This is a genomic window from Rhodococcoides fascians NBRC 12155 = LMG 3623 (assembly GCF_001894785.1).
Taxonomy (GTDB): Bacteria; Actinomycetota; Actinomycetes; order Mycobacteriales; family Mycobacteriaceae; genus Rhodococcoides; species Rhodococcoides fascians.
Window position 1 is genome coordinate 225,264 of the sequence record NZ_BCWW01000001.1, and the last position, 57,671, is coordinate 282,934.

The 57,671-nt window shown below is 64.3% G+C and carries 47 protein-coding genes and 3 tRNA genes (2 of these 50 cut by a window edge); 25 read left to right on the forward strand and 25 right to left on the reverse strand.

All coding sequences use genetic code 11. The features are described from left to right. From RFA01S_RS01160 to rpmH, 8 genes are all read right to left on the reverse strand, one after another. Positions 1-528: the 5' portion of a ParB/RepB/Spo0J family partition protein gene (locus tag RFA01S_RS01160; protein ID WP_032392632.1), read on the reverse strand. It extends 549 nt beyond the left edge of the window; the window shows 528 of its 1,077 coding nt (coding positions 1-528); its start codon is at positions 526-528; its stop codon lies beyond the left edge, outside the window. Positions 529-531: 3 nt separating this feature from the next. After that, positions 532-1,533, reverse strand: a complete 1,002-nt coding sequence (locus RFA01S_RS01165) for a ParA family protein (RefSeq protein WP_027495008.1) — start codon at positions 1,531-1,533, stop codon at positions 532-534. 76 nt (positions 1,534-1,609) lie between these two features. After that, complete coding sequence (rsmG, locus tag RFA01S_RS01170) at positions 1,610-2,287, reverse strand: 16S rRNA (guanine(527)-N(7))-methyltransferase RsmG (protein ID WP_032407800.1); 678 nt, start codon at positions 2,285-2,287, stop codon at positions 1,610-1,612. Between the two features lie 2,654 nt (positions 2,288-4,941). After that, positions 4,942-5,625, reverse strand: a complete 684-nt coding sequence (locus tag RFA01S_RS01180; RefSeq protein WP_032385249.1) for a Jag family protein — start codon at positions 5,623-5,625, stop codon at positions 4,942-4,944. A gap of 25 nt (positions 5,626-5,650) precedes the next feature. Further along, the gene (gene yidC / locus RFA01S_RS01185) at positions 5,651-6,742 is read right to left on the reverse strand and encodes a membrane protein insertase YidC (RefSeq protein ID WP_032407749.1); all 1,092 of its coding nucleotides are present in this window, start codon (positions 6,740-6,742) and stop codon (positions 5,651-5,653) included. Between the two features lie 4 nt (positions 6,743-6,746). Next, complete coding sequence (gene yidD, locus RFA01S_RS01190; RefSeq protein WP_027495003.1) at positions 6,747-7,076, reverse strand: membrane protein insertion efficiency factor YidD; 330 nt, start codon at positions 7,074-7,076, stop codon at positions 6,747-6,749. Beyond that, on the reverse strand, positions 7,073-7,453 hold the full coding sequence (gene rnpA / locus RFA01S_RS01195) for a ribonuclease P protein component (RefSeq protein WP_032367623.1): 381 nt from the start codon (positions 7,451-7,453) through the stop codon (positions 7,073-7,075). The genes yidD and rnpA overlap by 4 nt, the downstream gene beginning before the upstream one ends. Before the next feature lie 30 nt (positions 7,454-7,483). Beyond that, entirely contained in the window at positions 7,484-7,627 is a 144-nt protein-coding gene (gene rpmH, locus RFA01S_RS01200) for a 50S ribosomal protein L34 (protein ID WP_026347786.1), read from the reverse strand. Between the two features lie 622 nt (positions 7,628-8,249). On the opposite strand from rpmH, the gene dnaA reads away from it, so the two are divergent. The 15 genes from dnaA to RFA01S_RS01280 all read left to right on the forward strand — a co-directional run bounded on the left by dnaA (position 8,250) and on the right by RFA01S_RS01280 (position 27,689). Then, positions 8,250-9,782, forward strand: coding sequence for a chromosomal replication initiator protein DnaA (gene dnaA, locus RFA01S_RS01205; protein WP_027495001.1), 1,533 nt, complete (start codon positions 8,250-8,252; stop codon positions 9,780-9,782). Positions 9,783-10,441: 659 nt separating this feature from the next. Continuing rightward, complete coding sequence (gene dnaN, locus RFA01S_RS01215) at positions 10,442-11,626, forward strand: DNA polymerase III subunit beta (protein WP_032407801.1); 1,185 nt, start codon at positions 10,442-10,444, stop codon at positions 11,624-11,626. Between the two features lie 104 nt (positions 11,627-11,730). Then, entirely contained in the window at positions 11,731-12,657 is a 927-nt protein-coding gene (gene gnd, locus RFA01S_RS01220) for a phosphogluconate dehydrogenase (NAD(+)-dependent, decarboxylating) (protein ID WP_032407751.1), read from the forward strand. Then, positions 12,658-13,890 carry a DNA replication/repair protein RecF gene (gene recF / locus RFA01S_RS01225; protein WP_032407752.1) on the forward strand — a complete coding sequence of 411 codons (1,233 nt, stop codon included), beginning with the start codon at positions 12,658-12,660 and terminating at the stop codon, positions 13,888-13,890. Further along, positions 13,887-14,447 (forward strand): DUF721 family protein, encoded by a 561-nt coding sequence (locus tag RFA01S_RS01230; RefSeq protein WP_027494996.1) that lies wholly within the window; start codon positions 13,887-13,889, stop codon positions 14,445-14,447. Before recF ends, RFA01S_RS01230 begins: the two co-directional genes overlap by 4 nt. Positions 14,448-14,614: 167 nt before the next feature. Beyond that, complete coding sequence (locus RFA01S_RS01235; RefSeq protein WP_032371404.1) at positions 14,615-15,532, forward strand: metal-dependent hydrolase; 918 nt, start codon at positions 14,615-14,617, stop codon at positions 15,530-15,532. A 32-nt stretch (positions 15,533-15,564) separates the two neighbouring features. Continuing rightward, on the forward strand, positions 15,565-16,662 hold the full coding sequence (locus tag RFA01S_RS01240) for a PDR/VanB family oxidoreductase (RefSeq protein WP_032407753.1): 1,098 nt from the start codon (positions 15,565-15,567) through the stop codon (positions 16,660-16,662). Between the two features lie 255 nt (positions 16,663-16,917). Continuing rightward, complete coding sequence (gene gyrB / locus RFA01S_RS01245; protein ID WP_027494993.1) at positions 16,918-18,960, forward strand: DNA topoisomerase (ATP-hydrolyzing) subunit B; 2,043 nt, start codon at positions 16,918-16,920, stop codon at positions 18,958-18,960. A gap of 65 nt (positions 18,961-19,025) precedes the next feature. Further along, complete coding sequence (gene gyrA / locus RFA01S_RS01250) at positions 19,026-21,569, forward strand: DNA gyrase subunit A (RefSeq protein ID WP_027494992.1); 2,544 nt, start codon at positions 19,026-19,028, stop codon at positions 21,567-21,569. Beyond that, complete coding sequence (locus RFA01S_RS01255) at positions 21,570-22,928, forward strand: DUF3566 domain-containing protein (RefSeq protein ID WP_072691973.1); 1,359 nt, start codon at positions 21,570-21,572, stop codon at positions 22,926-22,928. Between the two features lie 109 nt (positions 22,929-23,037). Then, positions 23,038-23,111: transfer RNA gene (locus RFA01S_RS01260), tRNA-Ile, on the forward strand. Between the two features lie 190 nt (positions 23,112-23,301). After that, positions 23,302-23,374, forward strand: a tRNA-Ala gene (locus tag RFA01S_RS01265). Positions 23,375-23,792: 418 nt separating this feature from the next. After that, positions 23,793-24,743, forward strand: a complete 951-nt coding sequence (locus RFA01S_RS01270; protein WP_032367964.1) for an acyl-ACP desaturase — start codon at positions 23,793-23,795, stop codon at positions 24,741-24,743. A gap of 196 nt (positions 24,744-24,939) precedes the next feature. Further along, positions 24,940-25,935: a GGDEF domain-containing protein gene (locus RFA01S_RS01275; protein WP_238325140.1), complete on the forward strand. Its 996-nt coding sequence runs from the start codon at positions 24,940-24,942 to the stop codon at positions 25,933-25,935. 122 nt (positions 25,936-26,057) lie between these two features. Further along, positions 26,058-27,689 carry an alpha/beta hydrolase gene (locus tag RFA01S_RS01280; RefSeq protein WP_052060780.1) on the forward strand — a complete coding sequence of 544 codons (1,632 nt, stop codon included), beginning with the start codon at positions 26,058-26,060 and terminating at the stop codon, positions 27,687-27,689. On the opposite strand, the gene RFA01S_RS01285 is transcribed toward RFA01S_RS01280, so the two are convergent. Continuing rightward, positions 27,678-28,067 (reverse strand): hypothetical protein, encoded by a 390-nt coding sequence (locus tag RFA01S_RS01285; RefSeq protein WP_032400889.1) that lies wholly within the window; start codon positions 28,065-28,067, stop codon positions 27,678-27,680. The genes RFA01S_RS01280 and RFA01S_RS01285 overlap by 12 nt on opposite strands. A gap of 82 nt (positions 28,068-28,149) precedes the next feature. Here RFA01S_RS01285 and RFA01S_RS01290 point away from each other — a divergent pair, with 82 nt between their 5' ends. Beyond that, entirely contained in the window at positions 28,150-28,686 is a 537-nt protein-coding gene (locus RFA01S_RS01290; RefSeq protein ID WP_094621787.1) for a peptidylprolyl isomerase, read from the forward strand. 24 nt (positions 28,687-28,710) lie between these two features. After that, a complete protein-coding gene (locus tag RFA01S_RS01295) occupies positions 28,711-29,628 on the forward strand; it encodes a rhomboid family intramembrane serine protease (RefSeq protein WP_032407754.1) in 918 nt (305 codons plus the stop codon). 85 nt (positions 29,629-29,713) lie between these two features. Here RFA01S_RS01295 and RFA01S_RS01300 read toward each other — a convergent pair whose 3' ends face one another. Together RFA01S_RS01300 and crgA are read right to left on the reverse strand one after the other, a co-directional pair. After that, the gene (locus tag RFA01S_RS01300; RefSeq protein WP_052060781.1) at positions 29,714-30,199 is read right to left on the reverse strand and encodes a PH domain-containing protein; all 486 of its coding nucleotides are present in this window, start codon (positions 30,197-30,199) and stop codon (positions 29,714-29,716) included. 36 nt (positions 30,200-30,235) lie between these two features. Beyond that, positions 30,236-30,499 carry a cell division protein CrgA gene (gene crgA, locus RFA01S_RS01305; RefSeq protein WP_027494985.1) on the reverse strand — a complete coding sequence of 88 codons (264 nt, stop codon included), beginning with the start codon at positions 30,497-30,499 and terminating at the stop codon, positions 30,236-30,238. Positions 30,500-30,702: 203 nt separating this feature from the next. On the opposite strand from crgA, the gene RFA01S_RS01310 reads away from it, so the two are divergent. Then, positions 30,703-31,449: a DUF881 domain-containing protein gene (locus tag RFA01S_RS01310; RefSeq protein WP_032367617.1), complete on the forward strand. Its 747-nt coding sequence runs from the start codon at positions 30,703-30,705 to the stop codon at positions 31,447-31,449. A gap of 13 nt (positions 31,450-31,462) precedes the next feature. Further along, on the forward strand, positions 31,463-32,104 hold the full coding sequence (locus RFA01S_RS01315) for an aminodeoxychorismate/anthranilate synthase component II (RefSeq protein ID WP_032407755.1): 642 nt from the start codon (positions 31,463-31,465) through the stop codon (positions 32,102-32,104). Positions 32,105-32,107: 3 nt separating this feature from the next. Here the strand turns inward: RFA01S_RS01315 and pknB are convergent, their stop codons facing one another. From pknB to RFA01S_RS01350, 7 genes are all read right to left on the reverse strand, one after another. Beyond that, on the reverse strand, positions 32,108-34,042 hold the full coding sequence (pknB, locus tag RFA01S_RS01320; protein WP_032371410.1) for a Stk1 family PASTA domain-containing Ser/Thr kinase: 1,935 nt from the start codon (positions 34,040-34,042) through the stop codon (positions 32,108-32,110). Continuing rightward, complete coding sequence (locus tag RFA01S_RS01325; protein WP_032407756.1) at positions 34,039-35,415, reverse strand: serine/threonine-protein kinase; 1,377 nt, start codon at positions 35,413-35,415, stop codon at positions 34,039-34,041. Before RFA01S_RS01325 ends, pknB begins: the two co-directional genes overlap by 4 nt. A gap of 6 nt (positions 35,416-35,421) precedes the next feature. Further along, positions 35,422-36,906, reverse strand: a complete 1,485-nt coding sequence (locus RFA01S_RS01330) for a peptidoglycan D,D-transpeptidase FtsI family protein (protein ID WP_032367613.1) — start codon at positions 36,904-36,906, stop codon at positions 35,422-35,424. Continuing rightward, positions 36,903-38,360, reverse strand: coding sequence for an FtsW/RodA/SpoVE family cell cycle protein (locus RFA01S_RS01335; RefSeq protein WP_027494979.1), 1,458 nt, complete (start codon positions 38,358-38,360; stop codon positions 36,903-36,905). The genes RFA01S_RS01330 and RFA01S_RS01335 overlap by 4 nt, the downstream gene beginning before the upstream one ends. Then, on the reverse strand, positions 38,357-39,802 hold the full coding sequence (locus tag RFA01S_RS01340) for a PP2C family protein-serine/threonine phosphatase (protein WP_032385262.1): 1,446 nt from the start codon (positions 39,800-39,802) through the stop codon (positions 38,357-38,359). The genes RFA01S_RS01335 and RFA01S_RS01340 overlap by 4 nt, the downstream gene beginning before the upstream one ends. Further along, on the reverse strand, positions 39,799-40,263 hold the full coding sequence (locus RFA01S_RS01345) for an FHA domain-containing protein FhaB/FipA (protein ID WP_027494977.1): 465 nt from the start codon (positions 40,261-40,263) through the stop codon (positions 39,799-39,801). The genes RFA01S_RS01340 and RFA01S_RS01345 overlap by 4 nt, the downstream gene beginning before the upstream one ends. 180 nt (positions 40,264-40,443) lie before the next feature. Further along, the gene (locus tag RFA01S_RS01350) at positions 40,444-41,913 is read right to left on the reverse strand and encodes an FHA domain-containing protein (protein ID WP_032407757.1); all 1,470 of its coding nucleotides are present in this window, start codon (positions 41,911-41,913) and stop codon (positions 40,444-40,446) included. A gap of 207 nt (positions 41,914-42,120) precedes the next feature. Between RFA01S_RS01350 and RFA01S_RS01355 the strand changes: the two genes are divergently transcribed. The 4 genes from RFA01S_RS01355 to RFA01S_RS01370 all read left to right on the forward strand — a co-directional run bounded on the left by RFA01S_RS01355 (position 42,121) and on the right by RFA01S_RS01370 (position 49,837). Further along, positions 42,121-42,206 (forward strand) — tRNA-Leu (locus RFA01S_RS01355). A 424-nt stretch (positions 42,207-42,630) separates the two neighbouring features. Continuing rightward, positions 42,631-47,220 carry a glutamate synthase large subunit gene (gene gltB, locus RFA01S_RS01360; RefSeq protein ID WP_032385264.1) on the forward strand — a complete coding sequence of 1,530 codons (4,590 nt, stop codon included), beginning with the start codon at positions 42,631-42,633 and terminating at the stop codon, positions 47,218-47,220. Then, positions 47,213-48,664, forward strand: a complete 1,452-nt coding sequence (locus tag RFA01S_RS01365) for a glutamate synthase subunit beta (protein WP_032367609.1) — start codon at positions 47,213-47,215, stop codon at positions 48,662-48,664. The genes gltB and RFA01S_RS01365 overlap by 8 nt, the downstream gene beginning before the upstream one ends. Before the next feature lie 270 nt (positions 48,665-48,934). Further along, the gene (locus RFA01S_RS01370) at positions 48,935-49,837 is read left to right on the forward strand and encodes a cutinase family protein (protein ID WP_032407758.1); all 903 of its coding nucleotides are present in this window, start codon (positions 48,935-48,937) and stop codon (positions 49,835-49,837) included. Here RFA01S_RS01370 and RFA01S_RS01375 read toward each other — a convergent pair whose 3' ends face one another. Further along, positions 49,838-51,364 carry an MFS transporter gene (locus RFA01S_RS01375; RefSeq protein ID WP_032407759.1) on the reverse strand — a complete coding sequence of 509 codons (1,527 nt, stop codon included), beginning with the start codon at positions 51,362-51,364 and terminating at the stop codon, positions 49,838-49,840. Positions 51,365-51,466: 102 nt separating this feature from the next. On the opposite strand from RFA01S_RS01375, the gene RFA01S_RS01380 reads away from it, so the two are divergent. Continuing rightward, positions 51,467-51,760, forward strand: coding sequence for a putative quinol monooxygenase (locus RFA01S_RS01380; protein ID WP_032381978.1), 294 nt, complete (start codon positions 51,467-51,469; stop codon positions 51,758-51,760). Here RFA01S_RS01380 and RFA01S_RS01385 read toward each other — a convergent pair. The 3 genes from RFA01S_RS01385 to RFA01S_RS01395 form a co-directional block, all read right to left on the reverse strand. Further along, complete coding sequence (locus RFA01S_RS01385; RefSeq protein ID WP_255283963.1) at positions 51,695-53,191, reverse strand: phage infection protein; 1,497 nt, start codon at positions 53,189-53,191, stop codon at positions 51,695-51,697. The two genes, RFA01S_RS01380 and RFA01S_RS01385, sit on opposite strands and share 66 nt — an antisense overlap. Before the next feature lie 96 nt (positions 53,192-53,287). Continuing rightward, the gene (locus tag RFA01S_RS01390; protein ID WP_032407761.1) at positions 53,288-53,902 is read right to left on the reverse strand and encodes a histidine phosphatase family protein; all 615 of its coding nucleotides are present in this window, start codon (positions 53,900-53,902) and stop codon (positions 53,288-53,290) included. 4 nt (positions 53,903-53,906) lie between these two features. After that, positions 53,907-54,818 carry a LysR family transcriptional regulator gene (locus tag RFA01S_RS01395; RefSeq protein ID WP_139278354.1) on the reverse strand — a complete coding sequence of 304 codons (912 nt, stop codon included), beginning with the start codon at positions 54,816-54,818 and terminating at the stop codon, positions 53,907-53,909. 82 nt (positions 54,819-54,900) lie between these two features. On the opposite strand from RFA01S_RS01395, the gene RFA01S_RS01400 reads away from it, so the two are divergent. Continuing rightward, positions 54,901-56,133 (forward strand): MFS transporter, encoded by a 1,233-nt coding sequence (locus tag RFA01S_RS01400; RefSeq protein WP_051365314.1) that lies wholly within the window; start codon positions 54,901-54,903, stop codon positions 56,131-56,133. Here the strand turns inward: RFA01S_RS01400 and RFA01S_RS01405 are convergent. The 3 genes from RFA01S_RS01405 to RFA01S_RS01415 all read right to left on the reverse strand — a co-directional run. Beyond that, positions 56,119-56,619, reverse strand: a complete 501-nt coding sequence (locus RFA01S_RS01405; RefSeq protein ID WP_032407763.1) for a DUF4190 domain-containing protein — start codon at positions 56,617-56,619, stop codon at positions 56,119-56,121. The genes RFA01S_RS01400 and RFA01S_RS01405 overlap by 15 nt on opposite strands. 50 nt (positions 56,620-56,669) lie before the next feature. Beyond that, a complete protein-coding gene (locus tag RFA01S_RS01410) occupies positions 56,670-57,071 on the reverse strand; it encodes a PPOX class F420-dependent oxidoreductase (RefSeq protein WP_032367602.1) in 402 nt (133 codons plus the stop codon). A gap of 240 nt (positions 57,072-57,311) precedes the next feature. Beyond that, positions 57,312-57,671 carry the 3' end of a beta-ketoacyl-ACP synthase III gene (locus RFA01S_RS01415; protein WP_027494965.1) on the reverse strand. It continues 645 nt past the right edge of the window, so the window shows 360 of its 1,005 coding nt (coding positions 646-1,005); its start codon lies beyond the right edge, outside the window; it ends in the stop codon at positions 57,312-57,314.

Here is a 57,671-nt window from a genome sequence, read left to right on the forward strand (position 1 = left end):
CAGCATTGCGTCGTCTGCGGTTTCCCGGACGATCGCGGGGATCTTCTCCAGGCCCGCTTCCTGGCTCGCGCGCCACCGCCGCTCGCCCATGACGAGTTGATACTTGGCATCTCCTGCAGCTGCAGAACCGGATACGAGGCGCACCACGATCGGCTGCATGAGACCGAATTCGCGAATCGAGTGCACCAGTTCGGCAAGGGATTCGTCGTCGAAGACGTGCCTCGGCTGCTTGGGATTCGCCTCGATTCGGTCCGGCGAGATCTCCCGATACACGGCACCGACGGGGGAGAGGTCGTCCCCGTTCAGCACCGGCGGCGTCGGAGTAGGTGCCGTTGCTGTCTCTGTGGTGTCGTCGGACGCCACTGCCCGCTTGGGCTTCGTCGACGTGTCCGGCTTGTCCTTGGCGTTGCGGTCGGCACCGATGATGACGTCGGCTGCTGCATTACCGAGGCGCGGTCCGGCATCGGGGCCCGTGGGGATGAGCGACGCGAGTCCGCGCCCCAGACCGCCCTTACGTGCTTGACTCATGTCCTACTTCTTTCGTGCGTCGATGCCGGCCGAGCGAGCAGCGAGCTCTCGTCCGGCGTCCAGGTAACTCATTGCTCCACGCGAACCGGGGTCGTAATCCAACACCGTCATGCCGTACCCGGGTGCTTCGGAGACCTTCACACTGCGCGGAATCACGGCACGGAGCACGGCATCACCGAAGTGCTTCCGCACTTCCTCGGCGACCTGATCGGCCAGTTTGGTGCGGCCGTCGTACATCGTGAGGATGACGGTCGAGACGTGCAATTCAGGATTGAGATGGGACTGAACCAGCTCGATATTCCGAAGCAGCTGCCCCACACCCTCCAGTGCGTAGTACTCGCATTGAATGGGAATCAGCACCTCGGTGGCCGCCACAAGCGCGTTGACAGTCAGCAGACCGAGTGACGGTGGGCAGTCGATGAGGATGAAATCGGCGTCGAGTCCGGCCAACTCCTCGACCGACAACGCCGTCTTGAGGCGTCCTTCCCGGGCCACCATCGAGACCAATTCGATCTCCGCGCCAGCAAGGTCGATCGTTGCCGGGATGCAGAACAACCGCTCACTGTGCGGACTCTGCTGGATCGCGTCTTTGGCCTTCACTTCGCCGATGAGCACCTCGTAGCTCGACGGCACACCGGAATGATGTTCGACGCCCAGTGCCGTGCTGGCGTTGCCCTGAGGGTCCAGATCCACCACCAAGACCGTCAGGCCCTGGAGCGCGAGTGCGGCTGCGAGGTTGACCGCCGTCGTGGTCTTGCCGACGCCACCCTTCTGATTCGCAATCGTCAGCATGCGGCGCTTCGCCGGCTTGGGCAACGTCACCGATCCCGGGTGAAGGACCTGACTGGCCCGGTGCGCGGCGGCCCCGATCGGGGTGTCGTCGGTCGAAATCGAGTTGGTGTACTCGAAGCCACTCGTCACCCCCGCCTTGTTGGCGGCTGCGTTCGACGACTTCTTCTTGGACTCTGTTTCACGTGAAACAGCGGGATCCGACCCACCCGACATATGTGCTCCTTAGTGCGGAACTGAATGTGTTCTACGTTCGATACAAACGGCGCGGGGCGATTCCCGCAATCGATCATCAGTGGCGACTGAGCCGCCGCGGCTCACGGACTGCCCTGACGACGATGGTGGGTGTCGGGAGAAGACCGACACCGCACTCCACGACCTCCAGCTTGCCAGCACCCATACGGGTGAGGGAAGTCCTGTCGCGTTCGATCTCCTCACTCGCGCTGGAACCCTTCAGCGCGAGCATCCGGCCGCGTTCGTGAACGAGGGGGAGAGACCATTTGGCGAGCTTCTCCAGCGGGGCCACAGCCCTCGACGTGACGACATCCGCGCCGCCGGCTTCCTTCTTCACGCCGGGCTGCTCGGCCCGCCCACGTACAACCAACACGTTCAGATCGTGCTCGTCGATGAACTCGGCCAGATAGACGGTTCTCCGAAGAAGAGGCTCGACGAGCGTCACCCGAAGATCCGGTCGAGCGATGGCAAGAGGGATACCGGGCAGACCGGCACCGCTTCCGATGTCGACCACAGTTTCGCCCTCGTCGATGAGCTCGCCGATCGCAGCGCAATTGAGGATATGCCGCTCCCAGAGTCGCGGAACTTCGCGTGGACCGATCAGCCCCCGTTCGACTCCGGCGGTAGCCAAGAACTCGTGATATCTCCGAGCGAGATCCAGTCGATCTCCGAACATCTGCTCGGCGACGGCCATCAACTCGGTGCTATCCGACGCTTCTTGTTCCACGTGAAACATCATCCCGTGCTCGGGCACGGATCGCCAAACGACACCTCTGTAAGTTGCCGAGATCGCGAGGTTCCGGAAGTTGGAGTCCCGATTCGATGGGTCGAGCACACCCGGACCGCCGTCAGCGCGCCCGCTCCGATTTCAGAGTTCATTCTTCCCGACACTTCGCCGTTGTTGAGTACGTCGGTGTTTCACGTGAAACCGTGCCAGGGTCCGACGGCTGGGGACGCGACAGTTGCGTGTACTTCGAGCGACCGACCCACGGTCCTCAGCGCCCTCCAACGAACTCGCGCACCAAGTGATATCGACTAGGACTTCCCGTCCCGGCGATGGTGGACGAGATGCCCGTACGGCCAGACCCATCCGGTACAGGAGCCGTTCCCGTCGCCCATCCGATACAGACACGTCAGGCTGGGGACTCCAAGTACATCGCCGCCCTACGCCCACTGCCGTCGTGGGTCCTCGGCACGGGCGCGCCTTTGACCCTTGCTCCATAGGCACTCGGCGAGCTCGCCGAGGGAAGCACCCCACCGGCACACTGACCCGACCGCCATCACGGGTCCAACAGAATCCGGCGATCCGATGAGGCCACCCCAAGGACGGCGTTGAGGACTGCGTTCACTGAAGTGCATCCGTCCATCCCACCCAGGGTTTGAGCAACCACTTCGTCGAGACGAGTCGTAACTCTGATAGCCGTGTCCGTGATGTCGGGCGCGCCCCCCCGCCGTTTTACGTGAAACCGGGCAGCTCGCTCTGGTCGGACAGCGTCGGCAGATTCGTCCCCGACTGACACCGCAATCGATGTTGCCTCGACCGAGCCCACTAGGCGTCACGTTCATTCCCGGGCGCCGCCTGGCCCCACAGCACCCAGCTCGAAACCGACCCCACACCCCCTCGTTGGGACCGGATGTTGCGAGCACCCGCCGTGGCGTCGTCGGCGATCGGCGTGCCCACGCTTTCGGATACAACCGGACAGCTTCGGGCATCGTTTGACCTGTCGGAAAATGTCGCGCGGCTCGGACTGCTCCTCGCGCCCGCCTACCGCCGGCTGTCGCGAGCACCAAGCGACCGGGTGCAAGATCGACGCCCGGTTCGGACTGCTCCTCGGGCCGGGTCCGCCGATGTTAAGAGCATCGGCCGGAGCGTATTCAAAACCGTCGCACGCTTCGACGGCAGGATCGTGCCCTAGATCGTGTTTCACGTGAAACACGTTCCGACTCTCTGCGGGTTAGGTTGCCGTCGACGTGGCCGTAGTCTCGATGATCGTCAGTCCGGATCGGCACCAAGTTCCACAACGGGTCTTGCCGACGATCAGTCTGGACGTCACATTCGCAGGCGACCGTCGGGTGCCTCCGATCGGTTGGATGACTTCGCCTGTAGACGCAGTTCGGAGACGACAGCTGCACGGCGATCGAGAGCGGCGACGTCAATCCTTCCTCGAGCAATCGGGGTCGGAGGCATGGAGCGAGCCGACATCAGTCCGAGCCAGCCCAATTTCGAAAGGTGACGGCCGGCCAAGAGACCCGACTGTTTCACGTGAAACACGCACACGCGTCTGCACCCCTCGCGGGCAACCTAGGTAGGTGGTTGTCCTACCCGACCGCCGTGTAGATGACGCGACGCCGGGGCGCACTCACGATCGGTGATCCTGAGGTCGAAGACATTCGAGATCCAATGCTGGGGTAGTGAGCCCAGCTGAGCGTGACGCGACCGACGATGACTACGCACTACCGGCCGCCACACGTCACGCCATGGTGAACCAGTCATGCTCATTTGACCTAACCTGCGACATCACCGCGCCGGACACTCCGCCGTCGCGTTCCAGAACGAGGTCATCACAGAATTCACCCAGACGGATCCTGCTACGCCTCGTGCCTCTGGAAGTTCGCGCGGCAAGCACAGCACAGAGACAACCCATCGTCCGTCGATCGGCTCACGTCTTCATCCGATAGCGTCTCGGCAAGTGAGGAGCACACCTTCTCCCGGCCCGACAGCAGAGTTCGAGGTCATGAACTAGCCCGGTGTGCCCGCCCGCTACACCGAGGCCCGCCTGTCATATCGTCGCGCAAGGGGCCACGGTGACGATGTGCCCGCTGCGGGAGCGCATCGCGGCAAGCGGACCGACGGTCGTGTAGTCCGCTGTCCCACCGTGACTGATCCTTCCTCGGACTTGGACTGACCAACCACGTGCGTTGATGCCGAAAGAACTATGCAGGCGCATCCGAGCGTGTGCACGATGGGTGGTCTCGACTACTCTTAATCGGCTGGGGTCCAAGAGTTGGTTGACACCCTCGACCTCGCCGAGCCGCGAGGCATTCCTCGATCATCGGCTGTCGACCAAACGGGATCCGGTCGCATGATCGGCGTGCGTATGACCGCCACAAGGGCGAGCCACCTCGACCTATCAATCGACATCTGCCTCAGCGTTCGTTTCACGTGAAACATCGTCCGTCACGTGGAATCACGGGCAGAGCCGCCCTGCAACCACCCGTCACAGTGACGAAAGCGTCCGATACCGATGGGCCCATTATTTTTCGCTCTCGGAGCCCATCCGATCGCTAACGCCCAAGGCAAATTACATCCATGCAATTCAAGCCCGAGCTTTCGACACAAACGACGATGGCCCCCACCGAAGTGGGGGCCATCGCTTATCGAAAGTGTCGCTATGCCTTGACGACGACGACCCGTCGAGCGGGTTCGACGCCGGTGCTTTCGCTCGCAACGCCGTCGATCTTGGCAACTGCGTCGTGCACGATCTTGCGCTCGAACGGAGTCATCGGAGTCAGTTCCTCACGCTCTCCGGATTCGAGTACTCGACGTGCTGCTTCGGCACCCAGGTTCCCGAGCTCGGTGCGTCGCTTGGCACGCCACCCGGCGACGTCGAGCATCAGCTTGCTGCGCTCGCCCGTCGACTGCTGCACAGCCAGACGGGTCAGTTCCTGCAGAGCGTCGAGTACCTCGCCCTTGCGACCGACGAGCTTGGCGAGATCGTCTCCGCCGTCGATGCTGACGATCGCGCGATCACCCTCCACGTCGAGGTCGATGTCTCCGTCGAAGTCGAGCACGTCCAGAAGCTGCTCGAGGTAGTCGCCGGCGATTTCGCCTTCCTCGACCAAGTAATCCTCGTCGTCTTCGTCGTCTTCACCATCATCCGAATCCGCAGCGTCATCGACACTCGTGGGGACCGACGGAGTCTTCTGTACGGCGTCGTCGACAGTAGCTTCGTCGTCGGACTCCGTCTCGACGGCACTCACCTGATCGGTCTCGACCATCACGTCACCCACTCCATCCCCAGCTGCTGCGTTCCGTACTTCGTCGTTCTGTGCTTCTTCGGCGTGCGCTGCCATGTTCGTCCTTCTCTCGACGTGTCGGTCAGCGCCGCTTGCGCTTGGTCGACTTGTTCCTGTTCGCCTGCGGTCGCGGTTTGCTCGGGGTGGCAGACCCTGACGAAGAGTCCGTCCCGGTACTTGCAGTATCGGTAGTGGATTCGTCATCCGCCGGTGCCATCTTCGAGAGCTTCGGCCGAGCACCGGGCTTGGGCTTTGTCGTCGAGACCGGCTTCACTCCTGGCTTGGGCGCATTCTCCGAGCGCTTCTCGACGGCGGCCGCTACCTTGGCGGCCTCTTCCTTGTCGATCTTGCCGAACACCAGGTGCTGCTGCGCGTAGGTCCAGGTGTTGTTGCTGACCCAGTAGAGCAGGATGGCGACGGGCAACAGTGCACCGAACACCAGAACACCCAGCGGGAACACGTAGAGGGCGAGCTTGTTCATGATGGCGGACTGCGGGTTTGCGGCCGCGGCGGCGCTCTGCCGGGCCACGGACGCACGCGAGTTCAGGTGCGTCATGACGGCCGCAATGATCATCAGGGGAATGGACACAGCCGCGATGACCCACGTGGACGGAATGGTCGCGTCGGGACCGACGGCGAAGGCGTTGAGCTGATCCTGCGGCATGGTGATCCAGGCCGAGATGGGAGCGCCGAACAGGCGGGCATCCAGGAACGACTGAACATCGGCAACGCTGAACGCATAATTCGAGAGTTCGCGGTTCTCTTCCGGACTCAGGCCGAGCTGCCCGACACCGGTACCGGTGCGGTTGAACGAGCGAAGCACGTGGAACAGGCCGATGAACACCGGTGCCTGTGCCAGCACGGGGAGGCAGCCCATCAACGGGTTGAAGCCGTGTTCTTTTTGCAGCTTCTGCATCTCGACGGCCATTTTTTGCTTGTCTTTGCCGTACTTCTTCTGCAGCGCTTTGATCTGCGGCTGCAGTTCCTGCATCTGCCGCGTCGTGCGGACCTGCTTGACGAAGGGCTTGTACAGGATCAGCCGGAGGGTGAAGACGAGGAAGACGACGGACAATGCCCAGGCGAAGCCATTGCTGGGATCCTGGAACACAAAGCCGAACACCTTGTGCCACACCCAGAGAATCCAGGCAACCGGGTAGTAAATGAAGTCGAGCACGGCTCTATGTACTCCTCTGTTCTTCCACTCGCAGGAGATCGTGGTGTTCTTCGGTTTCGGTCAGCTCGGTGACGGTTGCGCGCCACCTACCGGGTTCGGGCACCGGGTCCCAGCCTCCAGAGTGCCAGGGAGCACATTTGAGGAGGCGGACGACTGCCAGGAGCGAGCCCTTCGGCATCCCGTGCACCTGGAGCGCCTCGATGGCGTATTCACTGCAGGTGGGGGAGAAGCGACAGGTAGGGGGCCGCATCGGGGACACATAGGTCCGGTACAACACGATGCAGTAGACGAGAGTTCGAGCAGGAATGGAACGAAGGTTGCCCATGAATGTCATGACGGCGGACCCTTCGGAGCTTCGAGTAGACCGAGCTTCTTCAAACCTGAACGCAGTTGAACGTGTAGATCTGCCGAGGATGCATGCGCAGCACCCGGAAGTGCTCGAATGACCACGTCGGTGTTCACCGCGAGCCCGTCGATCACCTCAGCACAGATATGCCGAAGCCGGCGCGCAACTCGATGACGAGTTACGGCCGGCCCGACTGCCTTGCTGACGATCAATCCGAAACGTGGACCATGAACGGTGGATGCGATGTCCTGCTCGTGACGCGCAACTGCGTGTACGACCAGGTCCGATCTACCCATTCGGCGTCCTCGACGCATCACCACGGTGAAGTCACGTGCGCGATGCAGCCGATTCGGCTCAGGAAGCATCCCGAGCTCCAAGCTTCGGACGAACGGTTATCAGGCTGTGAGTTCTTTGCGGCCCTTGCCGCGACGTGCGGAAACGATTGCACGACCCGCACGGGTACGCATACGAAGACGGAAGCCATGAACGCGCGCGCGGCGGCGATTGTTCGGCTGGAACGTCCGCTTGCCCTTGGCCACGGTCAACACTCCTCGAGATTCGAAGACGCCGATCTGTCGGCGCCTGCTGTAAAGGTTCTCAGCGAGTTCGGATGAACTCGCTAGCCTCCCGAGCGAGAAATCCGAGTGAAGACAGACTGTGAGCAGCCAGCAAGCATCGGCCACCTCGCTATTGGGTGACTGTTCGAGAGTACTGATCGAGTCACCGGTGGTCAAACTCGCTCGACATCGACCGATCCGTCGATTCATACACAGGCCACGGACGACGAGACCTCGGACGGGCCGAAGAGTCGACAATATCTGTCGTTCCGCGGCGCCGCGCAACTGGTCGTTGCTGCGATCGAACGACTGACAATGGCTATCGCCGCAGGTCAGACTGTCGTATACGTACTACCACGCCACTCGGTGACGGTTGGGCTCACATCGGTGTCGTTTATCCACACCTGTGGATAATTGTGTGGAAACACAGTTCAGGTGGCATATTCGTACCTTGCGGGGTCCACCGAAGGACCCTTGTCTCGGCCGCGGAGGCGCACGATCGACGACGCTATCCGACGACGCGGTTGCGCGGGTTCGAAACGCCGCACCGAATCGGTTGTCGGAGTCCGGCGAGACCTACAAGCTCGACGACGGAGGGATCGACGTGAACGACGATCCGGATGCGCTTGCGCGCATCTGGCCCGAGGTAGTCGCGGAGCTGACGTCCGACCGACACAGTGGGTCGCCGCTGACCAAGGGCCAGAAGGCCTGGCTCGCGCTGGTCAAACCGCTCACGTTGACTCAGGGCTTCGCTCTGCTCGCCGTCCCGTCGACCTTCGCTCAGGAAGCGATCGAACGTGACCTGCGCGAACCCATCCTGGGAGCCCTGGGGCGTCATCTGGGACAGGGTGTCGAAGGTCTCGGCGTTCGGATCTCCGCCCCCGAGGACGAGAAGCTCGAAACCGAGCGCTCGACGTATCCCGATGCCGTCAGTTCCCCGACGTACCGGCGCCGCGTCCTGACCAGCAGAGACGACGAGCCGTCGGACTCCGAGACCGCCGATTACGAGGAAGTGGACGACGAGCGGGAAGCCCTCGCCAGCGTCCAGAACTCGTGGCCGACGTACTTCACCAAACCACCGGAGTCGACGCCACCGTCGTCGGGTGCCAACAGCCTCAACTCGAAGTACACCTTCGACACGTTCGTGATCGGCGCCTCCAACCGGTTCGCGCACGCCGCCGCGGTCGCCATCGCCGAAGCACCCGCCCGGGCGTACAACCCGTTGTTCGTGTGGGGGGCATCGGGCCTGGGCAAGACGCACCTGCTGCACGCGGCCGGTCACTACGCGCAGCGCCTGTTCCCGGGCATGCGCGTGAAGTACGTCTCCACCGAAGAATTCACCAACGACTTCATCAACAGTCTCCGTGACGACCGCAAGGTGGCGTTCAAGCGCCGCTACCGCGAGACCGACGTGCTGCTGGTCGACGACATTCAGTTCATCGAGGGCAAGGAAGGTATCCAGGAAGAGTTCTTCCACACCTTCAACACGCTGCACAACGCCAACAAGCAAATCGTCGTCTCGTCCGACCGACCACCCAAACAGTTGGCGACCCTCGAGGAGCGGCTGCGTACCCGCTTCGAGTGGGGCCTGATCACCGACGTCCAGCCACCGGAGCTCGAGACGCGGATCGCCATTCTGAGCAAGAAGGCTCGGATGGATCGACTCGACGTGCCGCACGACGTCCTGGAGCTGATCGCCAGCCGCATCGAGCGCAACATCCGCGAGCTCGAAGGCGCCCTCATTCGCGTGACGGCATTCGCCTCGTTGAACGGACAGGCCCTCGACCTCACCCTCGCCGAGGTCGTCCTACGTGACCTGATTCCCGATTCGTCCAGCTTGGAAATCAACGCGGCCACGATCATGGCCGTCACCGCGGAGTACTTCGACACCTCCATCGAGGACCTGTGCGGGCCGGGTAAGGCCCGAGCGTTGGCCATGGCCAGGCAGATAGCGATGTATCTCTGCAGAGAGCTCACCGACCTGTCACTACCGAAGATCGGTCAGACGTTCGGCCGAGATCACACGACGGTGATGTACGCGGACAAGAAGATTCGCAAGGAAATGACCGAGCGTCGCAAGGTCTACGACCAGGTCCAGGAGTTGACGGCGCGTATCAAGCAGCGCTCGAAGCGATAGCTCCACAGTCCTTCGGCAACGACGGCGACGGCGCCGATTCCCATCGCGGGGGTCGGTGCCGTCGCCGTTTTCGTCGGTGATCGGTGCCGCCTCGGTTCGACTCGGGCGTCGATCGAACACGATCTCCAGTCGATTCCGGATCGAATCTGGGTCGATTCCGCGCCGATTCTGGGCCGAATCGGATGACATTTCGGAGCCGACGACCATTGATTCACACCTGTGGATAACCATGTGGACAACCGTCGACTTCTGGGGATGGAATGTGGGCGCCTGTGCACCGATGCGATTGGTCCACAGGCAGCCGTCCGTCAACCGCAGATTGGTCCCGAGTTCATCCCCACGACACCACGCCTAGCCACCAGCGTCGCGAGGGCTCCATGCACAGATTGCACAGGACCTATTAATACTTCTGTTTTCTCCTTGAAAGAACTTCTTTGAAAACAGGTGTTGGGGAACGATCCGTTCACAGCCCCCTTCCGACGACCGCATCGGTGCCCTTCGCGGCCTCGCCCGAGCTTTCAACTTCGTCTCGAAGGGCATACGGTGTGCTTGCGCTGGATGTGCCAGACTCGTCGTTGCATCGGTTGGAGCCGCGACGATCGTGGTCGCACCGCTCGACTGTGCACACGAATGCCCCGAACGAGAGGAAATGCCGAGCGATGGAGCTTGGAAGTTTGAAGTTTCGCGTTGCTCGTGAAGATTTTTCCGATTCCGTGGCGTGGGTGGCCCGCAGCCTGCCGTCCCGGCCGCCCGTTCCCGTTCTCGGTGGCGTTCTGCTTGCTGCCGACGAACAGGGTCTGACGGTCTCGGGCTTCGATTACGAGGTCTCCGCCCAGGTGAAGGTTTCGGCCGAAGTGGCCACCGCAGGACGAGTTCTGGTGTCGGGCAAGCTACTTGCCGATATCACCAAGTCGTTGCCGAACAAGCCCGTCGACGTCACCGTCGACGGGACTCGCGTTCTCGTCAACTGCGGAAGCGCAAAATTCTCGCTGCCGACGATGCCGGTCGAGGACTATCCTCAGCTACCCGAGTTGCCCAGCAACACCGGTTCGCTGGCCGGTGATGTCTTCTCCGAGGCAATTGCCCAGGTCGCCATTGCGGCGGGCAAGGACGACACGCTTCCCATGCTGACCGGTATCCGTGTCGAGATCGACGGCACCAACGTCGTGCTGGCTGCGACCGACCGATTCCGGTTGGCGGTTCGTGAGGTCGACTGGACTCCCGCCGGCGCCGACACCACCACTGCAGTGCTGATTCCGGCGAAGACCCTGTCCGAGTCGGCCAAGACTCTCGGCGGCAACGCGGGTTCGCCCGTCGAGCTCGCTCTCGGTTCGGGTTCCTCCATCGGGAGCGACGGTTTGCTCGGAATCGTCAGCGACGGGCGCCGCACGACCACGCGTCTGCTCGATGCGGAATTCCCGAAGTTCCGTCAGTTGCTCCCGGCAGAGCACACCGCCGTCGCAACACTCGAGATCGCGTCGCTGGTCGAGGCCATCAAGCGCGTGGCGTTGGTCGCCGAACGCGGTGCGCAGGTGCGCCTGGAATTCAACGCCGAAGGTGTGCTGCTCTCGGCAGGCGGCGACGATGCCGGCCGGGCCGAGGAAGCTCTGCCGGCCGACTTCCAGGGTGAGGCGCTCACCATTGCGTTCAACCCGGGGTACCTCATCGACGGCCTGTCCTCCTTGCACAGCGAAAAGGTCACGTTCGGTTTCACCACCCCGAGTCGGCCTGCAGTGCTGCGTCCGACGTCGGACGAGGAGCTGGTGCCCGACGATTCCGGCAAGTTCGCGGCGCCTCAGTCCCAATACACCTATCTGTTGATGCCGGTCAGGCTGCCGGGCTGATCCTGCCTGGTTACTGTTGAAGTTGCGGGATCGGACGAGTCGTTCCGCCGACTCCACTCCCGCTCGACCGGAATTACACCTGACACAGACAAGGACGCTTCCTCATGCAGCTGGGCTTGGTCGGTCTCGGAAAAATGGGCTTCAACATGCGCGAGCGGCTGCGCGAGCACGGCCACGAGGTCATCGGTTACGACCCGAGGCCCGAGGTGACGGACACTCCGTCGCTCGCCGGTCTCGCGGAATCCCTCACCGCTCCCCGGGTGGTGTGGGTGATGGTGCCCTCCGGCCAGATCACTCGGGACACCATCATCGGGCTCGGGGATGTTCTCGAACCGGGCGACCTGGTGATCGACGGTGGAAACTCACGTTTCACCGACGACAAGCCCAACGCAGAACTGTTGGACGCCAAGGGAATCGGTTACATCGATGCCGGAGTTTCGGGCGGTGTCTGGGGATTGAAGAACGGCTACGGCCTGATGGTCGGCGGCGACGACGAGCACGTTGCACGCGCGATGCCGATCTTCGACGCCCTGCGTCCGGAAGGGGAGCGCGCGGACGGTTTCGTCCACGCCGGCCCTGTCGGTGCCGGGCATTACTCGAAGATGGTGCACAACGGCATCGAATACGGTCTGATGCAGGCGTACGCCGAGGGCTACGAGATCCTCGAGGCCGAAGAATTGGTGCAGGACGTGCAGGGCGTACTGCGGGCCTGGAGCAAGGGCACCGTCGTGCGGTCGTGGCTGCTCGATCTGTTGGTCGAGGCACTCGGTCAGGATCCGGAGTTCAGTGAGATCTCGGGGTACACCGAGGACTCCGGCGAGGGTCGATGGACCGTCGAGGAGGCCATTCGGCATGCCGTACCAGCCCCGGTCATCTCCGCAGCTCTGTTCGCGAGATTCGCTTCGCGACAAGAAGATTCGCCTGCAATGAAGGCAGTGTCGGCGTTGCGGAACCAGTTCGGCGGGCATGCCGTCAAGAAGGCGGATGCGGACGAGACACTGCGCGCACCCGCGCCGAAGAACACCGAGTAAGTGTTCGTCCGGTCTTTGCAACTTCACGATTTCCGGTCCTGGGACGACGTCATCGTCGACCTGGGCCCGGGATCGACCGTGTTCGTCGGGCCCAACGGCCACGGTAAGACCAACCTGCTGGAATCACTCGGTTATCTGTCGACGCTGTCCTCGCACCGGGTCTCGACCGATGCGCCCATGATCAGGGCAGGTGCGTCCACCGCGTTCGTCGGCAGCGCCGTGGTCAACCACGGACGCGAGTTGATCATCGACGTCGAACTGCTCGAGGGCAAGGCGAACAAGGCGAGGATGAACAGGTCTCCGCTGCGTCGGCCACGAGAGATTCTGGGTGTGCTCCAGAGTGTGTTGTTCGCACCCGAGGACCTGTCTCTGGTGCGCGGCGACCCGAGTGAGCGCCGGCGGTATCTGGACGAGCTGCTCACCACCAGAATTCCTCGAATGGCCGCTGTGCGTTCAGATTACGACAAGGTGCTGCGTCAGCGGTCGGTACTGCTCAAGACCGCCAGCGGGGCGTTGCGCCGAGGCTCGTCGTCCACCGACGGCTCGAGCGCTCTGGCCACGCTCGATGTCTGGGACGGCCATCTTGCTGCCCACGGTGCCCGATTGCTGTCGGCCAGAATATCTTTGGTACACGAGCTGATGCCCTTCGTGCAGCAGGCCTACGAGTCGATCGCGCCGGAATCGCGGCTCGCCACGTTGTCCTATCGCTGCAGTCTCGCCGAGGCACTGCCGCCGGAATTCTCCGATGCCGGCCGAGCACCGGAGTCCGACGACGTCGACGTGCTGGAAGCTGCTTTCCTACACCAGCTTTCGGTGATGAGGCAGCGAGAGATCGAACGTGGGGTGTGTCTGGTCGGTCCCCATCGAGACGATCTGGAATTGATGCTCGGCGACCGACCCACCAAAGGCTTTGCCAGCCACGGTGAATCGTGGTCGTACGCACTCTCTCTTCGGCTCGGCTCCTTTTCGTTGCTGCGCGAGGACGGGACCGACCCCGTCCTGATGCTCGACGACGTGTTCGCCGAGCTCGACCGCAAGCGGCGCACGGCCCTGGCGGCGGTCGCGGCCGACGCGGAACAGGTACTGATCACCGCCGCGGTTCCAGAGGACGTGCCACCCGAACTCGATGCACGACGCTACGGTGTCGAGGCTCGTCAGGGATCCGATTCCGGTGCAGCAGGCCGTATTTCGACCATCACCGAGCTGTCGACGTCGGAGAGTGAGGTGTCATGAGCGACGACACGAATTCACCGGCACCGGATGAGCAGCCGGAGTTGAAGGGCGTCGACCTTGCGCGTCGGGCGCTCGAAGATGCCCGGGCTGCGGCCAAGGCGAGCGGCAAGTCGGTCGGTCAAGGTCGTTCGTCACCGACCGGGGGTGTCCGGGCACTGCGGGGGCGTCGACGACGGGGTTGGTCGGGGGCGGGCCCCGACGATCGAGATCCGCAGGCGTTCGGCGCACTGGCGAATTCGATCGCGTCCAAACGCGGTTGGTCGGCCAAGGTATCCGAGGGTGCCGTGCTGGGGCGGTGGCCCAGCGTCGTCGGTGAGGACATCTCGGCACACGCCGACCCCACCGGCCTCAAGGACGGAGTGCTCAGTATCTCCGCCGAGTCGACTGCGTGGGCGACGCAGCTTCGATTGATGCAGTCGCAGATTCTGGCGAAGATCGCGGCGGCGGTGGGCCACGGTGTGGTGACGTCGCTTCGGATCACCGGGCCGACGACGCAGAGCTGGCGAAAAGGCGAGCGCCACGTCAAAGGTCGTGGTCCGCGGGACACCTACGGATAGTGACTGTTCCCAATGCGCCTTCGACGTAGCCCCTGGTCCAGGTGATCCTCAACAGATGTTGGGGGCAGTGTTGCTGTGAGACAGTTGGTATGCGTAGCGTGATTCGGGACACGCAACGGTCGGGGGACCGAATACTGTTCCATGCGGCCATCGGACGAGGAGAAGTTGTGTCTGCACCTACGAAGAAGGCGTCGACAACGGCGGTCGACGTCGATGGGACCCCCGAAGACAGAGTGGTTCTGCACGCTCGGAACGTCGAATTCGATTGGGAAACTCTGCCGCTGCACTATATGGACGGCAATCCCCTGGCCACCCACCTGATCAACGTGATGCACCTGCTTCTGCCCGAGGGCGAGGAGTGGTTCGTGCGCACGTTCAAAGAGGCGTTGCCGCTCATCCACGACGATCAGTTGCGCGACGACGTGATCGGCTTCATCGGCCAGGAAGCCATGCATGCACAGGCCCACACCGAGGTCCACGATCAGCTTCGGGCCCACGGCATCGATGTCGATCCGTACGTCGACCAGATGAAGTTCCTGTTCGGACGCGCACTCGGCAATCGCTCGGGCCACGGCCAGAACAGCCTGGTGGAGCGGCTGGCCTTGATCGCAGCCGCCGAGCATCTGACCGCGTTCCTCGGCGACTGGGTCCTCAACGCGCGCGAGCTCGACGAAGCCGACGTCGATCCGGTCATGCTCGATCTGTTGCGGTGGCACGGCGCCGAAGAAGTGGAGCATCGTTCGGTGGCATACGAGGTGATGCGCTACTTCGACGTTCGGCCGGCCCGGCGTATCCGTACCTACGTGGTCATTGCACCCACTCTCGTCTGGTTCTGGACGCGTGGCGTGCGCTACCTCATGAGCCAGGATCCGACGTTGGCGCATCTGTCGCCGAAGGAGCGCACGCCGTCGTTCCGTGAATTCCGACGCGTCGCCAAGTCCGGTCTGTTTCCGACGCCGATGTCCATGGTCAAGGCGTCCCTGCGGTACTTCAAGAGCACATATCACCCGTCTCAGGAAGGCTCGACGGCCCAGGCCGTGCAGTATCTCGCCACCTCGCCGGCGGCGCGGTCCGCTGATCGATGACCAAACGCACGTTGCGGAGCAGGCTCGACGCGATGGCTCGAAAGGTCGACTCGTTCCGAGTAGGCCGCACGATTCCACAGAATCTGTACGGGCGTGACGAGCCGGATCAGACGGTCTCGCTGGTCACCGATGCACTGGACAAGTGGTTCGCCCTCCTCGACAACGGTGAGTACGACGCCTCGTTCGCGGCGCCTCCCGTCGCGCGTACCCGAGAACTGACACTGGTCTCCCGTGACGTTCTGTGCATCGACGAACAGGTCGTCCAGCTGACCTTCGCCGCCGCTGACGGGTCGGCTCTGCCGCCGTGGGCACCGGGAATGCACTTGGATTTCTACCTTCCCTCCGGTCGGCGTCGGCAGTACTCCCTGTGCGGATTGCCCAGCGACGACACGTACTCGATCGCAGTACGACTCGTGCCGGACGGCGGCGGCGGATCTCCGGAGATGCACGCGCTGACGGTCGGCACTGCGGTGTCGATCAGGGGGCCGCGCAACGGGTTTCCGTTCGTACCGTCCGAACAGGCAGTATTCGTCGCCGGTGGAATCGGCATCACCGCGATCATCTCGATGGTGCGCCGTGCCCGCGATCTGGGCATGGACTGGCACCTCGTCTACTGCGGCCGCTCCCGCGAGTCGATGCCGTTTCTCGACGAGATCGAGGGCTGGGATCCCGCCAGGGTTACCGTGCGCACCGACGACGTGGACGGCATGCCGTCGAGCATGGATCTGTTGGGATCGACGGCCCCCGGCGGTTCGGTCTACGTATGTGGTCCGCCGCCGATGATCGACCTCGTTCGCGCCTCGTTCGACGCCCTCCCGGCCACGCATCTGCACTTCGAGCGCTTCTCACCTCCGCCGGTGAAGAACGGGACGGAATTCGAAGTGCAGCTCGTCGATTCCGGCGAAATTCTGTCGGTCGGTGCGGAAGAGACTGCACTGCATGCCATTCGACGTATCAGGCCGGATGTCGCGTACTCGTGCCAGCAGGGTTTCTGCGGCACGTGCCGGGTGCGAGTGCTCAGCGGAACACCGCAGCATCGAGAGAATCGGCTGACGACCGAGGAGCAGCGGCACGAGATGTTGATCTGTGTCTCGCGGTCGGACGGAGAACGGATCGTCCTCGATCTGTAGCCGAATCGCCGGTTTTACCCTTCATCTTTGTCGTCCGATGTCGAGAAAATGCGCCTGTGAAGCAATCAGGGGCCTTTTAGGGGTGTCATCGTCCCCATGCTGTCGCAGCCACCCAGTACTATGGACCGGTACGACATCAAGCCCGGAACAAACGCATGGACCGAGCACGGCGGAAACGACCGTGCCGACCCTGCGGTAGCACCTACAGCAGGTGTGAGCGGGGTAGTGGACGCGTAGAAGGAGAACCAGCTAACCGTGGCTGCCCAGAAGTCAGGTAACAGTGAGAACAGCAAGGATTACGGCGCTTCGTCCATCACGGTCCTCGAGGGCCTGGAAGCAGTCCGTAAGAGGCCCGGTATGTACATCGGTTCCACCGGTGAACGAGGCCTGCACCACCTGATCTGGGAGGTCGTCGACAACTCCGTCGACGAGGCCATGGCCGGCTACGCCTCCACCGTCGACGTCACCATCCACGAAGACGGCAGCGTCGAGGTCAAGGACGACGGCCGCGGCATCCCCGTCGCCATGCACTCCTCCGGTGTTCCCACCGTCGAGGTCGTCATGACCCAGCTGCACGCCGGTGGCAAGTTCGACTCCGACTCCTACGCCGTCTCCGGCGGTCTGCACGGTGTCGGTATCTCCGTCGTGAACGCACTCTCGACCAAGGTCGAACTGCAGATCGCACGTGACGGTCACCGCTACAAGCAGACGTACGATTACGCCAAGCCCGGCCCACTCGAGACCGTCGGCGACACCACGGAGACCGGCACCACGGTGCGGTTCTGGGCCGATGGCAAGATCTTCGAGACCCTCGATTACAGCTTCGAGACCGTGCACCGTCGCCTGCAGGAGATGGCGTTCCTCAACAAGGGACTGACCATCAACTTCACCGACGAGCGAGTGGCGGCCACCGACGCGACCGAGGAAGAACTCGGCGAGACCGCCGAGGCACCGAAAACCGCCGAGGAAGAGCAGGCCGACGCGGCCAACGCGAAGCCGGCCAAGGTTCGTAAGCGGACGTACCACTACCCCGACGGTCTGGTGGACTTCGTCAAGCACATCAACCGCACCAAGACCGCGATTCACAACTCGGTCGTCGGCTTCACCGGCAAGGGCGAGGGCCACGAGGTCGAGATCGCGATGCAGTGGAACGCCGGTTACTCCGAATCGGTGCACACCTTCGCCAACACGATCAACACGCACGAGGGCGGTACCCACGAGGAGGGTTTCCGTACTGCGCTGACATCGACGGTGAACAAGTACGCCATCGAGAAGAAACTGGTCAAGGAAAAGGACGTCAAGCTCACCGGCGACGACATCCGTGAAGGCCTCGCCGCCGTCATCTCGGTGCGGGTCGGGGAGCCCCAGTTCGAGGGACAGACCAAGACCAAGCTCGGAAACACCGAGATTCGCTCGTTCGTGCAGAAGGCGTGCAACGAGCACCTCTCGCACTGGTTCGAGTCCAACCCGGCCGATGCCAAGACCATCATCAACAAGGCGGTCTCGTCCGCGCAGGCCCGCATGGCCGCGCGTAAGGCGCGAGAGTTGGTGCGGCGCAAAAGCGCAACCGATATCGGTGGCCTGCCCGGCAAGCTCGCAGACTGCCGCTCGAACGATCCGAGCAAGTCCGAGATCTACATCGTGGAGGGCGACTCCGCCGGCGGCTCGGCCAAATCCGGCCGTGACTCGATGTTCCAGGCGATCCTGCCGCTGCGCGGAAAGATCATCAACGTCGAGAAGGCCCGCATCGACCGTGTCCTCAAGAACAACGAGGTCCAGTCGATCATCACCGCGTTCGGCACCGGCATTCACGACGAGTTCGACATCGCCAAACTGCGCTATCACAAGATCGTGCTGATGGCCGACGCCGACGTCGACGGCCAGCACATCTCCACCCTGCTGATGACCCTGTTGTTCCGGTTCATGCGGCCGCTGATCGAGAACGGTCACGTCTACCTGGCCATGCCGCCGCTGTACAAGCTCAAGTGGAGCCGCGGCGAACCGGATTTCGCGTACTCCGACCGCGAGCGCGACGGTCTGCTCGAGGCCGGTATCGCCAACAAGCGCAAGATCAACGTCGAGGACGGCGTCCAGCGCTACAAAGGCCTCGGCGAGATGAACGCCAAGGAGCTGTGGGAAACCACGATGGACCCGGCAGTGCGAGTTCTTCGTCTGGTCACTCTCGACGATGCCGCGGCCGCGGACGAACTGTTCAGCGTCCTGATGGGCGAGGACGTGTCCGCCCGCCGAAGCTTCATCGCGCGTAACGCGAAAGATGTTCGCTTTCTTGACGTTTAGTCGTTTCTCGGACGCACCGCACTCAGTGTCGGTGCGTCCGACGACCGTTTTCGAGGAGATCTTTTATGTCTGACATCACCGAACCGCCGGTCGGGCCCCCGCCGGGCTCGACCACCAACGCCGAGGGCGGCGACCGGATCGATCCGGTCGACATCCAGCAGGAAATGCAGCGCAGCTACATCGATTACGCGATGAGCGTCATCGTCGGCCGCGCGCTTCCCGAGGTCCGCGACGGTCTCAAGCCGGTGCACCGACGTGTGCTGTACGCGATGTACGACTCGGGCTTCCGTCCCGACCGTAGCTACGTGAAATCCGCACGACCCGTTGCCGAAACGATGGGTAACTACCATCCCCACGGCGACACCTCGATCTACGACGCGCTCGTGCGTCTGGCTCAGCCGTGGTCGATGCGGTACCCACTGGTCGACGGCCAGGGCAACTTCGGCTCCCGCGGCAACGACGGCGCCGCCGCCATGCGATACACCGAAGCACGCCTGACTCCGCTCGCCATGGAGATGCTGCGCGACATCGACGAGGAAACCGTCGACTTCATCCCCAACTACGACGGCAAAACCCAAGAGCCGACGGTACTTCCGTCGCGTGTGCCGAACCTGTTGATGAACGGCTCCAACGGTATCGCCGTCGGTATGGCCACCAACATTCCGCCGCACAACCTGCGTGAACTCGGCGACGCGGTGTTCTGGGCTCTCGACAACTTCGAGGCCGACGAGGAAGCGACTCTCGCGGCCTGCATGGAACGCGTCAAGGGTCCCGACTTCCCCACCCACGGACTCATCGTCGGCGGCCAGGGAATTCAGGATGCGTACTCGACCGGCCGCGGTTCGATCCGCATGCGCGGCGTCGTCGAGATCGAGGAAGATTCCAACGGTCGCACGACGATCGTCATCACCGAACTGCCCTTCCAGGTCAACCCCGACAACCTGATCACCTCGATCGCCGAGCAGGTCCGTGACGGCAAGTTGTCCGGTATCTCGAAGATCGACGACGAGTCCTCGGACCGCGTCGGTATGCGCATCGTCGTGACGATCAAGCGCGACGCCGTCGCCAAGGTCGTGCTCAACAACCTCTACAAGCACTCGCAGCTGCAGACCAGCTTCGGTGCCAACATGCTCTCGATCGTCGACGGCGTGCCGCGCACCCTGCGGCTCGATCAGATGATCCGGTACTACGTCACTCACCAACTCGACGTCATCGTTCGTCGTACGCGGTACCGCCTGCGCAGAGCCGAGGAGCGGGCCCACATTCTGCGCGGTCTCGTGAAGGCGCTCGACGCGTTGGACGAGGTCATCGCCCTCATCCGTGCGTCGCAGACGGTCGATCTCGCCAAGCAGGGCTTGATCGATCTGCTCGACATCGACGAGATCCAGGCGCAGGCAATTCTCGACATGCAGCTGCGGCGCCTCGCAGCCCTCGAGCGCCAGAAGATCATCGACGAGTTGGCCGAACTCGAACGCACCATCGCCGACCTGCAGGACATTCTGGCCAAGCCGGAGCGTCAGCGTCAGATCGTGCGAGACGAACTGGCCGAGATCGTCGAGAAGTTCGGCGACGACCGTCGCACGCGCATCATCGCTGCCGACGGCGACGTCAACGACGAAGATCTGATCGCCCGGGAGAACGTGGTCGTCACGATCACCGAGACCGGATACGCCAAGCGCACCAGAACCGATCTGTACCGGTCGCAGAAGCGCGGCGGCAAGGGCGTGCAGGGAGCAGGCCTCAAGCAGGACGACATCGTCAGCAAGTTCTTCGTCTGCTCGACGCACGACTGGATCCTGTTCTTCACCACCAAGGGACGCGTCTACCGGGCCAAGGCGTACGAGCTGCCCGAGGCCAACCGCACTGCGCGCGGACAGCACGTCGCGAACCTGCTGGCGTTCCAGCCCGACGAACGCATCGCGCAAGTCATCCAGATCAAGACCTACGAAGATGCTCCCTACCTGGTGCTCGCCACCAAGGGCGGTCTGGTCAAGAAGTCGCGTCTGACCGACTTCGACTCCAACCGCAGCGGCGGCATCGTGGCCGTCAACCTCCGCGGTGAGGACGAGCTGGTCGGGGCAGTTCTGGCATCGTCCGACGACGACCTGCTGCTCGTCTCGGCTCAAGGCCAATCGATCCGATTCTCGGCCACCGACGAGGTACTGCGACCCATGGGCCGCGCCACCTCCGGTGTCCAGGGCATGCGCTTCAACGGCGAAGACGAGCTGCTCTCGCTCAACGTGGTCAGCGAGAACAAGTTCCTGCTGGTCGCGACGTCGGGCGGTTATTCCAAGCGCACCGCGATGGAGGACTACCCGCAGCAGGGCCGCGGCGGAAAGGGAGTACTGACAATCCAGTACGACCCCAAGCGTGGCACGCTGGTGGGAGCTCTCATCGTCGACGACGAGGACGAGCTGTACGCCATCACGTCCAGTGGTGGCGTCATCCGAACCGCTGCCAAGCAGGTTCGGAAAGCCGGCCGACAGACCAAGGGCGTGCGGTTGATGAATCTCGGTGAAGGCGACACACTGCTCGCGATAGCGCGCAACGCCGACGAGATCGAACCGGACGCAGCAGGTCCCGAAGACGATGCACCGAAGGAGTCGTAAGTGAGCACTCCCAACCGGCCTGGCAGCAGGCCCGGCCCCACGGGTGGACCGGACAGCAGGGACGCTGCGCAGACCGAGCAGCCATCGCGTCCGGCACCCCCCGAAGGTGCCCGACCGGGAAGTCGCCCCCAGCCGGCGACGCGTCCGGCACCCGCGGCCGGGCGAGCACCGGCACCGCAGCAGGGTGCTCGGCCACCGGCACGCCCGGCACAAGGTGGTCCGGCCGGCCCGCCTCGCCCGACGCAGGGACCGCCGCCGCAGCGCCCACCGGCACCGCAGGGTCAGCCGGCACCTCAGGGACCGGCGCCGCGAGTACCTCAGCAGGGACCGGCACCGCAGGGACCGGCTCAGTCTCGCCCGCCCCAGGCGGCCAACGGTCGGCCCGGTGAGCCGGGTACCGCAAACGCCGACGGCGGTCGCCCCGCCAACGGCCAGCCGCCGCAGGGTCAGGGACCGTCCGGTCCCGCATCGCCGCCGCGTCCCGCCAATGACGCAGCTACGGCCGCCGAGGGGTCGGCCGAGTCGAAGGCTCCGGCACCGACCCAGGCGATACCGACTCAGCGCGGAGACGGCCCGCAGGGCGGTTCCGGCACTCCGCCCTGGCAGCGCGGCCCCGGCCAGCGTCCGGCACAGCAGGGGCCCGACGACCGTCAGCAGCCCCAGAACCAACCTCAGACGAACCTGTCCGGGCGCGGCACCGCACTGCCGGCAACAGGTGAGTTCGATCGTTCGACAGTGGCAGCTGCAGCCGCCTCGGCAGCGCCGGGCCAGCGTGAATCGGGCCAGCGTGAATCGGGCGAGCGTGAATCGGGTGAGGACAAGACCGAACGACGCGAGGCAGCGCGGTCGAAGGCGGCCGTGATCGACGGGCCGACCCGGCACATCGAGCGCAAAGATCTGGCGAAGGACATGCCGGATCTGTCTGCCACCCGGCATCCCGAGCCGACGGCAGCCGATCGCGCAGCCCCCACCGCTATCACCGCGGTACCCAGCGCGGACGGCGATCCTCTGCGGGCGACGATTCAGATTCGCAAGATCGATCCCTGGTCGACGCTCAAGATCGCTCTGGTCATCGCTGTGTCGTTGTTCTTCGTGTGGATGGTGGCCGTCGGCCTGCTGTACGCCGTGCTCGACGGCATGGGTGTGTGGGACCGACTCAACAGTGCCTTCACCGAGATCGTCAACGAATCCGGCGACGGCGGACTCGTCAGCGCCGGTCAGGTGTTCGGCTACGCGGCAGTGATCGGTGTGATCAATGTCGTACTGTTCACCGCACTCACCACGATCGGTGCCTTCATCTACAACCTGTCGTCGGACTTGGTCGGCGGCGTCGAAGTGACGCTGGCAGATCGCGACTGACCAGCATGAACGACTGCCGTATCGGGCCGTTTTGGAAGACAGCGGCCCGATACGGTAATCTCATCCCTCGGTTCGAGGAGAGCAATTCTTCGGCCCGAAGCAGTATCGAGGGCCTATAGCTCAGGCGGTTAGAGCGCTTCCCTGATAAGGAAGAGGTCGGAGGTTCAAGTCCTCCTAGGCCCACACCGAACGAACGAAAAGAGGCAGGACGTGAAAATCCTTCTTCTTGTTGCTTCGGTGGTGATCGCAGTGCTGACAGTATCGAAGGTGCGCTCCACGCGCAGCTCGGAAGGCGTCTGGCACAGCATCTCCACCGGGTGACAATCGCTCGGAGAGAACGTGTAAAGTTCGTGCACGTTCGACAGCAACACCCGGGGCCTTAGCTCAGTTGGTAGAGCGCTGCCTTTGCAAGGCAGATGTCAGGAGTTCGAATCTCCTAGGCTCCACAATCAAAAGGACGTCCATTCCGATGGGCGTCCTTTTTCGTGTCCCCCCTCGACTGCCGCTCACCCCAAGTCCCCTCGACTGCCCCTCACCCCAAGTCCACTAGATGTGACATTGACCCCCGAAAAGTCCACCGAACGTGACATCGAGTCCCGGCGGAGTGTCTGGGATGCATCGACCACTGTTGTGACTCGGACCAACCGCTGTCGAGATCGGTGCCCAGATATCCAGATCATTGTTCGATTCGTTTCGCATCACGTCCGCGGTCCCTAGCGTTCTTCGGGTACAGCAGCGTCGGTTCTCGGATCGACGGGACAGGTCGCGACGGCGCACCGCAGGGGGGTGTGCCGTCGTTCGATCTCGGCGTCTCGGATCGGTCTTCGGTTCGGGCGTCTCATATTTCTCGGAGGAGCCCCACAGATGACGCGTGTTCTCGATCATGAAGAGCTGTTGACCGAACTCGACGGCACGTTGGAAGCCAACCTGAATCGCCATCTGTCGATGGCGAAGGAATGGCATCCGCATGATTACGTGCCGTGGGATCTGGGTCGCAATTTTGCGGCGATGGGCGGAGAGGACTGGTCGCTGGAGCAGTCGTCGTTGTCGGAGTTGGCTCGCACAGCGATGATCACCAATCTGTTGACCGAAGACAATCTGCCGTCGTACCACCGCGGTCTGGCCGACAACTTCTCGTTGGACGGAGCCTGGGGCACCTGGGTGGGCCGTTGGACCGCGGAGGAGAACCGTCACGGGATCGTGATGCGCGACTACTTGGTCGTCACACGCGCCGTCGACCCGGTCGAGCTGGAGCGGGCTCGGATGCACCACATGACGGTCGGTGTCGATGCCCCGATGGACGGCTCCAACTTCTTGCATTCGGTGGCGTACGTGACGTTCCAGGAGCTCGCAACACGCGTGTCCCACCGCAACACGGGTCTGGCCTGTGGTGACCCGATCGCCGATCGAATGCTGGCCCGGGTGGCCGCCGACGAGAATTTGCACATGATCTTCTACCGCAACCTCGGCGAGGCGTCGCTCGACCTGGTCCCGGACCAGATGGTGCGTGCCATCGCCGATGTCGCGACGGACTTTCAGATGCCGGGACTGAACATGCCGAACTTCCGCAAGAACGCCATGATCCTGGCCAAGCACGGGATCTACGATCTCCGCCAGCATCTGGACGAGGTGCTGATGCCGGTGCTGCGGAAATGGAACATCTTCGAGCGCAACGACTTCAGTGGAGAGGGCGAACGCGATCGCGATCGTCTGGCCGCATTCGTCCAGGATCTCGAGGCGAAGGCGACGAAGTTCGAGGAATCACGCGATCGCCTGTTGGCGCGGGAGGCAGCGCGGGCCGAGAAAGCGTCCTGACCTGCTACGGAATCGCTGCTGCGGGTCGTGATCGAAGCTCGGAGGTGTTAGAGTCCGGTCACGGGTGGGCTCGATGAGGCGATGGTCGTAGTGCGTGGGGAGGGCCGATGGTGCCTGGGGGGAATCGCGTGAGCGGTGGTGTCCGGTTCGTTGCGTGCCTCGGTGAGGCGTCACGCGTAGTCGACGGTGTTTGCTGGTGAGCAGATTCAGGTTCGACGAGTCCGGCCGGATGCTGGCGGTATTCGCCGCGGTGACCACGGTTCTATACATCGCGAACGGCATCGCATCGTGGTCGGACCTGTCCGGTCCGCAGCAGCTTTTCGCCGCGCTCGCAGTGGTTCTGGGGCCGGGGGCGATCGTTGTTCTCGCCCGGGCAGGAGCGCCGAGTCCCAAGCATGCGGTCGGCACCGCCACCGCTCTGTCGGTGGGCGCGCTTGCCTGTGCATTGGGCAGTAGTAACACGATGCCCGCGTTCTTGATCTGTGTGCAAGCGGCGATGTTCCTCGGTATGCACATCGGTGCGTTCTGGTCCGAGCGCGACGCTGGAATATGGGTTGCGGTGCTGGCCGTGTCTGCGGTCGTGGGTGCCGCTGTCGCCCCCTACGGCACGCCCTTCATCAGCTACATTCTGGTCGCCCTGGGCATCGTCGGCGCAACGGAAGTGTTCGGGGTGTTCGCGCGTCGAATGCGGTATTCGGCCACTCATGATGCGTTGACGGGCCTGCTCAATCGATTCGGTTTCGAGTCGAAGATCGAGAAGATGTTGCCCGCGTGCGCCGCTCGTGGTCTGACGGTGAGTCTGGCGGTGCTCGATCTCGACAACTTCAAGGAGATCAACGACGAGTACGGCCACATTGCCGGCGACGTGTTGCTCACTCGCGTCTCGAAGGCGTGGAAGGGGCAACTGACGAAACGGGATGTTCTGGGCCGGCTCGGCGGAGACGAATTCGTCCTGTTCATGCCAGGGGTTCTCGAGGCCGAAGCCTGGCAGGTCATCGACGGCTTGCGTCGATCCCATCGAGCCGAGTGGAGCGTCGGTCTGGCCTGTATGCCTGCCGGCCGCCGATGGGGTGAAATTTACCGCGCCGCAGACGCAGACCTGTACCGCGCCAAACGGAGTCGTCCCCCGAAGGCGTCTCGCCATACCGAGCCCGGCGACGGACATCGCGGGCCGGTACGCAGAATCGTGTAGCGATACACCGATGTGCCCGTTATCCCCAGATTTCATCCACAGCCTGGGGATAGATTCCTCTCTGCACCGTCTCGCTGACGTTGACTCGTCGAGTACGACGACAACTCTGCGGGGGGATTGCGATGGTCACGCTCGATGACGTCAGATCATGGGACAGTCAGGCGCTGACCGCCGTCTCGAATCGGTTCATGCACAGTTGGCGTGAATTGACCGCCGTGCACAGCTCACTGCTGGAGACCGTCGTCGACGACGGATGGCAGGGCCCCGCGGCAACGGCATACCGAGATGCCATCGGAGCTCTCCGTGCGCAGGTGGGGAACTGTGCGACGGAGCTACTGCGGGTAGCGCTGTGCACCGGTCCGGCGGCCATCGACATGGCCGGACTCGTCTCGGCGCTGACCGCTGTGGAAGCGGACGCCGCGCGCGAGCACTTCGATATCCGACGCGACGGTTCGGTGACCGACGTGCTGACGTCGTATTCGGTTGCGCAGCACGACTTGTCGTCGACCATTCGCGATCGGCGTCGCCGTTGCACCGAGTTGGCCGAACGCATCACCCAACTGATGCGAGCCGCGACCGCGTTCGACGACGATCTTGCCCGACGCCTCGCCGGCGACATCTCACCGGGAAAACTGACCACGGCAGGGGTATCGGTAGTGCCGGTCGACGGGAGCCCGGCCACGAATGCGGCGTTCTGGAGCGCTCTCTCGCCCGCCGAGCGCACTCGGCTGCTCGTCGAGCACCCGGCTCTCATCGGCAATCTCGACGGATTACCGGGTCGAATTCGGGATTCAGCGAACCGTCGGGTACTTGCCAGTGAGCGCCTCCGACTGCAGGCTGTGGCGGGTGAACTCGGAAACCAATTGCAGGACAACATTTTCGGAGGATTATTCAGTGATGCTGACGCCGGCTTGGAACAGACGCGAACACGGTTGAGTTCGCTCGACGCGATCGAGAGCACTCTGGCGCAGGGTGACAGGCAACTGTTGGCGCTCGACAATTCGACGTATGCGGAGACCACTGCCACGATTGCGATAGGTGACGTCGACACGGCAACACACGTGGCGGTGTTCGTACCCGGCCTCGGCTCGACCGTCCACGGAGACGCGGTACGTTACGACGGCGACCTGGAAGATCTCAAAACTACTGTGGAGCAGACATTGTCGGAGGATCCGACGCCCACCGTCGCAGCCGTGACGTGGATGAACTACCAGGCACCACAGCTGGGATGGGGCCTGCTCGATCCAGATCGGACCGTCGTATCCGATGCAGCAGCGCACGCAGGGGCGACGCGATTGGTGCCCTTTCTGGAGGGCCTCGACGTGGCCCGGTCGAACGATCCACATCTGTCGGTGCTCGCACACTCGTACGGATCACTGACCGCAGCCGCTGCCCTGCACGAGAGCACCGGCGTCGACGAGTTCGTGGCCCTCGGATCACCTGGCCTCGGCACCGACAGTGTGACCGACCTACAGGTTCCCGACGGTCACGTTTTCGCGGCGGAGGCGCGCGGGGACATCGTTGCCGACATCGGTGCCTTCGGTCGCGATCCCGGCACACTCGATGGAGTGACCCAACTGGCGACCGACGAGGGCGACGGGCGTCCGGGCACGACAGGTCACGGCGACTACCTCACGGACGGTTCGAGCGTCGAACACAACGTCGCGCTGGTCGTCGCCGGCCGGGGTGACGATGCAGAAAGCAGGCCCCGGCCGGGCCTGTTCGATCTACTACAGAAGCTTCTATACCTGTGACGTCGACTCGTCTTCGTAATCGACCAGGCTGGGCGGCGTATCTGCGGGCGGCGGCACCTCGTGGCGGCGACGGCTGAGGTAGAACACGACACCTCCGACGACGACAGCGGCAGCTCCGAGCGCCAGGACGCGACGCTTGTTTCCCGGTGTCCGATCAGTCGTGAGAGCTGCCTTGGTCAGATCGGCCCGGGCAATGCGCTCGGCGGTTGCCGCGCGACGCTGCGCAGCCTGCTTACGCGCCAGACCGTAGCCGCGTTTGGCGAGCAACAGGCCCACTCCGGCAGGGCCCTTGCTCACGACGGAAGCGGCACCGAGCAGCGTCGACGCCGCCGTACCGGTGGAGGAGTGAACCCGCTCGGTTTTCGTTGTGCTCGTCATGCCCACACTGTTCCACAACAGCGCCCCGATCGACCCTCCCGATACACCACCTGTGAACTACCCGGTCGCTCGAGATGGCACGATGGTGAGCGTGACTTCACCAAACAAGACCCAAACGGCAACGCTGCACACCAACCGCGGCGACATCGTCATCGAACTGTTCGGCAATCACGCCCCCAAGACCGTCGCGAACTTCGTCGGTCTCGCGGACGGGTCGAAGGAATACACGACGCAGAACGCGTCGGGTGCCAAGACCGGACCGTTCTACGACGGCGCAGTCTTCCACCGCGTCATCGACGGTTTCATGATCCAGGGCGGCGACCCGACCGGAACCGGCACCGGCGGACCGGGCTACAAGTTCGAGGACGAGTTCCACCCGGAGCTCTCCTTCGACCGCCCGTACCTGCTGGCCATGGCCAACGCAGGCCCCGGCACCAACGGCTCGCAGTTCTTCATCACCACCGGCAAGACCCCGCACCTCAACCGCAAGCACAGCATCTTCGGTGAGGTCACCGACGAGGCGTCCAAGAAGGTCGTCGACGCCATCTCGAGCACGCAGGTCGGCCGCGGCGATCGCCCGGTGGAAGAGGTCGTCATCAACAGCATCACCATCGCCTGATTCGGTTGTAGAAGGAATTACACGATGACAAACCCCGGCTGGGGTGGCGCGTACGGCGACCAGCCCAACCCACCCCAGTCGGTGTGCGTCAGACATCCCGATCGCCCGACCGGCCTGGCCTGCTCTCGATGCGGCCGGCCCGCGTGCCCACAGTGCCTGCAGCCCGCGGCCGTCGGGCAACACTGTGTCGACTGTGTTCGCGACGGCAACAAGAACGTCCGGACCGCACGTACGGTCGCCGGCGCGCCGATGACACGCACCGCCAAGACACCCCTGACCTTCGCGCTGATCGCGATCAACGTCGTGATCTTCGGCATCACCGCCGCTCAATCCGGCGACCTCATGAGCAATTTCCGCGGATCCTCGCTGGCCGACGCCTGGGCACTGAACAGTCTGCTGGTCGCGGACGGCGATGTGTGGCGCCTCCTCAGCAGCGGGTTCATCCACATAGGACCCATTCACCTGCTGGTGAACATGTTCGCCCTCTACATCATCGGCCGAGACGTCGAACTGGTGCTGGGCCGCAGCCGCTATCTCGCCGTCTACTTCCTGTCGCTGCTCGGTGGCAGTGCATCGGTCATGCTGTTCGAGAACCCTCTCGCAGCCACCGCCGGCGCGTCGGGTGCCGTATTCGGATTGCTCGGTGCGCAGGCCGTCATTCTGCTGCGACTCAAGCGCTCCCCGACCCCGGTCCTGATCGTGATCGCTCTGAACATCTTCATCAGCATCTCCATCCCCAGCATCTCGCTGTGGGGCCACATGGGCGGACTGGTCGCCGGAGCGGCAGCCACCGCCGGATTGGTGTTCCTACCCAACCGCAACAGCGCGCAGCCTCGTGCCGGGATATCCCTCGCCTGGCTCTCCGTGGCCGCAGTAGCCCTGATTGCCCTGGGTACCATCGCGGTCCGAGTCCTCGACCTCCGCGCGCAGATGGGCCTCTGAAGTCCACTAAATGTGCCATTGACCCCCGAAAAGGCCACTGAACGTCACATTGAGTACCCCGGAGGGGGTCGGGGACGGTGGGCGGTCAGTTGTTCGGCGGCACCAGACCGTAGGTGTCGAGTACCTCGAACACGTCGCGTGGGTCGGCTCCCAGGTCCCACCGACCGAAGATGATGAGTCGATCGTCGTCCTCGTCGGGTGGGCGGACGTCCAGTTCGAGCATCGGCACTCGTCGTCCCAGTCTCGGGTAGCGGACCACTTTGATTTGGACGATGTCGGCGCGCGAGTACGTACGTGTGCCGGTGAGTCGTTTCATCACCAGGGAGCCGTCGGGTGTGATGGCGAGTCGGGGGCGTTGTGCGGCCGCGAGGGCTGCCATCACCCAGGTTCCGACGGCGGCGAGTCCGACGAGGAAGGTTCCGGCGGCGTCCGAGGAGGCGAGGACGGCACCGATGGCGAGTGCGATACCGCCTGCCACCAGCGCGCCGACGGCTACGGCCGGCGTCGCCCATCGGTGTTCGTACACACCCTGTGGATGGTCGGAAAAGTTATCCACAGGGTTTATCCACATTGGGGATGAATGACATGGGTGTAACTCGGCCGCCTCTCAGCGCCATCGCATGGTCATGACGAGGCCGACGACCATGAAGCCGAATCCGATGAGGAAGTTGTACGCACCGAGGTTGCCGATGAACGAGATGTCTTCCTGGGCCAGGTAGTACACGATCAGCCACAGCAGCCCTACCAGCATGAATCCGAGCATCAGGACCACGTACCAGACCGGCGACGGGCCGGCGTTGACCTTTACCGGCGTGCGGTTGGCCGGGTTGATCGTGTAGTCGTTCTTCTTCCGTACCTTCGACTTCGGCATTGCGTCCTCTTCGTGTTCTTGACGGTCATCGGCGTGCGCCGTGCCTGTGGACAACTGACGGTGACAACCTGTGGATCGATCGGGTTGCGTGCATCCCCAGGTTATTGTCTCCCGGAGAGCCGTGGTGGTCATCCACCCGGTTTGTAGTACACGCTAACTCAGATCAGCGCAGCACCGACCTACCGAACAGTGGCGAGCACTCTGTGAGACGACGATCGACCGATTCCTCCGAGACCCGATGGTGGGTGCTCGCTGTGGCGGTGTGCGCTGTGGTCGGTCTGCTGCTCGGAACCACGAGGCATGCCTCGGACGGCAACGAGTTGCGGGGCGGCGATACGACACGGCTCGCCGATCTGGTCGATTCGGCCCAGAGAAGCAGCGACGATGCGCTGCGCAGTAGAGATGCGCTGGAGCAGCAGGTCGATCTCCTGCAGCAGCGTACGGCGGCGGGCGACTCCGAGGTGGCCGACGCGTTGGCCCGGGTCGACGCCCTCTCGGACGCGGCGGGTCGGGAGGAGGCGTCCGGCACGGGGTTGACGGTGACGATGGCCGACGCTCCACGCGGTCCCGACGGGTCGTATGCGTCCGACGCGTCTCCGGACGACCTGGTGGTTCATCAGGTCGACGTGCAGAGTGTCCTCAACGCCCTGTGGGCCGGTGGTGCGTCGGCGATGGCGATGCAGGATCAGCGTCTGGTGGCGTCGTCGGCACCGCGGTGTATCGGGAACACGCTGCTACTGGGCGGCCGGACGTACAGTCCGCCGTACGTGATGACGGCTCTCGGCGACCCGGATCGACTGCGGGCGGCGCTGGACAACGAGCCCGGGGTGCGGCTGTACGAGCAGTATGCGCTGCGCTATGGCCTCCGCTACGAGGTCGCGGCCTATCAGAACCTCTCGGTTCCGGCGTACACCGAATCGGTGCGCATGCGTTTCGCGGAGCCGCGCTGAGTACGCTGTCGACATGCGCATTCTCGTCGTCGACAACTACGACAGCTTCGTCTTCAACCTCGTCCAGTACCTGGGCCAGTTGAACGCCGAGGTCGAGGTGTGGCGCAACGACGACGAGCGACTCGCCGATCGCGACGCTGTCGCCGCGGAGTTCGACGGCATTCTGCTCAGCCCGGGCCCGGGAACCCCGCAGCGCGCCGGGGCCACGATGGACCTGGTTTCGGCGAGCGCGCGGGCCGGAACCCCGCTGCTCGGTGTGTGTCTGGGCCATCAGGCCATCGGAGCCGCGTTCGGTGCCACGGTCGAGAGGGCCCCGGAGTTGCTGCACGGTAAGACCAGCCTCGTCCATCACACCGGCGTCGGCGTCCTGGAGGGGATGGGCGAGCCGTTCACGGCCACCCGCTATCACTCGCTGACCGTCCGCGAGGACACCATCCCCGCGGAGCTCGAGATCATCGGCCGTACCGAATCCGGTCTGGTGATGGCCATGAGGCACACCGAGCTACCCATTCACGGCGTGCAGTTCCATCCGGAGTCCATCCTCACCGAGGGCGGGCACCGGATGCTGGCCAACTGGCTCGCAGTGTGCGGTATGCCCACCGATTCCGGTTTGGTGGGAACCCTGGAGGCGCAGGTCGCCGAGGCCTTCGCCTGATCGCTAACGCCCGGGGATACCCAGGGCACCGATGCTGATCGTGACTGTGTCGGACTTGCTGATCTCGGACCCTGCCGGCTGCGTCTGATTCACCACTCGCCCGACCATCAACGGATCCAGCGTCGCTTCCCTTGTCGCCGTCAGTTCCGCTGCCGTGCCCGTCCAGCCGGCCGACTGCAGCGCGGCCAACGCCTGTGCCTCGGTCAGACCGGCGAGGTCGGGCATGGGGATCTTGTCGCCGTTCGACACGCGCAGCGTGACCACGGTGTTCTCGGTGACATTGGTGCCGCCCACGGGGTCTGTGGAGACGACCTGACCCGTCGGCTGTCCCGAGTCGATGTTCTGCACCTGGACGCGCAGTCCGGCTCCCTCGACGTTCGGCTGCGCCACGTTCACGAGTTGCCCCACGACGTCGGGCATCCGCACCTGCGCCGGCCCGGTGCCCAGGGTGATGCGAACCTGCGAGTTCGCGTTCATGCTCACGCCCGAGGACGGATTCTGCTCGACGACCTTGTCGAGGTTCTCGGGTGACGACGGAGCACGGGCGACGGTGGCATCGAGCTGGAGGCCCACCTCGTTCAGTGCATCCGACGCCTGCTGCTGGGTGAGGCCGGTCAGTCGAGGAACCTGCACCTGCTGCGGTCCCGAGGACACGTCGAGCTGGATGTTCCCCGGCGATTCGGTCTGTGATCCGGCCGCCGGATTGGTGCCGATGGCCGAGCCTTCCGGAATCGCCGCGTCGGGCTTCTCCTGGATGCTCACTCGCAGGCCGGCTTCTTCGAGTTGACGCTGTGCCTCGTCTGCGGACAGTCCTACTACGGTGGGCACGGCGACGGTCTTGGGGTCGGCACCGGGACCGAGCGACCACAGGAAGGCACCGACGATAGCGACGACGATGATCGCGGCCGCCGAGATCAACGCGATCTTGAGGCCGCGGCGGTTCTTCGGTTCGTCGTAGTCCTCCGTGTGGCGTGACGACCGAGGTGCCGCGGTAGCGGCGGGCTTGTCCTTGCCGGAGAAATCGGCCTGACGGGAATCGACGGAGCCGAGGATGGTGGTTCGATCCTCGTCGTTCATCACCATGGGCGCACTCGGGCGCTGTCCACCCAGAACGCGGACCAGGTCGGTACGCATCTCGGCGGCGCTCTGGTAGCGATTGGCCGGGTTCTTGGCCATTGCCTTGAGGATGATCGAGTCGAGTTCGCGCGGGACGGTGTCGTTGACCAGCGACGGCAGCTGGGGGTCTTCACGGACGTGCTGGTAGGCGACGGCGACCGGCGAATCCCCCTTGAACGGCGGCTCGCCGGTCAGGATCTCGAACAGCACGCAGCCGAGCGAGTAGACGTCCGAACGCGCATCGACCTGTTCCCCGCGGGCCTGCTCGGGCGAGAGGTACTGCGCGGTTCCGATGACGGCGGCAGTCTGAGTCATCGGCGAGGACGAGTCGGCGATGGCACGGGCGATGCCGAAGTCCATCACCTTCACCGCGCCGGCGTTGTTGATCATGATGTTGGCGGGTTTGACGTCGCGGTGCACGATGCCGTTGCGGTGGCTGAAATCGAGCGCAGCACAGACGTCGGCGATGACCTCCATGGCCCGACGCGGCTCCATGGGTCCTTCGGCGCGCACGATGTCGCGCAGGGTGTCGCCGTCGACGTATTCCATGACGATGAACGGGAGCGGACCGGCTTCGGTCTCCGCTTCACCGGTGTCGTAGACGGCGACGATGGCGGGGTGATTGAGCGCAGCAGCGTTCTGTGCCTCACGTCGGAACCTGAGATAGAACGTGGGGTCGCGAGCGAGGTCGGCGCGCAGAACCTTGATGGCGACGTCACGATCGAGTCGGGTGTCCCGAGCGAGGTGAACCTCGGACATACCGCCGAAACCGAGTATCTCGCCCAGCTCGTAGCGAGAGGAGAGCGTACGGGGAGTCGTCATCGTTGTCCTTGTGGTGCTTGCGGGAACGGAATCTCGATCAGCGGCCTGCGAGTCGTCGTCTGGGTGGGCTGCGCCGAGGTCGTCGTGCTCTCTTCGGTGGTCGTCGGCTCCTCCGAGGTGGTGGTGGTCGTCGTGGTGGTGGTGGTCGTTTCTTCGGTGGTCGTGGTTTCTTCGGTGGTGGTCGTCGGCTCGGTGGTCGTTGTGGTCGTGGTCGTCGGCTGCGTGGTGGTCGTGGGCTGCACGAACGGTGTCGGCGAGTCGTCCCTGCCACCGGTCAGCAGTACGTAACCGCCGATCAGGATGGCCAACAGCAGCAGCGCGCCGCCGCCCCAGGCCAACGCCTTCTGTGCCGAGGACATGCCGGTCTGCTCGGGAACCGCTGCAGCTGCAGTGCCGGTAGCCGGGCCCCGGTAATCCCGTTGCGAGGTCGGCATCATCTGGGTGCTCGACGGCGGAGGCGGCTGCGGGCTGGGCACGACCCCGGGCATCATGACTCTCCCGGTTCCGGTACCGCGCGAGTTGCCGGGTGCAGGCGGCCGACGGCCGGCGCGAACTGCGGCGACGGCGTCGGCGAATTCACCGCCGTTGGCGTACCGGGCGGCCGGATCCTTGACCATCGTGATCTCGATGAGCTCACGGACGGCAGAGGGTAGGTCGACCGGCATGGGTGCCGGTGCTTCGCGGACGTGTTTCATGGCGACGGTCAAGGCGCCGTCGCCCACGAAAGGCCGTGTGCCCGCGAGTACTTCGTATCCGACGACGCCGAGTGAGTAGACGTCGGATGCCGAGGTCGCCTCTTCGCCGAGGGCTTGCTCGGGAGCGATGTACTGGGCGGTGCCCATGACCATTCCGGTCTTGGTGACCGGGGAGGCGTCGACGGCCTTGGCGATGCCGAAGTCGGTGATCTTGACCTGCCCGGTGGGGGTGATCAGGATGTTGCCGGGCTTGACGTCGCGGTGGACGACCCCTGCGGTGTGCGCGATCTGCAGTGAGCGCCCGGTTTGTTCGAGCATGTCGAGGGCATGGCCGAGCGGCAGGCGCGACATGCGACCCAGCACTGCGTTGAGGGGTTCGCCGTTGACCAGTTCCATCACCAGGTAGGCGAGCGATTCGCCTGCACCGTCGCGGGTCTCGCCGTAGTCGTACACCCCGGCGATTCCGGGGTAGTTCAGCTGAGCGGTGGTACGGGCCTCGAACCTGAAGCGCTGCAAGAACTCCGGATCCTCGGAGAACTCGGCTTTGAGTACCTTCACGGCGACACGGCGGTCGAGGCGATTGTCCATCGCCTCCCAGACCTGTCCCATGCCGCCGGTGGCGATGAGGCGCAGCAGTCTGTAGCGCTGCGCGATGACGGCTCCGTTACTCAGTGGCACCGATGCTCACCTCCCCTGCAATGCGGCGGCGATGACGGCGCGGCCGATGGGTGCTGCGACCGAACCGCCGGTGGCGGCGAGGGCTCGATCTCCGCCGTCCTCGACGATGACGGCGATGGCGACCTTGGGGTCCTTCGCCGGCGCGAAACCGATGTACCACGCATGGGGCGGGGTGTTGCGAGGATCCGAACCATGTTCTGCGGTACCGGTTTTCGACGCGATCTGCACCCCGGGGATCTTGCCTTCCCCGCTGGTGTTGTTCTCGGAACCGATCATCAGATCGGTCAGGGTCGCGGCCGTGTCGGAGCTGATCGCCTCACCCATCGATTGGGGTTGGTAGCTGGACAGGTCCGACAGGTCGGGAGATTGCAACTGCTGCACCAGGTTCGGAGCCATCCGTACACCGCCGTTGGCGACGGTCGCGGCGATGACGGCGTCCTGCAGCGGGGTGAGCGCCACGTCGCGCTGACCGATGCTGGACTGGCCGAGAGCCGCGTCGTCGTCGATGGATCCGATGGTGCTGTCGGCAACGGTGAGCGGGATGCTGGTGTCCTCTCCGATACCGAACTTGGCGGCGGTCTCGCGCATCTTGTCGGCGCCGGTGTCGATGCCGAGTTCGACGAAGGCGGTGTTGCACGACCGTGCGAACGCCTCACGTAGCGAGGCGGTCTGACCGCCTCCGCACGTCGAACCGTTGTAGTTCTCGAGCGTCGTCGACGTTCCCGGAAGGGTGATGTTCGACGCGGCCGTGAGTTGATCGTCCGGGGTGGCGCCTGCTTGGAGCGCAGCGGCGGTCGTGATCACCTTGAACGTCGATCCCGGTGGGTAGGTCTGCGAGATCGCGCGGTTCACCAGCGGCTTGCCCGGATCGTCGCTCAGGTTCTCCCAGGCGGTCGACGTGGTGCTGCCGTCGTGGCTGGCCAGCAGGTTGGGGTCGTAGCTCGGCGTGCTGGCCATGGCGAGAATGTTGCCGGTGGCGGGGTCGAGGGCCACGACGGAGCCGGTGTATCCCTTGGCGGTCAGCTGGTCGTACGCCACCTGTTGGACGACCGGGTCGATGGTGGTGACGACGTTGCCGCCGCGGGGATCCCGGCCGGAGATGAGGTCGAACAGGCGTCCGCCGAACAACCGGTCGTCGGATCCGTTGAGTACCGGGTCCTCGGCGCGTTCGAGACCGGTGCTCGAGTACAGCATCGAATAGAAGCCAGTGATCGGGGCGTTGGCCTGCGGGCTCGCGGGGGAGATCGAGTTCTGCGGGTACGTGCGCAGGTACTTGTAGCGATCGTCGGTGGCAACCGACGATGCGAGAACCTGGCCACCGGCCGAGATCTGACCGCGCTGACGTGAGTACTCGTCGAGCAGAACGCGGGAGTTCCGCGGGTCGGTGCGCAGGTCGTCGGCCTTGATGACCTGAACGTAGGTCGCGTTGGCGAGCAGGGCGACCACCATCACCATGATGGCGATGGAGACGCGGCGTAGGGGGGTGTTCATGCGCGCTTCACCATTTCGGTCGGCGCCTCGGCGATCGGGGCGGCCACAGCGGGCTTCTTCTTGGGGGTCGCAGGCTCACGCGCTGCGTCGGAGATCTTGATCAGCAAGGCCACCAACAGGTAGTTCGCCAGCAACGAGGATCCTCCGTACGACATGTACGGGGTGGTCAGACCGGTCAGCGGGATGAGTTTGGTGACGCCGCCGACGACGACGAACAGCTGCACGGCGACGGTGAACGAGAGCCCGGCGGCGAGCAACTTGCCGAAGCTGTCTCGGACGGCGAGCGCAGTACGCATTCCGCGAATGACGAACAGCAGATACAGGATCAGCACTGCGGCCAAACCGATGAGGCCGAGTTCCTCGCCGACGGTGGCGATGATGAAGTCGGTCTTGGGGAACGGAACCTGCGACGGGCGACCGCTGCCGAGGCCGGTGCCGGCGAGCCCGCCGGTGGCCAGACCGAACAGCGACTGGGAAATCTGGTAGCCGGTGTCGTTGTAGTCCGCGAACGGGTCCAGCCAGGTCAGTGTCCGCACGCGCACGTGGCTGAACGCCTGGTAGGCGAAGAAGAATCCGACCATCAGCAGACCGCTGCCGATGATGATCCAGCCGACACGTTCGGTGGCGATGTAGATCATCACCAGAACGGTGCTGAAGATCAGCAGCGACGTGCCCAGGTCCTTCTCGAACACGAGCACCGCGACCGAGACGATCCACACGACGATGATGGGCCCGAGATCGCGAGCGCGCGGGAAGTCCATGCCGAGCCAGTGTTTGCCTGCCGTGGTGAACAGTTCGCGCTTGGACACCAGCAGTGACGCGAAGAAGATCAGCAGCAGAATCTTGGCGAATTCACCGGGCTGCAAACTGAAGCCGGGCAACCGAATCCAGATCTTGGATCCGTTGACCTCGGAGAACGCCGACGGCAGCAGCGCGGGAATGGCGAGAAGGATCAAGCCGGCCAGGCCGAGGGTGTACCCGTAGCGAGCCAGGGTGCGGTAGTCGCGCAGCAGCACCAGCAGTGCCACGAAGCCGGCGATGGCCAGCGTCGTCCACAGCACCTGCTGGTTGGCGTCGGGCGAGGGAATGGGGTTGCCGAGGTACTGCGCCTGTTGCTGATCGGCCAGGTCCAGTCGATGGATCAGCACCAGGCCGAGACCGTTGAGCAGCGCGACGATCGGCAGCAGCAGCGGATCCGCATAGGGGGCGAACCGTCGTACGGCCAAGTGCGCCACCGTCACCAGTGCGAGGTAGGCCAGCGCGTACTTGGCCAGGTCCCAGGTGATCGTCTGTTCCTGGCTGGCTTCGACGAGGATCAACGAGATGGTGGTGATCAGGACCGCGGCACCGAGCAGCAGCAATTCGACATTGCGACGATTCGACTGGATCGGTGCGGGAGCGAACCCACCGGGAGGACTCGGAAAGGAGCCTCCTGCGGACGGATTGGAACTCATCGAGTACCGGTCCTGCAGTTCTGGCCTGGGATCTGCGCGACGGTCGGTGTCGGCACGGCGGTAGTGGTCGGGGCAGCTTCCGGAACGGGCTCCGGCGCGGGCGGAGGCAACGGCACTCCGGGGGGCGCGATGATCGGCGTCGTCGGGGCGGGTGCGGCCGTGGTGGTCACTGCCGGCTCGGTCTCGCAGACCTCCAGTAGGTCTCCCGAGGCCAACCGTTGCACCTGACCGCGGGCGTCGTCGAGAGAGCCCGACGGGAGTCCTGCGGTCACCTGCTCGCGCGCGGCCGGCAACAGGTCGTCGATCTCGAACGGGACGCAATCGGCCGGCGCGGCGTCGGGTGCAGTCAATGTGACGCCACCGTTGTCGTCGAGGCAGCCGATCAATTCCACGCTCTGCAACGAGTACCCGAGAACGGAACCGGGGAGACCGCGCAGCACGGTGACCTTGCTGTTGTCCGCACCGACGTAGTAATTGCCCTTGATCACCGAATTGGCAACCACTACACCGATTCCGGCCAACACGATCAGGGTCAGCGCGATCAGCGACCACCGCAGCTTGTGCGACTTCTTCTCCGGTGTCACCACGGGAGCGGTCACGCGCTTGGGCGTCGTGCGCGGGGGACGCATGGCGGCGGCGCGGCCCGCTGCAGTGTTCGGCGGCGGAGCGTCTTCTTCGTCCTCGGTGCTGGCTGCGCCGCCGAGAATCGGGTGGCTCTGGCCGTAGTCGAGGTCGATGACGTCGGCGACGACGACGGTGACGTTGTCCGGGCCACCGCTGCGCAGGGCTAGTTCGATGAGGCGGTCGGCGCACGGCCCGGTCTCGCCCTCGGCGAGGGTGTTCTCGATGGTTTCGTCGCTCACGACGTCCGACAAACCGTCGGAGCACAACAGGTAGCGGTCGCCGGCACGGACCTCGCGGACGGTGAGCGTCGGCTCGATCTCGTTACCGGTCAGCGCCCTCATGATCAGTGAGCGTTGCGGGTGCGTGTGCGCCTGTTCGGCGGTGATGCGGCCTTCGTCGACCAGTGACTGGACGAACGTATCGTCGCGGGTGATCTGAGTGAGCGAGCCGTCGCGCAGCATGTAGGCACGCGAGTCACCGATGTGCACCAGACCCATTCGCTTGCCCGCGAACAGGATTGCGGTCAGCGTGGTTCCCATGCCGTCGAGTTCGGGCTCGTCTTCCACCTGGTCGGCGATGGAGGCGTTGCCCTCGCGGGTGGCGGCTTCGAGTTTGCCGAGCAGATCCTCGCCCGGTTCGTCGTCGTCGAGGTGCGCCAGCGCGGCGATCATCAACTGCGAGGCCACTTCGCCTGCGGCGTGACCGCCCATGCCGTCGGCCAGAGCCAACAGTCGCGCACCTGCGTAGACGGAGTCCTCGTTGTTGGAGCGAACGAGACCGCGATCGCTGCGGGCGGCGTAGCGGAGAACAAGGGTCACGGGCGCAACTCGATCACGGTCTTGCCGACGCGAACCGGAGTTCCCAGTGGAACGCGTACAGCGGTGGTGACCTTGGCTCGATCGAGGTAGGTGCCGTTGGTCGAGCCCAAGTCTTCGACGTACCAATCTCCGCCGCGAGGCGAGAGGCGAGCGTGCCTGGTGGACGAATAGTCGTCTGTCAGAACGAGAGTCGAATCGTCTGCGCGTCCGATCAGAACCGGCTGAGTGCCGAGCGAGATGCGCGTGCCGGCGAGGCCGCCCTGGGTCACCACGAGGTACTTCGCCACCTTCTGCTTGTTGAACGACGGGAGCACCTTCGAGCCACCGGAGTAGCGGGCGGGCACACGCATACCGGCTGCGGCATAGATGTCACTGCGCAGCGTCCGAAGAACGGCCCAGACGAAGAACCACAACAGAAGCAGAAAACCTGCCCTGGTCAGTTGCAGAATCAATCCCTGCACGACGATTCACCTCCTCCTTCGCGATCGGACCTGCATCCCCCACAATCCGACGCGGCGGCGCGACAGACATGGTTGTCTCGCAGCATCATAGGGTGCAGTCGCTCGTGTGGACGACATACGGGTGGGCGAACCTGCGAGTCGAGGAGACGAACATCTCGGTCGGCCGGGCCACTCCGGTGATCAGACGATCCGGACCAGAATCTCGGAGTGACCGGCGCGGATCACGTCGCCGTCGGCCAGTTGCCAATCCTGGACGGGTGCACCGTTGACGGTGGTTCCGTTGGTGGATCCCAGATCGGACAGCATGGCCACTCGGCCGTCCCAGCGAATCTCGATGTGTCGGCGTGACACTCCGGTGTCGGGGAGGCGGAACTGGGCGTCCTGGCCGCGCCCGATGATGTTCTGTCCGTCCCGGAGCTGGAAGTAGCGGCCGCTGCCGTCCTCGAGCTGAAGGGTCGCGGCGAGCGCCTGGGGCTGACCTGCGTAGGAAGCCGGCTGGTCGTAGCCGTAGCCGTCCCCGCGATCACCGGCACCCTGGGGGTAGCCGCGGCCGTAGGGCGCTTGGGCAGGCGGGTAGTCGTAGGCGGGCTGCTGGTAGCCCTGCTGTGGGTAACCGGCACCCTGCGGCTCGGCATAGCGGCCGGCGGGCTCGCCGTACGCCTGCTCCTGATAGGGAGCCTCGCTGTAGGCACCGCCCTGCTCGCCACCGTTGTAGTCGTAACCGGCACCGTTGTAGCCCTGAGCGTCGTAACCCTGGGCGTTGTAGCCCTGAGCGTCGTAACCCTGGGCGTTGTAGCCCGCTCGGTCGTAGCCCTGGGCGTCGTAACCCTGCTCCTGACCGTTGGGTGCTCCGTAGGCCTGGTCGTATCCCTGCTCCTGGCCGCCGGCGGCGCTGTAGGCCTGGCCGTGCTGGGCGTACGGCTGCTCGTCGTAGCCCTGGTTCTCGTAGCCCTGGGCGTTGTACGGCTGCTGGTCGTAGCGCTGATCTCGATCGGCGGGCGCGTAACCCTGCGCGTCGTATCCGTTCTGCTCACGCGCCGCGTAGCGGGGATCCTGGCCACCGGCGTATCCGTTGCGCGCGCGCGGATCCGGACGATGTCCGTCCGCGGGGTCGCGCTGCGGGTCGTAGCCTGGGTTCTGCGTCATGTGGCCGGCTCCTGGTATCGACATCGGTGGGGCAGTCGGTCGCTGCGTGGCTGAAGGGACGGGACGGGCTGGCTGTGCCGACGCGTTCTGCTGAACAGAGCTGTTCTGCGCAGCAATCGCCGATCGTCCCACATCGGGATCGACCGAGCCACTGGCCCGGAACTGTCCGGTGTGAAGGGTGGGCGACGGTTCGAAGCGAACCACCACGTCACCGTAGGTCTGCCACCCCTGATCACGGATGTAATCGTCCAGGTGACGCGAGAAAGCCTTGACCGTGAGCTCGCGATCACCGGCAAGTTCCTCGTGATCCGAGCTGTTGATCGTGATCACGTAGTTGTTGGGTGCCAGGTAATGACCGCCGTCCAAGGGGCGAACGAGATCGGACGCCTCCTGTTGCAGCGCCGCCTCGACTTCGGCCGGTACGACGCCGCCGCCGAACACGCGGGCGAAGACGTCGCCGACAGCGCTCTGCAGCTTGCGTTCGAAACGCTGAACGATGCCCATCGTGACCCCTCCTCTCACTGTGTTCTTCCACCCTGTGGTGCCTGTTGCCTACAACGGTGCGACGGCCGCGTGTCATCACGAAGTCGCGCTGCAAGCATGATATACGGTGCGGCCGACAGCAACGCTGTGCCGCCGGTTGCTCGGGGCCGCTCGAGGCGGCGATTTTCGAGCACGGCGGGGTGCGTGTTAGTGTTCTCGCCGTCACCCGGGCGGGTGGCGGAATGGCAGACGCGCTGGCTTCAGGTGCCAGTGTCCTTCGGGACGTGGGGGTTCAAGTCCCCCTCCGCCCACCACACTGGCCGCAGCTGATCTCGATCGCTGCGGCCAGTAGTTTCTTCGAACCCCGGCGTGTGAGCGCGGGTGATGCCTTACATTCGTGTAGTTCGACAACGATGTCGACGTGTCGATGCAGAGCCGGATTCCGGACCCCGTCGATTCGGTGGAAAATCGCAGGTGAGAGCCCGAAGTAGGCTTACCTTATTTGCGAGAGCACCCTGGTACTGACTTATCGTTCGTAATTGGATCGGCCTCACCACGGCCTGATCCGTCGAGTCCTTCACTTTTCTACCACGAGCCCACCCGCCCGTGCAGAGGAAAGCGTGGAAGATCGACAGGTGCTGCTTCAACGGCGAGGACGCACCGCAGGCCGTTCGAGCAGCCGGTTACACCACACCGTCGCCGACGAGTTTCAAGGCTGGACTTATCCGAAGGCTAGGTATGAAGCACACTCCGGGCCCGCAAGGCCTCTACGATCCCGTCAACGAACACGACTCCTGTGGTGTCGCATTCGTGGTGGACATGCACGGTCGCCGCAGTCGCGACATCGTCGAGAAGGCGATCACCGCACTGGTCAACCTCGAGCACCGCGGTGCCGCGGGCTCCGAACCGAACACCGGCGACGGTGCGGGCATTCTGATCCAGGTACCGGACGCGTTCTTCCGCGCCGTCGTAGATTTCGAGCTCCCCGCACCCGGTGCCTACGCAACAGGTGTCGCATTCCTGCCGCAGGGCCGCAGCGACGCAGCACGCGCGTGCGAGGGTGTCGAGCGCATCGTCGAGAGCGAAGGCATGACCGTCCTCGGATGGCGTGAGGTCCCCACCGACGACTCCTCCTTGGGCGCGTTGGCTCGCGACGCGATGCCGACGTTCCGTCAGTTGTTCTTCTCCGCTCCCGACGCGGCGATCACCGACCTCGAACTCGAGCGTCGTGCCTTCGTCATTCGCAAGCGCGTCGAACACGAGTTGGGTGAAGAGGGCGCAGGCAAGGACGGCCCCGGTCGCGAGACGGTGTACTTCCCGTCGCTGTCCTCGCAGACGTTCGTCTACAAGGGCATGCTGACCACGCCCCAGCTCAAGGGCTTCTACCTCGACCTGCAGGACGAGCGCGTCGAAAGTGCCCTCGGACTTGTGCATTCGCGTTTCTCGACCAACACGTTCCCGTCGTGGCCGTTGGCCCACCCGTTCCGTCGGGTTGCACACAACGGTGAGATCAACACCGCGACCGGCAACGAGAACTGGATGCGCGCCCGCGAGGCCCTCATCACCTCCGACGTGTTCGGTGGCTCGGAAGCGCTCGAGAAGATCTTCCCCGTCGTCACCCACGGAGCCAGTGACACAGCACGTTTCGACGAGGTGCTCGAACTGCTGCACCTCGGCGGCCGCAGCCTGCCGCATGCCGTGCTGATGATGATTCCCGAGGCCTGGGAGCGGCACGAATCCATGGACCCCGCGCGTCGGGCGTTCTACAAGTACCACTCCTCGCTGATGGAGCCCTGGGACGGACCGGCCTCGGTGTGCTTCACCGACGGCACCGTCATCGGCGCCGTTCTGGACCGCAACGGTCTTCGCCCCAGCCGCCTGTGGGTCACCGACGACGGCTTGGTCGTCATGGCTTCCGAGGTCGGCGTGCTGGACATCGACCCGTCCAAGGTCGTCCGCAAGGTTCGCTTGCAGCCGGGCCGGATGTTCCTGGTGGACACCGCGCAGGGCCGCATCGTCTCCGACGACGAGATCAAGGACGAACTCGCCGCCGAGCACCCGTATCAGCAGTGGCTCGACGAGGGCCTGACGTCGATCGACGATCTGCCCGAGCGGCCGCACGTGCACATGCCGCACGATCGCGTGCTGATCCGCCAGCAGATCTTCGGATACACCACCGAGGAACTGAACGTGCTGGTCTCGCCGATGGCGAAGTCCGGTGCCGAGGCCATCGGTTCGATGGGTACCGATACCCCGATCGCCGTGCTGTCGGCACGTCCGCGGATGTTGTTCGACTACTTCTCGCAGCTGTTCGCCCAGGTCACCAACCCGCCGCTCGACGCGATCCGTGAAGAGATCGTCACCAGCCTCGGCGGCACCATCGGTCCCGAGGGCGATCTGCTCAACCCGGGTGCCGATGGCTGCAAGCAAATCGTGCTGCCCCAGCCGATCCTGCACAACGACGACCTCGCCAAGCTCGTCCACATCAACGACGAGGGCACGCAGGAAGAGCTGCGCTCGGTGGTCGTGCGTGGCCTGTACCCGGTTGCCGAGGGCGGTGAAGGTCTCCGAAAGGCGTTGGAGGCCATCCGCGCTCAGGTTTCCGCTGCCATCTCGGGCGGGGCGCGGATCATCGTGCTCTCCGACCGAGAGTCCAGTGAGAAGCTCGCTCCGATTCCGTCGTTGCTCCTCACCTCGGCAGTGCACCACCATCTCGTTCGTGAGAAGACGCGCACCAAGGTCGGTCTGATCATCGAAGCCGGTGACGCCCGCGAGGTGCACCACATGGCTCTGCTCATCGGATTCGGTGCGGCAGCGGTCAATCCGTACATGGCTTTCGAGTCGATCGAGGACATGATCGAGCGCGGTGCCCTCACCGGCATCGACTTCGACAAGGCCGTCGGCAACTACATCAAGGCCGCAGGCAAGGGCGTGCTGAAGGTGATGTCCAAGATGGGCATCTCGACCCTCGCGTCGTACACCGGAGCCCAGCTGTTCCAGGTCATCGGCCTGTCGCAGGAACTGGTCGACGAGTACTTCACCGGGCTAAACAGCCATCTCGGCGGTATCGATCTCGATCAGGTCGCCGACGACGTCGCAGCGCGACATGGCGTCGCGTACCTCGACAACCGTCAGGAACGCGCACACCGTGAGCTCGAGACGGGCGGCGAGTACCAGTGGCGTCGGGAAGGGGAGTACCACCTCTTCAACCCCGACACCGTCTTCAAGCTGCAGCACTCCACCCGCACCGGTCAGTACGACATCTTCAAGGAATACACGAAGATGGTCGACGACCAGTCCGAGCGGCTCGCGTCGCTGCGCGGTCTGTTCCGCTTCAAGACCGAAGAGCGACAGGCTATTTCGATCGACGAGGTCGAGCCGGCAAGCGAGATCGTCAAGCGTTTCTCCACGGGCGCGATGAGCTACGGCTCCATCTCGGCCGAGGCACACGAGACCCTCGCCATCGCGATGAACCGTCTCGGCGGACGCTCGAATTCCGGTGAGGGCGGCGAGGACGTCTCGCGCTTCGAGCCGGACGAGAACGGCGATTGGCGACGTAGTGCCATCAAGCAGGTCGCGTCGGGACGTTTCGGCGTCACCTCGCACTACTTGACGAACTGCACCGACATCCAGATCAAGATGGCGCAGGGAGCCAAGCCCGGTGAGGGCGGCCAGCTTCCGGCTCACAAGGTGTACCCGTGGGTCGCCGAGGTTCGGCACTCCACGCCGGGTGTCGGTCTGATCTCGCCGCCGCCGCACCACGACATCTACTCGATCGAGGATCTGGCGCAGCTGATCCACGACCTGAAGAACGCGAACCCGTCGGCTCGTATTCACGTCAAGCTGGTCTCCGAGGTCGGAGTCGGCACCGTTGCGGCGGGTGTGTCCAAGGCGCACGCGGACGTGGTGCTCATCTCGGGCCACGACGGCGGCACCGGCGCGACGCCGCTGACGTCGGTCAAGCACGCAGGTGGACCGTGGGAGCTCGGCTTGGCCGAGACCCAGCAGACGTTGCTGCTCAACGGTCTTCGCGATCGCATCGTCGTGCAGGTGGACGGCCAGCTCAAGACCGGCCGCGACGTCATGGTCGCTGCTCTGCTCGGCGGCGAGGAGTTCGGTTTCGCCACCGCTCCGCTCGTCGTGTCGGGCTGCATCATGATGCGCGTCTGCCACCTCGATACCTGCCCCGTCGGTGTTGCGACACAGAACCCGTTGCTGCGCAAGCGTTTTGCGGGCAAGCCCGAGTTCGTCGAGAACTTCTTCATGTTCATCGCCGAAGAGGTACGTGAGCTCATGGCCGAGCTCGGCTTCCGCACGCTCGACGAAGCCGTCGGCCAGGTCGGTCTGCTCGACACGACCGCGGCCAAGGAGCACTGGAAGGCGTCGAAGCTCGATCTGTCGCCGATCCTCGAAGAGGTCGAATCGGCGTTCATGAACCAGAACCTGTACAACACAGGCGTTCAGGATCACGGTCTCGACAAGGCCCTCGATCAGCAGCTGATTTCGGCCAGCCGCAATGCGTTGGACAAGGGCGAGAAGGTCGCGTTCGAGTCCAAGATCACCAACGTCAACCGCACCGTCGGCACGATGCTCGGACACGAGGTGACCAAGGCCTACGGCGGCGTCGGCCTCCCGGACGACACCATCGAGATCACGTTCACCGGCTCGGCCGGCAACAGTTTCGGTGCGTTCGTGCCCTCCGGTATGACGTTGCGCCTCAACGGAGACGCCAACGACTTCGTCGGCAAGGGCCTGTCCGGTGGACATCTCGTGCTGCGACCGTCGCTGAACGCTCCGAAGGGCTTCGTGGCCGAGGACAACATCATCGGCGGCAACGTGTTCCTGTTCGGTGCCACCAGCGGTGAAGCCCTGATCCGCGGCGTCGTCGGCGAGCGGTTCGCGGTTCGTAACTCCGGTGCCGTTGCTGTCGTCGAAGGCGTCGGCGATCACGGCTGCGAGTACATGACCGGCGGCAAGGTCGTCATCCTCGGCACGACGGGACGAAACTTCGGTGCCGGCATGTCCGGCGGCGTCGCGTTCATCTTCGATCCGAACAAGACGTTCGAGGCCAACCTCAACACCGAGCTGGTCGACATCGACGAGCTCGAGGGCGACGAATTCACCTGGTTGAAGGACATCGTCACTCGTCACCAGGAGCAGACCGGCTCCGAGGTGGCCGAGCGGATCCTCGCGGATTGGTCACAGCAGGTGAACCATTTCGTGAAGGTCATGCCTCGCGACTACAAGAAGGTACTGCTGGCCATCTCCGAAGCCGAGAAGAACGGCGCGGACGTGGACGAAGCGATCATGGAGGCAGCTCGTGGGTGACCCACAGGGATTTTTGAAGAACACGGTTCGCGAAGTACCCAAGCGGCGGCCCGTCGATCTGCGCCTGATGGACTGGAAAGAGGTCTACGAGGACTTCTCGAAGGACACTCTGCGCACCCAGGCCAGCCGATGCATGGACTGTGGCATTCCGTTCTGCCACAACGGTTGTCCCCTCGGGAACCTGATTCCCGAGTGGAACGACCTGGTGTTCAAGGATCGCTGGCGCGACAGCATCGATCGCCTGCACGCCACCAACAACTTTCCGGAATTCACCGGACGGTTGTGCCCCGCTCCGTGTGAGGCGGCGTGTGTCCTGGGCATCAACCAGGATCCGGTGACCATCAAGCAGGTCGAGGTCGAGATCATCGACAAGGCCTTCGAGGAAGGCTGGGTCACGCCGGTCTACCCGACGCACCTGACCGGCAAGACCGTCGCCGTCGTCGGCTCCGGACCGGCGGGACTTGCTGCTGCGCAGCAGCTCACCCGCGCCGGCCACACCGTCACCGTATTCGAGCGTGCCGATCGCATCGGCGGATTGCTGCGCTACGGCATTCCCGAGTTCAAGATGGAGAAGCGCCACATCGATCGTCGGCTCGCGCAGATGGAGGCCGAGGGCACCGTCTTCCGCACGGGTGTCGATGTGGGCGTTGACATCTCGGCCGACGAACTGCGTGAGCAGTTCGACGCCGTCGTCCTCTCCGGCGGTGCCACCGCCTGGCGCGACCTGCCCATCGAGGGCCGCGAACTCGACGGCATCTACCAGGCCATGGAGTTCCTGCCGCACGCCAACCGCGTCCAGCAGGGCGACTTCGAGCAGCCGCCGGTCAGTGCCGAGGGCAAGAAGGTCGTCATCATCGGCGGCGGCGACACCGGGGCCGACTGCTTGGGCACCTCGCACCGTCAGGGCGCGGCAAGCGTCCACCAGTTCGAGATCATGGCGCGTCCGCCCGAGGAGCGCGCCACCTCCACCCCATGGCCGACGTACCCGCTGATGTACCGCGTCGCGTCCGCACACGAGGAAGGCGGCGAGCGCGTCTTCTCCGTCAACACCGAGCGTTTCGTCGGTGAGAACGGCAAGGTCACCGCACTCGAAGCCTGCGAGGTCGAATTCAAGGCCGGCAAGTTCGAGAAGATCGAAGGCAGCGAGTTCACCCTCGAAGCCGATCTCGTGCTCCTCGCCATGGGCTTCGTCGGACCCGACAAGGGCGGTCTGCTGACCGACCTGGGCGTCGACTTCAACCAGCGCGGAAACGTCGAACGCACCAACGAGTGGGTTACCAACGTGCCCGGCGTCTTCGTCGCCGGAGACATGGGCCGCGGTCAGTCGCTCATCGTGTGGGCCATCGCCGAGGGCCGCTCCTGCGCGGCCGCCGTCGACACCTTCCTGCAGGGAGCAACGGCACTGCCGTCGCCGATCGTGCCCACCCAGGCACCGCAGCGGTAGGTAGTTTTTCGCCCGTCCCGTCGGGATCAATGTCCCTTTCTTGCACTCTGAGCGACTGAAAGCCGCATTGATCCCGACGGGGGCGCGACCGATCCCGACGGGGGCGCGACCGATCCCGACGGGGGCGCGACCGATCCCGACGGGTGGCGGCGAACCGTGTGACGCACGGTTACGTCCGTTAACCATGTGGGCATCGGATGGTCACAGGCCGCTGTCATTGTGGTGATCGAACACAAGAAGCGTTCGATCACCCAGTGAGGCCCCCTCCCCATGAGTGTCAAGAAATTCTGCGCCGGTGTCGGCGTCGCTGCAGCTGTTGCGTCCGGTCTGGTCGTCGGGGCATCGCCCGCCGTCGCCGATCCCGGCGGTTGTCCCTCGATGTACGTCGTCGCGATTCCGGGAACGTGGGAGACCAGCTCCGGTGCTGCGCCGAAGCCGGGGATGCTGACCGACGTCACCGATCGTCTCGGCGGGGACATCCTCACCGAGTACGTCTCGTATCCCGCCACCGCGTTCCCGTGGGAGGGCGAGGTGTACGGGCAGTCCCGTGCTGCTGCCGTCACCAACGCAGGCGGAATGCTGAAGGCGATGGCGGATCGCTGCGGCGCAACGAAGCTGGGCATCATCGGTTACAGCCAGGGAGCGGACGCGGCCGGTGATCTCGCCGCGTCCATCGGAACCGGTCTCGGGGTGGTTCCGGCCGACAAGGTGGTGGCGGTCGGGCTCGTCTCCGACCCGAAGCGATCGGACACCGACGCCCTGGTCGGTCCCCCTGTGGTGGGTACCGGCGTCGGTGGACCCAGGGTCGGTGGATTCGGCTACGTCAGTCCGGTGGTGCGCACGTTCTGCGCCGTCGGCGATCTGTATTGCTCGACACCCAAGGACGACTACGTGGCGCGGCTCGCGGGCTTCCTCGCCGTGTCGTCCAACCCCGCGCCCGACGTCGCAGATCAGTACACCCAGGAAGCACAATCCTTGATCGCGGACCTCGCTGCGTCCGGTGGATTACCCGTACTGCAGGGGCAGCTGTCGGATCAGGCCAATGCCCAGCGTCAGCGGGAAATCGAGGCCTTCTACCGCTCGGGCATCCACCAGGAATATCAGACCTACGACGTCGGAGGCGGAGTGTCGGCGACGCGGTGGTTGGCGCGTTACCTCGCCGACGCGGTCTGACTACGACGTACTAGCAGGAACCCGACGGAGCAGCAGGAACACGACCACGGCACTGACGAACATCAGCACGGCGCTCGTACCGGCGGCGAGGTTGAAGCCGTCGATGAAGGACGAGTGCGCGACGTCGGTCAACTGCGTTGCGAACGGCTCCGGCAGATAGTCGGCCACGGCTATTGCGCCGCCGATGGTTTCGCGGGCCGGATCGGCGATCTCGGCCGGTGTGCCCGCCGGGATGGCGTCCTCCATACGGTGTCGATAGACGGTGCTGCCGATAGTCCCTAGAATGGCAATGCCGACGGCACCGCCGAGCTCGGCCCCGGTTTCCGACAATGCCGATGCAGCCCCGGCCTTTTCGGGGGCCGCTGCGGTCAGCACGATGTCGGAGTTCAGAGTCGATGCTGCTCCGATTCCGAACGTGACCAGGGCCATTCCGGTCAGCAGCAGCGGCAGGCCGGAGTCGGATTGCACGAATATCAGTGCGACGCAGCCGAAGACGATGGACAGCAGGCCCGCCGAAATGATGGTGCCGGTGGGAATCACCTTGCTCATCGTCGGTGCGGTGACGGCACCGGCCGCCGCTGCGGCAGCGGGAATCAGCAACCACAGTCCGGCGCGGAGTGGTCCGAGTCCGAGAACCAGCTGCAGGTACTGGGAGGCGAACAGGCTGAAGCCGGTCATGGAGAAGATGACCAGAAATTGCACGACGACTGCAGCGCTGAAAGCACGTTCGGCGAAGAGCGTCACGTCGATGAGCGGGTTCGATGCCTTGCGTTGCCGGATGACGAACACGAAGCCGAGTGCCAGGCCGAGGATCGCGGTGGTGATCGTCGTGGCGTCGATACCGTCCTGGGCCCCGTGCTTGATGGCGAACACGATCGAGAGCATCGACGAGATCGCGAGGATCACGCTGATCGGGTCGAACTTTCCGGGGTCGCTGTCCTTGAACTCGGGGACCAGTAGCGGGGCCGCAACGAAGAGCACGACCATGATGGGGATGTTGATCAGGAAGACCGAACCCCACCAGAAGTGTTCCAGCAGAACGCCTCCGACAACCGGGCCCACGGCTGCGCCGCCTGCGAAACCGGCGGTCCACAGGCCGATTGCTTCCTTGCGCTGCGCAGGGTCGTGAAACATGTTGCGAATCAACGACAGTGTGCTCGGCGCAATGGTGGCTCCGCCCACTCCCAACAGAGCACGTGCGACGAGCAGCATCTCGGGGGAGGTGGAGAACGTCGCGGCGAGCGATGCCGCGCCGAAGACCACCGCGCCGACCATCAGCAGGGTCCGCCGACCGATGCGGTCGCCGAGCGAGCCCATGGTGATCAGCAGACCGGCCAGCAGAAATCCGTAGATGTCGAGGATCCACAGGGTCTGGTTGCTGGTGGGTTCGAGATCGGCGGTCATGAAGGGCAGCGCGAGATACAGCACCGACATGTCCATGGAGACCACGAGGATCGGCACCACCAGTACCGCGAGGCCGAGCCATTCCTTCTTCGTGGCGCGATCCTCGGTTGCCGTCTGATTCACTGCTTCTTCCCTTCCCGCGTGGACACCTCACCTTAGGTGGGTCGGGAGTACGTTCGGTGAGGAAGAGTGTGTCTCGCCGAACGAAGGAACCGATTCCGCATGATGAACGATCTCGAGGTAGTCGCGACGATCACCGCCAAGCCGGACGCAATCGACACCGTGCGCGACGGGCTCGTGGCTCTGGTCGCCGAGTCACGCAAGGAGAGCGGCAACGTCTCCTACAAGTTGTTCGAGTCGGCGGTCGAGCCGGGCACCTTCGTCACCATCGAGGTATGGAAGTCGCAGGAGGACCTCGACGGCCACATGCAGACCCCGCACCTGCAGCAGGCGCTAAGCGAATTCGGTGCCCATCTCGCGGCCCCGCCCGCCATCCATCCGCTCCGGCCCGTCGGTTGAGCCTGCCCGCGCGCTGACGTACACGAGTGCCGAGACGGCAAGCAGCGCCACCGTGGCACCGATCGCCAGCCACCCGGTTCCGCTCATCTCTCCCGACGCGATGATGCGGGCACCGGCGGCGGTGTAGCTCATCGGCATGAAGGCTGCGACGTCTCCCCAGATCGGTGCCGTCGATGCGTACGCGAATCCGCAGACGACGACCTGCACCACGAGGGCGACGACGTTGACGATCTGGCCCACCACAGCACCGAGCACTCGTTGAATGGCGCCTGCGGTGGCGAGATAAGCCGCGGCCGACACGATGAGGAACGTGCCGGCTCCGATCACCGGTCCGAGGGCGGCGTCGGTGGCGAAGGCGAATGCGACGGCCGCGCTGACACCCACTGCGGCGACGGCCGCTCCGACGGCGAGCCACCGCGGCTTGGTGTCCCTGCCCAGGACCCGCACGAGGCTGACGCAGCCGAGAGCTCCGAGTGCCACGAGGGCGGCGATCAGATACGGGGTGGCACCGGTACCGGTGCTCGTCGCCGTCGCTGCAACGTTCTGGTCGGAGGTGGCGTCATCGGTCGTGGCGGCCGCCTTTGTCGGGAGGGCGGCGGAGGCGTCGCGCACATTGGTGGCGATGCCGTTGACGATCCCCTCGACGGGTTTGACCGACGTCACGAGCTGATCGGTGCCGGCCTTGAGTTGCTGCCCGCCGTCGTCGAGCTGGCCGAGTCCGTCACGCAACTGCACGGTTGCGTCGCCGAGCTGCGCGGTGGCACCGAGGAACTGACTGTTGGGGTCGTTCAGTTCGGTCGACAGCTGCTGAGCTCCACCCTTGAGGGTCTGCAGTTGAGCGAGCGTATCGGGACCGAACGCCTGAGTGTTGAGGTTGTCGATCACTCCGCGGATCTCGCCGGAAATCGCGTCGGATCCCGGATGCGGGAAGCGATCGACCGTGTCTGCCGTGGCGGCGAGCTTTGCCGTGAAGTCGGCCTGCAGAGCTCCGAATCCGGCGAGCTGGTCGACGACCTGGTCGACACCCCCGCTGATCTGCGATGCGCCGTCACCGAGCTGGCCGATGCCGTCGCGGTACTGGCCGAACCCGTCGGCGAGCTGGATGGTTCCGTCGTGAGCCTGGGTGATGCCGTCGGCAAGTTGGCCGACGCCGTCGTTGAGCTGCGTTCCGCCTTCGGTCAGCTGACCGATGCCGCTGGAGAGAAAGGTGATCGGGAGCGAGGCGCTGTTGAGGCTGCTCCTGGCCTTGGACAGGGGATCGGCCGTCTGCTGTGCCTCGGCCGGGGCCTGCTGAGTGTCTGCGACAACGGCGGTCGTCGTGGTCGATTCTCCGCCCAGGTCGTAGCCGGTGCCGAGTGCGAACGCACCCACAGCCACCAGAGGGAACGCCAGTGCGACGAGAGCAACGGCAGGACGTCGGAAGATACGCATTTCACCCATGATGACTTCGAGGCTAACTGCCACCGCCGGCCGCACCGACCACTCGGAGCGATCCACACCGGCCGTTCTGCCCCTCTACCAGGGACTTTAAGAGGTCTCTGTGGATTGTCGGTTGCGCGGCAACAGGTCCCACACATGGGCGGTCTCGTTGACCGACGAGACCGATCGGGCACCGCTGCGGGAGAAGAGCACACGCGTCACCGAGCAGTAGTCGATGGGAAATCCGAGCACTTTCGGGGTCTGGAGAATGTCTTGCAACAGCATGTTGACGACGCCGCCGTGAGCGAAGAGGACGACGGTATCGGAGTGCGCGGCGGTCGAGACGATATCGGCCACTCCGGCGAGAACTCGCCGGCGGAAAGCCTGTTCGTCGACCTGCTCGGGTAGGTGACCGGCCTTGATGCGGTCGTAGGCGTCGCGAAATTCGGTCTTCGCGGCCTCGATCGGGACGTAGCCGCCGAAGTCCCGGTCGTACTCGGTCAGACGGTGGTCGGTCGTGATCTCGAGACCGAGCCGTTCGGCGAGTGGCTGCGCGGTCCGGATCGCGCGTTGCTGCGAACTCGACACGACTCGGGACACCGTGAAGCGTGCCAGCGCATCGGGCACTCTGCGGGATTGTTCGACGCCGAGTTCGTCGAGATCGGGATCGGCCGAGGACTCCGATCGTCGCGGAAGGGCGTGCCGTACCAGAACCAGTTGCATCGACTCACCTAATCACGAGTGTGCGTCCACTGCGTTGCACCATCGAGCGGAAGGCCGCCACCTGGCGGGGCATGTCCGTCCCCGGCTCCCACACCATGCCGATTCGCCTGCGCGCAGCCGGTTGGGTGAGTCCCACGTCGACCGTTCCACCCTCGGCGCCGTGTGCACGGATCCGCGGCAGGATGGCGATGCCGAGGCCGGCGCCGACGAGTCCGCGCACGGTATGGGTGTCCTGTCCCTCGAACGCGATGCGCGGGCTGAATCCGGCATCGGCCCACAGCTCGTCACAGATCGAGCGCATTCCGTATCCGTGGCCCATGGCGATGTAGTTCTCGTCGGCGGTATCGGCGAGATCGACCGTCTTCCGCGACGCGAGACGGTGATGTTCGGGTACCACCAGCATCAGCCGCTCGTCGTACAGCTGGAAGGAATTCGTGTCGGTGTGTTCGGCGCTCAGAGACACGAACGCCAGGTCGGACGCGTGATCTGCGAGGCGATCCAGGCAGCGTGCACGTGCGCCTTGGTCGAGATCGAACGTCACCGCGGGATGGTCGACGCGAAAGTGCCGGATCAGTGCGGGCACGACGTCCTCACCGAGTGTGTTCTGGAACGCGACGGCTATTCGGCCACGCGCTCGGGCGTCGTGCTCGGTCATGGCGTCGATACCGGCGTCGATGTCGCTCAGGGCTCGTTGAAGATACGGGATGAGGACGCGGCCGGTACTGGTCAGCACGATGCCGCGGCCCCGTCGTTCCACGATGTCGACGCCGAGGATCGCCGACGCGCGGGCGACCTGCCGACTGACGGTGGGTTGCGGGACTCCCAGGACGTGGGCGGCGTCAGTGATGTGCTCGGTGTCCGCCACCGCGACCAGGGTCGGCAGAAGTGGTAGCAGCTCGGTGGTCTCGCGGCGCATGGGTGAAGCATATCGCTGACGTATCGATCGTCGGTCTCTCATGCATTGGACGTATACCGTGAGCGCTTCTAACGTCTTTGACATGACTACGACGCAGCCCGAGGTCCTGGAGTGGGAGGGGCATCCCAAGGGATCGACCGAGTACCGGCGTCTCGTGTTGGCGCTGCTGTTCGCCGGAGTGGCGACGTTCGCGCAGCTCTACTCGGTACAGGGGATTCTGCCGCTGATCGCGTCCAGTCTCGACATCACCCCGTCGCAGTCCTCGCTCGCCGTCGGCCTGGCGACCGTCGGCGTCGCGGTGTCGGTCATTCCGTGGTCGGTCGCGGCCGACCGAATCGGACGCGTTCGAGCGATGACCGCCTCGATACTCGTCGCGACGACACTGGGATTGCTGGTGCCTCTGTCGCCTTCGCTCGAGGTGCTGCTGGTCCTGCGATTCTTCGAAGGTGCTGCGCTGGGGGGACTTCCGGCCATCGCGATCGCCTATCTCAGCGAGGAGGTGCACCGCAATCACACCGCGTTGGCGGCGGCAACCTACGTGTCCGGTACGACGCTCGGTGGGCTGCTGGGGCGAATAGTTTCAGGACCCGTTGCAGAACAGACCAACTGGCGAATCGGAACCCTGACCGTGTCGGTCATCGCGGCGTTGGCAGCGGGACTGTTCGTGTGGTTGGCACCGCGGCCGCGAACCACCCTCGTGCACAGCAAGATCGGTGACCTACCCGGTCGGTTGTGGGTGAATCTTCGAGAGCCGGGGATGCTGGCGCTGTACGGCCAGGGGTTCCTGCTGATGGGAGGATTCGTCGCGGTCTACAACTTCCTCGGATTCCGGCTCGAGGCAGCACCTTTCGGACTTCCACAGTCTCTGATCAGCCTGATCTTCGTGGCCTACCTCAGTGGCACGGTGTCCTCGCGAGTGGCGGGGAAGTTGGCGACGAAGCACGGCCGGTCGATCGTCCTCGCCGGATCGACCGCCACCATGATCGTCGGAGTCGCACTGACGATGGCGTCGAACCTGGCCGTGATCCTCACCGGGCTGGTGATCTTCACAATGGGATTCTTCGCCGCCCACGCCATCGCGTCGGGATGGACCGGCCAGCGAGCCGTCCACGGACGGGCGCAGGCGACATCGCTGTACAACCTGTTCTACTACGGAGGATCGTCCGTCGTGGGCTGGCTCGGCGGAGTGGTCTTTCAGTCACTCGGATGGAACGCCTTGGCGCTGTTCGTCATTGCGTTGGCAGTCATCGCCGGCCTGTGGGCCGCAGCGATGAACGGCCGACTGGCGCAGCAACCGAACTCAATACGTGGATGAATTCGAGGCTGCTATCGCGAAGATGAAAATAGCAGCCACGACGAGGACGAACAGGGCAACCGACACGTAGCCGACGATCAGACCTGCCGTCGCAAATCCTGACCCGCCCTCGCCGGTGCGCTGGATCTGGCCCTTCGCAACGTGGCCACACACCACCGCACACACCGACGCGATCAGCGGGATGAACGTCAGACCCAACACCGCCAACACGAGCGACACGATCGCCAACGTGTTCGTCGCGGGTGCCGGCCGAAAACCCGCTCCGCCATACGGGGCCTGACCGTATTGCGGCTGTCCGTATTGGGGTTGCCCGTATTGCGGTTGCCCGTACTGGGGGTTCGGGTACTGAGGATTTTGGTATTGAGGTTGTCCGTGCTGCGGGTTCTGGTAGCTCGTGTTCGGGTCCTGATACGGCGGGTACTGCTGACCCCCGTACGGCTCGTCTTTCTCGAACGCGTCGCTACCTTCACCCTGCGGATTGACCATTGCGGGAGTCTTGCACCTGAATTGGGCCGTCGCAAGCGGCAACGCGACGTCTACGAACCGACCTTGCCCCAGCCCACATACGCGTCGACAGTCACGTAACCGGTCACGCGCGGCTGATCGCGAACCGGATACCGCTCGCCGGTGTAATGCGTCGCGATGCGATCGATATCCACCAGATCCGGGTCGTCCTGCAGTTCGATCGAACCGTGCACCGTCACATGCGTATACCAACTGGCCTCGTCCATCACTGAAATCGAGACCTTGGGATTCGCCCGAATGTGCTCCAGCCGCTTACGCGAGGCATCGAAATTGAGCACGATCTTCCCGTCCTCCCACAAATACCACGTGGGCGCGGTGATCGGAGTTCCATCGGCACGAACAACCGCCATGACAGCGGGATTCGCCTTCTTCAGCAACTCGACAGCATCAACGGGCAACGGAGGCTTGGGCATGAACCAACACTACGACCCGAAAGCTGACTCGGCCAGACCCTCGGCCCACGCACCCAGCCCGCCCGAGTCCACCCGCACCCAAGTCCACCCGGCCCGAGTCCACTCGCACCCACCCCACCCCACCCGGCCCGAGTCCACTCAACGTGACATTGACTGCCGAAAAGGCCACTGAATGTCACATCGAGTGGACTGCGGATAGGTGGACTGCGGGTGGGTGTGGGCTGCGGACGGGTGGAGTGATTACAACTTCGGGAGTTTGACGACTTGTCCGGCGTAGGACAGTCCCGCACCGAAGGCGAGGAGCAGCGCTGTGTCGCCTGCTTTGGCTTTTCCGGTGCGCAGCAGTTCTTCCATTGCCAGGGGGATGGACGCAGCCGAGGTGTTGCCGGTTTCGGCGATGTCGTTGGCGACGGCGGTGCCTTCGTCCAGGTTGAGACTCTTCGCCAGCAGGTCGGTGATGCGGCTGTTGGCCTGGTGCGGGATGAAGGCGTGCAGTTCGTCGGTTTTGATGCCGGCGACGTCGAGTACCTTCTGTGCGGCCTTGCCCATCTCGAATGCAGCCCAGCGGAAGACGGAGATTCCGTTCATCCTGATCCAGGG

Excerpts from the sequence above, each read along its gene's own strand:
- gyrA (WP_027494992.1), top strand. The coding sequence starts at position 19,026 with ATGTCTGACATCACCGAACCGCCGGTCGGGCCCCCGCCGGGCTCGACC.
- RFA01S_RS01395 (WP_139278354.1), bottom strand. The coding sequence starts at position 54,818 with ATGCGCCGCGAGACCACCGAGCTGCTACCACTTCTGCCGACCCTGGTC.
- RFA01S_RS01315 (WP_032407755.1), top strand. The coding sequence starts at position 31,463 with ATGCGCATTCTCGTCGTCGACAACTACGACAGCTTCGTCTTCAACCTC.
- gltB (WP_032385264.1), top strand. The coding sequence starts at position 42,631 with ATGAAGCACACTCCGGGCCCGCAAGGCCTCTACGATCCCGTCAACGAA.
- dnaN (WP_032407801.1), top strand. The coding sequence starts at position 10,442 with ATGGAGCTTGGAAGTTTGAAGTTTCGCGTTGCTCGTGAAGATTTTTCC.
- RFA01S_RS01380 (WP_032381978.1), top strand. The coding sequence starts at position 51,467 with ATGAACGATCTCGAGGTAGTCGCGACGATCACCGCCAAGCCGGACGCA.
- RFA01S_RS01370 (WP_032407758.1), top strand. The coding sequence starts at position 48,935 with ATGAGTGTCAAGAAATTCTGCGCCGGTGTCGGCGTCGCTGCAGCTGTT.
- rnpA (WP_032367623.1), bottom strand. The coding sequence starts at position 7,453 with ATGCTTCCTGAGCCGAATCGGCTGCATCGCGCACGTGACTTCACCGTG.
- RFA01S_RS01180 (WP_032385249.1), bottom strand. The coding sequence starts at position 5,625 with ATGGCAGCGCACGCCGAAGAAGCACAGAACGACGAAGTACGGAACGCA.
- RFA01S_RS01350 (WP_032407757.1), bottom strand. The coding sequence starts at position 41,913 with ATGGGCATCGTTCAGCGTTTCGAACGCAAGCTGCAGAGCGCTGTCGGC.
- RFA01S_RS01385 (WP_255283963.1), bottom strand. The coding sequence starts at position 53,191 with ATGCGTATCTTCCGACGTCCTGCCGTTGCTCTCGTCGCACTGGCGTTC.
- RFA01S_RS01330 (WP_032367613.1), bottom strand. The coding sequence starts at position 36,906 with ATGAACACCCCCCTACGCCGCGTCTCCATCGCCATCATGGTGATGGTG.
- RFA01S_RS01285 (WP_032400889.1), bottom strand. The coding sequence starts at position 28,067 with ATGACGAGCACAACGAAAACCGAGCGGGTTCACTCCTCCACCGGTACG.
- RFA01S_RS01300 (WP_052060781.1), bottom strand. The coding sequence starts at position 30,199 with ATGTGGATAAACCCTGTGGATAACTTTTCCGACCATCCACAGGGTGTG.
- RFA01S_RS01295 (WP_032407754.1), top strand. The coding sequence starts at position 28,711 with ATGACAAACCCCGGCTGGGGTGGCGCGTACGGCGACCAGCCCAACCCA.
- gnd (WP_032407751.1), top strand. The coding sequence starts at position 11,731 with ATGCAGCTGGGCTTGGTCGGTCTCGGAAAAATGGGCTTCAACATGCGC.
- RFA01S_RS01165 (WP_027495008.1), bottom strand. The coding sequence starts at position 1,533 with ATGTCGGGTGGGTCGGATCCCGCTGTTTCACGTGAAACAGAGTCCAAG.
- RFA01S_RS01335 (WP_027494979.1), bottom strand. The coding sequence starts at position 38,360 with ATGAGTTCCAATCCGTCCGCAGGAGGCTCCTTTCCGAGTCCTCCCGGT.
- RFA01S_RS01390 (WP_032407761.1), bottom strand. The coding sequence starts at position 53,902 with ATGCAACTGGTTCTGGTACGGCACGCCCTTCCGCGACGATCGGAGTCC.
- RFA01S_RS01410 (WP_032367602.1), bottom strand. The coding sequence starts at position 57,071 with ATGCCCAAGCCTCCGTTGCCCGTTGATGCTGTCGAGTTGCTGAAGAAG.
- crgA (WP_027494985.1), bottom strand. The coding sequence starts at position 30,499 with ATGCCGAAGTCGAAGGTACGGAAGAAGAACGACTACACGATCAACCCG.
- RFA01S_RS01280 (WP_052060780.1), top strand. The coding sequence starts at position 26,058 with ATGGTCACGCTCGATGACGTCAGATCATGGGACAGTCAGGCGCTGACC.
- pknB (WP_032371410.1), bottom strand. The coding sequence starts at position 34,042 with ATGACGACTCCCCGTACGCTCTCCTCTCGCTACGAGCTGGGCGAGATA.
- RFA01S_RS01240 (WP_032407753.1), top strand. The coding sequence starts at position 15,565 with ATGGCTCGAAAGGTCGACTCGTTCCGAGTAGGCCGCACGATTCCACAG.
- RFA01S_RS01405 (WP_032407763.1), bottom strand. The coding sequence starts at position 56,619 with ATGGTCAATCCGCAGGGTGAAGGTAGCGACGCGTTCGAGAAAGACGAG.
- rsmG (WP_032407800.1), bottom strand. The coding sequence starts at position 2,287 with ATGTTTCACGTGGAACAAGAAGCGTCGGATAGCACCGAGTTGATGGCC.
- RFA01S_RS01400 (WP_051365314.1), top strand. The coding sequence starts at position 54,901 with ATGACTACGACGCAGCCCGAGGTCCTGGAGTGGGAGGGGCATCCCAAG.
- RFA01S_RS01270 (WP_032367964.1), top strand. The coding sequence starts at position 23,793 with ATGACGCGTGTTCTCGATCATGAAGAGCTGTTGACCGAACTCGACGGC.
- yidD (WP_027495003.1), bottom strand. The coding sequence starts at position 7,076 with ATGACATTCATGGGCAACCTTCGTTCCATTCCTGCTCGAACTCTCGTC.
- RFA01S_RS01290 (WP_094621787.1), top strand. The coding sequence starts at position 28,150 with ATGGTGAGCGTGACTTCACCAAACAAGACCCAAACGGCAACGCTGCAC.
- RFA01S_RS01230 (WP_027494996.1), top strand. The coding sequence starts at position 13,887 with ATGAGCGACGACACGAATTCACCGGCACCGGATGAGCAGCCGGAGTTG.